Annotated in this window: 48 protein-coding genes (2 of these 48 only partly in view); 35 read left to right on the plus strand and 13 right to left on the minus strand. The window is 64.6% G+C overall.

What is annotated here, in order from left to right; genetic code table 11:
• Together CEY05_RS07505 and CEY05_RS07510 are read left to right on the plus strand one after the other, a co-directional pair.
• Positions 1–546 carry the 3' portion of a sigma-70 family RNA polymerase sigma factor gene (locus CEY05_RS07505; RefSeq protein WP_088597884.1) on the plus strand. Its footprint begins 27 nt before the window's first position, so the window shows 546 of its 573 coding nt (coding positions 28–573); its start codon lies beyond the left edge, outside the window; the stop codon is at positions 544–546.
• Positions 543–1184, plus strand: a complete 642-nt coding sequence (locus CEY05_RS07510; RefSeq protein WP_088597885.1) for a DUF1109 domain-containing protein — start codon at positions 543–545, stop codon at positions 1182–1184. The genes CEY05_RS07505 and CEY05_RS07510 overlap by 4 nt, the downstream gene beginning before the upstream one ends.
• Before the next feature lie 17 nt (positions 1185–1201).
• On the opposite strand, the gene CEY05_RS07515 is transcribed toward CEY05_RS07510, so the two are convergent.
• Complete coding sequence (locus tag CEY05_RS07515; protein WP_088597886.1) at positions 1202–1636, minus strand: helix-turn-helix domain-containing protein; 435 nt, start codon at positions 1634–1636, stop codon at positions 1202–1204.
• 109 nt (positions 1637–1745) lie between these two features.
• Here CEY05_RS07515 and CEY05_RS07520 point away from each other — a divergent pair, with 109 nt between their 5' ends.
• The gene (locus CEY05_RS07520) at positions 1746–2366 is read left to right on the plus strand and encodes an FMN-dependent NADH-azoreductase (protein WP_088597887.1); all 621 of its coding nucleotides are present in this window, start codon (positions 1746–1748) and stop codon (positions 2364–2366) included.
• Positions 2367–2380: 14 nt separating this feature from the next.
• Here CEY05_RS07520 and CEY05_RS07525 read toward each other — a convergent pair whose 3' ends face one another.
• Positions 2381–3703, minus strand: a complete 1323-nt coding sequence (locus CEY05_RS07525) for an ATP-binding protein (protein WP_088597888.1) — start codon at positions 3701–3703, stop codon at positions 2381–2383.
• A 26-nt stretch (positions 3704–3729) separates the two neighbouring features.
• A complete protein-coding gene (locus CEY05_RS07530; RefSeq protein ID WP_088597889.1) occupies positions 3730–4470 on the minus strand; it encodes a response regulator transcription factor in 741 nt (246 codons plus the stop codon).
• Positions 4471–4730: 260 nt separating this feature from the next.
• Between CEY05_RS07530 and CEY05_RS07535 the strand changes: the two genes are divergently transcribed.
• Genes CEY05_RS07535 through CEY05_RS07550 form a run of 4 tightly spaced genes read left to right on the plus strand, consistent with a single transcriptional unit; the run spans position 4731 to position 13958 of the window.
• Entirely contained in the window at positions 4731–6056 is a 1326-nt protein-coding gene (locus tag CEY05_RS07535; protein ID WP_088597890.1) for an MdtA/MuxA family multidrug efflux RND transporter periplasmic adaptor subunit, read from the plus strand.
• Positions 6053–9202 (plus strand): efflux RND transporter permease subunit, encoded by a 3150-nt coding sequence (locus tag CEY05_RS07540; RefSeq protein ID WP_088597891.1) that lies wholly within the window; start codon positions 6053–6055, stop codon positions 9200–9202. The genes CEY05_RS07535 and CEY05_RS07540 overlap by 4 nt, the downstream gene beginning before the upstream one ends.
• Entirely contained in the window at positions 9199–12537 is a 3339-nt protein-coding gene (locus tag CEY05_RS07545; protein WP_088597892.1) for an efflux RND transporter permease subunit, read from the plus strand. Before CEY05_RS07540 ends, CEY05_RS07545 begins: the two co-directional genes overlap by 4 nt.
• Entirely contained in the window at positions 12534–13958 is a 1425-nt protein-coding gene (locus tag CEY05_RS07550) for an efflux transporter outer membrane subunit (protein WP_088597893.1), read from the plus strand. Before CEY05_RS07545 ends, CEY05_RS07550 begins: the two co-directional genes overlap by 4 nt.
• Here CEY05_RS07550 and CEY05_RS07555 read toward each other — a convergent pair.
• The 5 genes from CEY05_RS07555 to CEY05_RS07575 form a co-directional block, all read right to left on the minus strand.
• Positions 13955–17200 carry an autotransporter outer membrane beta-barrel domain-containing protein gene (locus CEY05_RS07555; RefSeq protein WP_158219272.1) on the minus strand — a complete coding sequence of 1082 codons (3246 nt, stop codon included), beginning with the start codon at positions 17198–17200 and terminating at the stop codon, positions 13955–13957. The genes CEY05_RS07550 and CEY05_RS07555 overlap by 4 nt on opposite strands.
• A 432-nt stretch (positions 17201–17632) precedes the next feature.
• The gene (locus tag CEY05_RS07560; protein WP_088597895.1) at positions 17633–18529 is read right to left on the minus strand and encodes an oxidoreductase; all 897 of its coding nucleotides are present in this window, start codon (positions 18527–18529) and stop codon (positions 17633–17635) included.
• Between the two features lie 35 nt (positions 18530–18564).
• Positions 18565–19392, minus strand: coding sequence for a DMT family transporter (locus CEY05_RS07565; RefSeq protein WP_088597896.1), 828 nt, complete (start codon positions 19390–19392; stop codon positions 18565–18567).
• 74 nt (positions 19393–19466) lie between these two features.
• Positions 19467–20372 carry a transcriptional regulator GcvA gene (gene gcvA, locus CEY05_RS07570; RefSeq protein WP_088597897.1) on the minus strand — a complete coding sequence of 302 codons (906 nt, stop codon included), beginning with the start codon at positions 20370–20372 and terminating at the stop codon, positions 19467–19469.
• 115 nt (positions 20373–20487) lie between these two features.
• The gene (locus tag CEY05_RS07575) at positions 20488–21114 is read right to left on the minus strand and encodes a DUF4142 domain-containing protein (RefSeq protein WP_143220312.1); all 627 of its coding nucleotides are present in this window, start codon (positions 21112–21114) and stop codon (positions 20488–20490) included.
• Positions 21115–21226: 112 nt separating this feature from the next.
• Here CEY05_RS07575 and CEY05_RS07580 point away from each other — a divergent pair, with 112 nt between their 5' ends.
• Together CEY05_RS07580 and CEY05_RS07585 are read left to right on the plus strand one after the other, a co-directional pair.
• Positions 21227–22621 carry an APC family permease gene (locus CEY05_RS07580; RefSeq protein WP_088597899.1) on the plus strand — a complete coding sequence of 465 codons (1395 nt, stop codon included), beginning with the start codon at positions 21227–21229 and terminating at the stop codon, positions 22619–22621.
• Between the two features lie 127 nt (positions 22622–22748).
• A complete protein-coding gene (locus CEY05_RS07585; RefSeq protein ID WP_088597900.1) occupies positions 22749–23765 on the plus strand; it encodes an amino acid ABC transporter substrate-binding protein in 1017 nt (338 codons plus the stop codon).
• Between the two features lie 42 nt (positions 23766–23807).
• Here CEY05_RS07585 and CEY05_RS07590 read toward each other — a convergent pair whose 3' ends face one another.
• The gene (locus CEY05_RS07590; RefSeq protein WP_088597901.1) at positions 23808–24704 is read right to left on the minus strand and encodes a LysR substrate-binding domain-containing protein; all 897 of its coding nucleotides are present in this window, start codon (positions 24702–24704) and stop codon (positions 23808–23810) included.
• Positions 24705–24874: 170 nt separating this feature from the next.
• Here CEY05_RS07590 and CEY05_RS07595 point away from each other — a divergent pair, with 170 nt between their 5' ends.
• Together CEY05_RS07595 and CEY05_RS07600 are read left to right on the plus strand one after the other, a co-directional pair.
• Positions 24875–25879, plus strand: a complete 1005-nt coding sequence (locus CEY05_RS07595) for a tripartite tricarboxylate transporter substrate binding protein (RefSeq protein ID WP_198952717.1) — start codon at positions 24875–24877, stop codon at positions 25877–25879.
• 6 nt (positions 25880–25885) lie between these two features.
• On the plus strand, positions 25886–27172 hold the full coding sequence (locus tag CEY05_RS07600; RefSeq protein WP_088597902.1) for an amidase: 1287 nt from the start codon (positions 25886–25888) through the stop codon (positions 27170–27172).
• Positions 27173–27239: 67 nt separating this feature from the next.
• On the opposite strand, the gene CEY05_RS07605 is transcribed toward CEY05_RS07600, so the two are convergent.
• Entirely contained in the window at positions 27240–28139 is a 900-nt protein-coding gene (locus CEY05_RS07605) for a LysR family transcriptional regulator (protein WP_088597903.1), read from the minus strand.
• 185 nt (positions 28140–28324) lie between these two features.
• Here CEY05_RS07605 and CEY05_RS07610 point away from each other — a divergent pair, with 185 nt between their 5' ends.
• The 12 genes from CEY05_RS07610 to CEY05_RS07665 all read left to right on the plus strand — a co-directional run bounded on the left by CEY05_RS07610 (position 28325) and on the right by CEY05_RS07665 (position 39066).
• Entirely contained in the window at positions 28325–28534 is a 210-nt protein-coding gene (locus CEY05_RS07610; RefSeq protein WP_088597904.1) for a hypothetical protein, read from the plus strand.
• Positions 28531–29940: an amidase gene (locus CEY05_RS07615; RefSeq protein WP_088597905.1), complete on the plus strand. Its 1410-nt coding sequence runs from the start codon at positions 28531–28533 to the stop codon at positions 29938–29940. The genes CEY05_RS07610 and CEY05_RS07615 overlap by 4 nt, the downstream gene beginning before the upstream one ends.
• A gap of 86 nt (positions 29941–30026) precedes the next feature.
• The gene (locus tag CEY05_RS07620; protein WP_158219273.1) at positions 30027–31199 is read left to right on the plus strand and encodes an ABC transporter substrate-binding protein; all 1173 of its coding nucleotides are present in this window, start codon (positions 30027–30029) and stop codon (positions 31197–31199) included.
• Between the two features lie 113 nt (positions 31200–31312).
• Complete coding sequence (locus CEY05_RS07625; RefSeq protein ID WP_088597907.1) at positions 31313–32179, plus strand: branched-chain amino acid ABC transporter permease; 867 nt, start codon at positions 31313–31315, stop codon at positions 32177–32179.
• Positions 32176–33198, plus strand: coding sequence for a branched-chain amino acid ABC transporter permease (locus CEY05_RS07630; RefSeq protein ID WP_088597908.1), 1023 nt, complete (start codon positions 32176–32178; stop codon positions 33196–33198). The genes CEY05_RS07625 and CEY05_RS07630 overlap by 4 nt, the downstream gene beginning before the upstream one ends.
• On the plus strand, positions 33195–33977 hold the full coding sequence (locus tag CEY05_RS07635; RefSeq protein ID WP_088597909.1) for an ABC transporter ATP-binding protein: 783 nt from the start codon (positions 33195–33197) through the stop codon (positions 33975–33977). The genes CEY05_RS07630 and CEY05_RS07635 overlap by 4 nt, the downstream gene beginning before the upstream one ends.
• The gene (locus tag CEY05_RS07640; protein WP_198952718.1) at positions 33955–34665 is read left to right on the plus strand and encodes an ABC transporter ATP-binding protein; all 711 of its coding nucleotides are present in this window, start codon (positions 33955–33957) and stop codon (positions 34663–34665) included. Before CEY05_RS07635 ends, CEY05_RS07640 begins: the two co-directional genes overlap by 23 nt.
• 98 nt (positions 34666–34763) lie before the next feature.
• Positions 34764–35534, plus strand: a complete 771-nt coding sequence (locus CEY05_RS07645) for an SDR family NAD(P)-dependent oxidoreductase (protein ID WP_088597910.1) — start codon at positions 34764–34766, stop codon at positions 35532–35534.
• A 23-nt stretch (positions 35535–35557) separates the two neighbouring features.
• On the plus strand, positions 35558–36379 hold the full coding sequence (locus CEY05_RS07650) for a phytanoyl-CoA dioxygenase family protein (RefSeq protein ID WP_158219274.1): 822 nt from the start codon (positions 35558–35560) through the stop codon (positions 36377–36379).
• 53 nt (positions 36380–36432) lie between these two features.
• Complete coding sequence (locus tag CEY05_RS07655; protein WP_198952719.1) at positions 36433–37329, plus strand: polysaccharide deacetylase family protein; 897 nt, start codon at positions 36433–36435, stop codon at positions 37327–37329.
• A gap of 16 nt (positions 37330–37345) precedes the next feature.
• Positions 37346–38392: an NAD(P)-dependent oxidoreductase gene (locus CEY05_RS07660; RefSeq protein WP_088597912.1), complete on the plus strand. Its 1047-nt coding sequence runs from the start codon at positions 37346–37348 to the stop codon at positions 38390–38392.
• Between the two features lie 11 nt (positions 38393–38403).
• Positions 38404–39066 (plus strand): flavin reductase family protein, encoded by a 663-nt coding sequence (locus CEY05_RS07665; RefSeq protein ID WP_158219275.1) that lies wholly within the window; start codon positions 38404–38406, stop codon positions 39064–39066.
• On the opposite strand, the gene CEY05_RS07670 is transcribed toward CEY05_RS07665, so the two are convergent.
• Entirely contained in the window at positions 39006–39998 is a 993-nt protein-coding gene (locus CEY05_RS07670) for a 2-hydroxyacid dehydrogenase (RefSeq protein ID WP_088597913.1), read from the minus strand. The genes CEY05_RS07665 and CEY05_RS07670 overlap by 61 nt on opposite strands.
• 181 nt (positions 39999–40179) lie before the next feature.
• On the opposite strand from CEY05_RS07670, the gene CEY05_RS07675 reads away from it, so the two are divergent.
• From CEY05_RS07675 to gcvA (CEY05_RS07695), 5 genes are all read left to right on the plus strand, one after another.
• Positions 40180–41352: an acyl-CoA dehydrogenase family protein gene (locus tag CEY05_RS07675; protein WP_088597914.1), complete on the plus strand. Its 1173-nt coding sequence runs from the start codon at positions 40180–40182 to the stop codon at positions 41350–41352.
• 91 nt (positions 41353–41443) lie between these two features.
• Entirely contained in the window at positions 41444–42445 is a 1002-nt protein-coding gene (locus tag CEY05_RS07680; RefSeq protein ID WP_158219276.1) for a tripartite tricarboxylate transporter substrate binding protein, read from the plus strand.
• A 3-nt stretch (positions 42446–42448) separates the two neighbouring features.
• Entirely contained in the window at positions 42449–43609 is a 1161-nt protein-coding gene (locus CEY05_RS07685) for an ATP-grasp domain-containing protein (protein ID WP_088597916.1), read from the plus strand.
• Positions 43606–44514 carry a succinate--CoA ligase subunit alpha gene (locus CEY05_RS07690; RefSeq protein ID WP_158219277.1) on the plus strand — a complete coding sequence of 303 codons (909 nt, stop codon included), beginning with the start codon at positions 43606–43608 and terminating at the stop codon, positions 44512–44514. Before CEY05_RS07685 ends, CEY05_RS07690 begins: the two co-directional genes overlap by 4 nt.
• 66 nt (positions 44515–44580) lie before the next feature.
• Complete coding sequence (gene gcvA, locus CEY05_RS07695) at positions 44581–45462, plus strand: transcriptional regulator GcvA (RefSeq protein ID WP_158219278.1); 882 nt, start codon at positions 44581–44583, stop codon at positions 45460–45462.
• Between the two features lie 109 nt (positions 45463–45571).
• Here gcvA (CEY05_RS07695) and CEY05_RS07700 read toward each other — a convergent pair whose 3' ends face one another.
• On the minus strand, positions 45572–47503 hold the full coding sequence (locus CEY05_RS07700; protein WP_088597919.1) for an FUSC family protein: 1932 nt from the start codon (positions 47501–47503) through the stop codon (positions 45572–45574).
• A gap of 407 nt (positions 47504–47910) precedes the next feature.
• Here CEY05_RS07700 and CEY05_RS07705 point away from each other — a divergent pair, with 407 nt between their 5' ends.
• The 4 genes from CEY05_RS07705 (at position 47911) to CEY05_RS07720 (ending at position 51943) form a co-directional block, all read left to right on the plus strand.
• Positions 47911–48915 (plus strand): diguanylate cyclase, encoded by a 1005-nt coding sequence (locus CEY05_RS07705; protein WP_088597920.1) that lies wholly within the window; start codon positions 47911–47913, stop codon positions 48913–48915.
• 87 nt (positions 48916–49002) lie between these two features.
• Positions 49003–49920, plus strand: coding sequence for a LysR family transcriptional regulator (locus tag CEY05_RS07710; RefSeq protein WP_088597921.1), 918 nt, complete (start codon positions 49003–49005; stop codon positions 49918–49920).
• 119 nt (positions 49921–50039) lie between these two features.
• Positions 50040–51014, plus strand: a complete 975-nt coding sequence (locus tag CEY05_RS07715) for a tripartite tricarboxylate transporter substrate binding protein (protein ID WP_088597922.1) — start codon at positions 50040–50042, stop codon at positions 51012–51014.
• An 8-nt stretch (positions 51015–51022) separates the two neighbouring features.
• On the plus strand, positions 51023–51943 hold the full coding sequence (locus CEY05_RS07720) for a hydroxyacid dehydrogenase (RefSeq protein WP_158219279.1): 921 nt from the start codon (positions 51023–51025) through the stop codon (positions 51941–51943).
• Between the two features lie 162 nt (positions 51944–52105).
• On the opposite strand, the gene CEY05_RS07725 is transcribed toward CEY05_RS07720, so the two are convergent.
• Positions 52106–53101 (minus strand): D-cysteine desulfhydrase, encoded by a 996-nt coding sequence (locus tag CEY05_RS07725; RefSeq protein WP_088597924.1) that lies wholly within the window; start codon positions 53099–53101, stop codon positions 52106–52108.
• Positions 53102–53407: 306 nt separating this feature from the next.
• On the opposite strand from CEY05_RS07725, the gene CEY05_RS07730 reads away from it, so the two are divergent.
• The 3 genes in view from CEY05_RS07730 to CEY05_RS07740 are tightly spaced (at most 11 nt apart) and all read left to right on the plus strand, a layout consistent with a single transcriptional unit that may run on beyond the window.
• Entirely contained in the window at positions 53408–56329 is a 2922-nt protein-coding gene (locus CEY05_RS07730) for a molybdopterin oxidoreductase family protein (protein WP_088597925.1), read from the plus strand.
• An 11-nt stretch (positions 56330–56340) separates the two neighbouring features.
• Entirely contained in the window at positions 56341–57045 is a 705-nt protein-coding gene (locus tag CEY05_RS07735; RefSeq protein WP_088597926.1) for a 4Fe-4S dicluster domain-containing protein, read from the plus strand.
• A protein-coding gene (locus CEY05_RS07740; protein WP_088597927.1) for a DmsC/YnfH family molybdoenzyme membrane anchor subunit crosses the window boundary here: on the plus strand, positions 57042–57671 show its 5' portion. Its footprint extends 312 nt past the window's final position; the window shows 630 of its 942 coding nt (coding positions 1–630); its start codon is at positions 57042–57044; its stop codon lies off the right edge, out of view. Before CEY05_RS07735 ends, CEY05_RS07740 begins: the two co-directional genes overlap by 4 nt.

The raw sequence follows: 57671 nt of genomic DNA on the forward strand, positions 1-57671 counted from the left end.
CTTGCGTTGGTGGAGTTACGGCTGAAGTCGCTGCTGGTCGCGGCGCTGGACGGCGACAGCGCGGCTTACCAGGGTTTCCTGCTGGCGGTCAGCCAGCACATCCGCGCCTATGTCCGCCGCCGGCTGGAACGGATGCTGGATGACGTGGAAGACATCGTTCAAGAAGTCTTGATAGCCGTCCACAACGGGCGCCACACGTATTCCCCGGATCAGCCCCTGACGGCATGGATCTACGCCATCGCGCGCTATCGGATGATCGACCACCTGCGCCGCTGGTACGCCCACGAACGGGCACACGTGCCCCTGGACGATATGTCGGAGATGTTTTCCGACGCCGATGAAAACGCGTCCCTGGCCAAGCGCGATATCACCGTGTTGCTCAACGAACTCCCCGATCGGCAGCGGCTTCCTATAATGCACGTCAAGCTGCAGGGCTTGTCGGTGGCCGAGGCCGCCGCGGCGATCGGCATGTCGGAATCCGCCGTGAAGGTCGGCATCCACCGCGGCTTGAAAGCACTTGCCGCCAGAATCCGGGGGACCGCATGAGGACCAATGATCTGATTTCGCTGCTGGCCACTGATGTCCCGCCCGTCGACCCACACGTTGCGGCGCGCCGGTTCGGCACGGGCCTGGCCTTGGGCGCCATCGCATCCGTATGGTTGACGCTATGGCTGTTCGGCCTGCGCCACGACATCGGGCTCATGCTGCAAACACCGCTCTTCTGGCTGAAGGTCGCTTTCCCCGCCCTCACCGGCATCGGCGCCCTGATGTCCGTGCTGCGGCTGTCCCGGCCTGGCTTGCAGGCGGGTAAGGGCTGGATGCTGTCCGGCCTGGCGCTGGCCGTCCTCTGGATCGGTGCGTTGATTCTCTACATCGGCGCGCCCCAAGCCCGGCACGCCGCGCTGCTCTACGGCGTGAGCTGGCGGGTGTGCCCCTTCAACATCACCCTGCTTTCCATTCCCACCTTTGCCGGCGCATTCTGGGCGGTCAAGGGCATGGCGCCCGTGCACCCGAGACGCGCGGGAGCGGCGGCGGGCCTGCTGGCGGCTGCGATCGCAACCCTTGCGTACTGCCTGCACTGCCCGGAAATGGGCGTGCCTTTCTGGGCGGTCTGGTATGTCCTGGGCATGGCCGTCCCCACGATACTGGGCGCCCTGGCCGGGCCCAGGCTGCTGCGCTGGTAGCCAGTACCGCGCCCACCCTATCTGCGCTGGTATACCACGCCCTTGATCAGCACCTGCTCCTGCTCGGGCTCCTCGTCGAAGCGATGCCGCGCATTCTCGATAATCGTCTGGTTTTCGTGCGCCCACTTGAGCAGACCCATCACGGGCTTGAGCAGGGTCTTGCCCAATTCGGTGAGTTCGTAATCGACCCGCGGCGGGATCGTGGGAAATACCGTGCGCGACACCAGGCCATCGCGCTCCAGGCCGCGCAGGGTCAGCGTCAGCATCCGTTGCGAGATGCCATCCACTTCGCGTTTCAACTCGTTGAAACGACGGGTCCCGCCGGACAGGGTGGCGATGATGTAGAGACTCCACTTATCGCCCACGCGGTCCAGGATCAGGCGCGTCGCCTCGCAGCCGCCACTGGGGGGTTTCGGAATCGCGTCAGGCAAATGGGTGTACCTCGGTGACATGGGTGTGCCTTCTTGTGGGCCAAGGAAAGGAAACTTACCATCCTCGGTATCGAGTGGTAATCATATACCGAAAGATTACCTAGTTCCCTTTTTATACCTTGGAGCCCCCATGAGCAACATCCTGCTGATCACTTCCAGCCCGCGTGGCGCTGACAGCCAATCCACCCGCCTGGCGGCCGACCTTGCGCGGAAGCTGAAGCAGCAGCACGCCAGCGGCACGCTGACGGTGCGCGACCTGTACGCCCAGCCTCTGCCCTACATTGACGCAGCATATGTACTGGGCCGCATGCTGCCCGCCAAGAGCCGCGATACCGCCCAGGCCGCGGCCGTGGCCCAGGCCGAAACGCTGGTGGCGGAATTGCAGGCCGCGGACATCATCGTCATCGGTTCCGGCATGATCAATTTCGGCACCTCGACGCAGCTGAAGGCGTGGATCGACTACATCGCCTGGCCGGGTGTCACGTTCAAGTACGCCGATGGCAAGGCGCAAGGCCTGGTCACCGGCAAGAAGGTCTACCTGGTCACCGCGTCCGGCGCCATCTACGCCGACGGCCCCTACGCCGAGTTCGATTTCCATTCGGACTATCTGAAGCACATGTTGGGATTCATCGGCCTGTCCGACATCGAACACATCCGCGTCGAAGGCCTGTCCTACGGTCCCGACGCCGCGGCGGGCGCCATCGCCAGTGCCGAAACGGCCATGCAATCCCTGCTCGCCAAGGCCGCCTGACCGCAAATCGCCATTCAACCGGCGGCCGGACCATCCGCCGGCAGGCGGATGCGGGCGCAGAGGCCGGCGGGACGGCCTTTTTCCAGCGACAGGGTACCGCCGTGCGCGTTCATGATCTCGGCGACGATGGACAAGCCCAGGCCGACACTGCCGGGACGTTGCGCGCGGGCGGAATCCAGGCGCACGAACGGTTCAGTCACCTTCTGCAGATGCTGCGCCGGAATGCCGGGACCGTCATCGCAAACGGTGATGCTTATCTCGCCGTTGTCATTGCCCGCATCGACGACGACGTGCTCGCCGTACGCCAGGGCGTTCTCGATGAGATTGGCGCACGCACGCTGCATGGCATTGGGACGGCAGTACAAGCGGATGGCGTCCTGGCCGTCATAGCGGATCCGCGCGCCCCCTTCCTCGTACTCGTCGCAAAGCGTGGATAACAGCGCGCCCACGTCCAACCATTCCTGCGTTTCCTTGTCCAGGCCGCTGCTCAGGAAGGACAATGCCGAATCCACCATGGTCTGCATCAGCGTGATATCGCGCAACAGCCGCGGCCGCATGGTTTCTTCCTTGCCCGTCTCCACCTGCAGCCGCATGCGCGTGAGCGGCGTACGCAGGTCATGGCTGATGGCGGCCAGCATGCGGGTGCGGCTTTGCACGAAACCCGCGATGCGCTCCTGCATGCGATTGAAGGCTTGCGCCGCGCGCCGCACTTCCAGCGGCCCTTGCAACGCCAACGGTTCCACCACCGCCACGTCATGCGCGAAGGCATCGGCCTTTTCCGACAGGCGGCGCAGCGGCCGGATGACACGCCATACCGCCCAGGCCGACATGGCCACCACGCCTATGCACAGGAAGGCCAACGCGGTCAGGAAGGGAAACGTGAAGCGCAGCGGCATGCGGCTGCTGCGTTCGCCTGAGAATTCCAGCACCTGCCCATCGAAAGGCATCAATACCTGAAACCTGGACACTGGCGACTCCCTGTCGCAACCGAGGACCATCAATGTCGCCGCGTTTTCGATGTGTTCGCGCAGCACGTTCTCCAGCTCCCGCGTGTCGAGCGTGACGTTTTCGCAGGGCTGCGGAAAATCGACCACGCGCAGGGACAGGTCCTTGCTCTGTGCCGCGGCCAGCGCGGCGGCGCGATCGGCGGCCCGCACGTTCTTCATCAGATTCGCGGTGGCGATGATGCGATAGGCTTCCGGCCACGGCCAGGGCGGTCCCGGCGGCGCGGACACGTTGAGGATGATGGCCACGAACAGCGCGAACGTCCCGATCGACGAACACGCGATGATGGCCACGATCTGGCCCAAGGTGGTACTGAAAAAGCGGCGCAGCATCGCCCTGCTCTCCTTTTCGCCGCCGGTCAGGCGACGGTAACTTCGTAGTGCAATGCGTAGCCGTCGGCCCGCACGGTGCGTATGGGGTCATCCAGGGGATCGTCCCCTGCCAGCTTGCGGCGTAGTCGGCTGACCACCAGGTCGATCGAGCGCACCGCAACCGGTGCATCGTCGCCGCGCGTCAGCGTCAGCAATTCCTCGCGCGCCAGCACGCGGCGCGGGTGTTGGCAGAACACCAGCAGCAAATCGGTCTCGGCGCCGGTCAGGGGGATACGCACGCCCGCACGCGAGCGCAGATAGCGGTGCTGCGGATAGAAAGCGAATCCGGCGAACTTGTACGACAGATTCGGGGAATGCGGACGGCTCGCCGCCCGATCGGCCCCATCAGCCGCGCCGGGCCGGCGCAAGACCGCGCGAATGCGCGCCAGCAATTCGCGCAGGTCGAACGGCTTGGACACATAGTCGTCGGCGCCCAGCTCCAGGCCTATCACCTTGTCGGTGGGTTCGCTCAAGGCCGTCACCATGATGATGCGCGGGCCCTGTGCCGCACCCGCCGCGCGCAGGCGCCGGCACAACTCCAGGCCATCATCACCCGGCAGCATGACATCCAGCAGCACCAGGTCCACCGTCACGCGCGCCAGGCACGCCAGGCCCTCTTCGACACTGCCCGCCTGATGGACGACGTAGCCCTTGCCGCCCAGGAAGTCGGCCAGCGCCTCGCGGATTTCAATGTCGTCTTCGACGATGAGGATGGGGCTGTTCGTCACAAGTAAGGTTCAACGATGATGGAATTTCGCGTGAAGAAACCGCGCGCAGAAACGGGAGTTCATGGACCGGATGCTGCCGCCCATGACAACCGTGCAGGGCGCATTCGATTTCCGCGATTCTACGCCGGGATTTGCCCTCGAAGCGGTTTATGTCAATTTCGACAAATTATATAAAACTACTTATAAATCAAGCACTTATTTGACTTCCGAAGACACAGGCGCCAACAATACCAGCGTTCCCGAGTCGTGCCTGGTTTTCCATGAAAAAAACTTCCCCGCTGTCCCAAGATTCCCACACTGCCGCGCGTCCCACCCATCGTTATCGCTGGGCCGCCCTGGCGGTGGTTGTCATTCTGGTTGCGATCGGCGCAGTGTTCCTGGCGCTGCATCACGGCGGCGCCGGCGGTGCGCAGGAGGCGCGCGGCGGCCGCAGTGCCTCCAACCCCGGCCGTGGTGGCTTCAACCCCTTCGGCGGCCCTCCAGGCGCGGGCACCGAACAGGCGGTCGGCGTGGCAACGGCGACACAAGGCGATATCCCCATCACCCTCACCGCGCTGGGAACGGTGACCTCGCTGGCAACCGTCACCGTGAAGTCGCAGATCAGCGGCTATCTGGTGGCCTTGCCCATGCAGGAAGGCCAGACGGTAAAGAAGGGCGACCTGCTGGCCCAGGTCGATCCCCGGCCTTATGAAGTGCAGCTGGCGCAGTACCAGGGCCAGCTTGAAAAAGACCAGGCCCTGCTGGACAACGCGCGCCGCGACCTCAAGCGCTATCAACAATTGGGCAAGCAGGACTCGATCTCGCAGCAGACGATAGACACGGCCCTGGCCACGGTGCGCCAATACGAAGGCACGGTGCGCACGGACCAGGCCCAGGTCGATGCGCAGAAACTGAATCTCAGCTACTGCCGCATCGTGTCGCTGGTGGACGGCCGCGTCGGCCTGCGCCAGGTCGACGTCGGCAACTACGTCACCGCCGGCGACACCGACGGCATCGTGGTGGTCACGCAGATGGATCCGATCTCGGTGGTCTTCACGCTGCCGGAGGACGATCTGCGCAAGCTCGACAAACGGCTGGCCGCGGGCGCCAAGCTGGCGGTCACCGCCTACGACCGCAGCGGCCAGGAAGCGCTGGAGGAAGGTCAACTGGCGACGGTGGACAACCAGATCGATACCAGCACCGGCACCGTCAAGCTGCGCGCGCTGTTCCATAACGCCGACGGCGGCCTGTTCCCCAACCAGTTCGTCAACGTGGTGCTGCACCTGGACACGCTCGCCGGTGCTGTCGTCGTGCCCAGCGAGGCCGTGCAGAATGGGGCGCCCGGCGACTACGTCTACCGCGTCAAGGAAGACGGCACGGTCACCCTGGTCAAGGTCACCACCAGCGCCACGGCCGCTGGCAAGACCGCCATCACCGCCGGCCTGCAAGTGGGAGACCGTGTGGTGATCGACGGCGCCGATCACCTGACCGACGGCGCGAAGGTGCGAATTCCGGCGGATAAGGCTGCCGCGGCGCAGCCCGTCGCCGGGCCTGGGCGGCCTGGCAACGCCAGGCCCACGGCCGCGAATCCGGCTGCTGCATCATGAACCCGTCCCGCCTGTTCATCCTGCGGCCAGTCGCCACCACGCTGCTGATGGCCGCGCTGCTGGTCATCGGCCTGGTGGCCTGGCGCAGCCTGCCGCTGTCGGCCTTGCCGTCGGTGGAGTACGCCACCATCCAGGTGCAGACGTTCTATCCCGGCGCCAGTCCGGACGTCATGACCTCGGCGGTCACCGCGCCGCTGGAGAACCAGCTCGGCCAGATGGCCGGCCTGCGCCAGATGTCCTCGCGCTCATCGGCGGGCTCGTCCGTCATCACCCTGCAGTTCGATGAAACCATCGCGCTGGACGTGGCCGAGCAGGAAGTCCAGGCCGCCATCAACGCCGCCAACAACCTGCTGCCGTCGGACCTGCCGGCGCCCCCCATCTACGCCAAGGTCAACCCCGCCGACGCGCCCATCCTGACGCTGGCGGTGACGTCCCCCACCCTGCCCCTGACCACGCTGCAGACCATAGCCGACACCCGCCTGGGGCAAAAGATATCCCAGCTGTCCGGCGTCGGCCTGGTCAGCCTCAGCGGCGGCAACAAGCCTGCCATCCGCGTACGCGGCAACACCCGTGCCATGGCCGCCTACGGCATCAACGCCGACGACCTGCGCACCACGCTGACCAATATCAACGTCAACGCCCCCAAGGGCACGCTGGACGGACCGCGCCGCTCCTACTCCATCGACGCCAACGACCAGATCCAGGATCCCGCCGATTACCTGAATACCGTCATCGCCTATCGCAACGGCCGGCCGGTGAAACTGTCCGACGTCGCCGAGGTCGTCACGGGTCCCGAGAACACCCAGCTGGGCGCCTGGTCCGGCACCACGCCCGCCATCCTGCTGAACGTCCAGCGCCAGCCAGGCGCCAACGTGATTTCCGTGGTCGACGGCATCAAGGCCAAGCTGCCGGACTGGACCGCCACCCTGCCCGCCAGCGTCCACGTCGACATCCTGACCGACCGCACCACTACCATCCGCGCCTCCGTCAGCGACGTGCAGTTCGAGCTGGCCCTGGCCGTGGGCCTGGTCGTGCTGGTCATCTTCCTGTTCCTGCGCAACCTGCCGGCCACCCTCATTCCCAGCCTGTCGGTGCCGCTGTCCCTGGTGGGCACCTTCGCCGCCATGTACCTGTGGGGCTTCAGCCTGGATAATCTTTCCCTGATGGCGCTGACCATCGCCACCGGCTTCGTGGTCGACGACGCCATCGTGGTGATCGAGAACATCAGCCGCCACATCGAAGCCGGCAAGACGCCCTTGCAGGCGGCGTTGCAAGGTTCGCGCGAAATCGGCTTCACCATCATTTCGCTGACCGTGTCCCTGCTGGCCGTGCTGATTCCACTGCTGTTCATGAGCGACGTCATCGGCCGCCTGTTCTACGAATTCGCGGTGACCCTGGCCGTCACCATCGTGTTGTCGGCGGTGGTTTCGCTGACGCTGGTGCCCATGCTGTGCGCGCAACTGCTGCGGGCGCGGCCGCCCGCTGAACTGGCCACTGGCACCAGTCCCGGCCTGCATGGCGCCGCGGATCCCTTGTCCGGCAAGGGCTGGTTCGGCCGTATCACCCGTGGCTACGATCGCCTGCTGAAAGTGGCGCTGGACCACCAGCGCATCACCCTGCTGATCGCCCTGGGGACGGTGCTCCTGACGGTATTGCTGTACTTCCTCGTGCCCAAGGGCTTCTTCCCGGTCCAGGATACCGGCGTCATCCAGGGCATCACCGAGGCCTCGCAATCCATCTCCTATGCGGAGATGGGCAAGCGCCAGAACGCCCTTGCCGCCGCCGTCCTGCAAGACCCCGACGTCGCCAGCCTGTCGTCGTATATCGGCGTGGACGGCAGCAACACCACGCTGAACGCCGGCCGCATGCAGATCAATCTGCGCCCCCGCGGCGAACGCCAGGGCAATGCCAGCGCCAGCGACATCATCCGCCGCCTGCAGCGCGAAACCGCGGATATCACCGGCATCACCCTGCACATGCAGCCGGTGCAGGACTTGACGGTGGATACGCAGATCAGCGCCACCCAATACCAGTTCATGCTGGACCATCCATCGCTGGACACCCTCGGCGAGTGGACGCCCAAGCTGGTGGCCGAACTGCGCAAGCAGCCTGAACTGGCCGATGTGACCAGCGACCTGCAATCCAGCGGCCTGGCCGCCACCGTGGAGGTCGACCGCGCCACCGCGGCCCGCTTCGGCATCACGCTGGCGACCATCGACAACGCGCTCTACGACAACTTCGGCCAGCGCATCGTCAGCACCATCTTCACCCAATCCAACCAGATGCGCGTGATCATGGAAATCGATCCCAAGCTGAACCAGGGCTTGAAGACGCTGGATTCAATCTACCTGCCTTCGGCCACGGCCACCAACGGCCAGGTGCCGCTGAACGCCATCGCGCGCGTGGTCGTCAGCAGCAAGCCCATCCAGATCTCGCACCTGGCGCAGTTCCCGGCCACCACGATCTCGTTCAACCTGGCGCCCGGGGCCTCGCTGGGCGCGGGCATCGACGCCGTCAAGCGCGCCGAGAAAGCCGTCGCCCTGCCGCAGGGCTTCGACACCCGCTTCCAGGGCGCCACCGATGCCTTCCAGACCTCGCTGTCCAATGAGCTATTCCTGATCCTGGCAGCAGTGCTGGTCATGTACGTCGTGCTGGGCGTGCTGTACGAGAGCTTCATCCATCCGCTCACCATCCTGTCCACCCTGCCGTCGGCCGGGCTGGGCGCGCTGCTGGCCATGCTGTTTACGGGTGCCGACCTGGACATCATCGGCATCATCGGCATCGTGCTGCTGATCGGTATCGTCAAGAAGAACGCCATCATGATGATCGACTTCGCGCTGGCGGCCGAACGCGAGGAAGGCCTGTCGGCCCGTGCAGCCATCCATCGCGCCTGCCTGCTGCGGCTGCGGCCCATCCTCATGACCACCATGGCCGCGCTGATCTCCGCCGTGCCACTGGCCCTGGGCAGCGGCACCGGTTCCGAACTGCGCCAGCCGCTCGGCTACGCGATGATAGGCGGACTGGCGGTCAGCCAGCTGCTGACGCTGTTCACCACGCCGGCGGTCTACCTGGCCATGGACAGCCTGGCCCTGCGCCTGCGCCGGCGCGGCCTTGCCTTGCGGACGCCCAGCGAGGACACGCCGTGAACGTCAGCGCGCTGTTCATCCGCCGTCCCGTCGCCACCCTGCTGATGACCCTGGCCATCGCCGTGGCGGGGGCACTGGCCTTCAACCTGCTACCGGTGGCCCCCCTGCCGGCGGTGGACTTCCCCACCATCCGGGTGCAGGCGCAGATGGCGGGCGCCAGTCCCGACACCATGGCGAAGACCGTCGCCGCGCCCTTGGAGAAACACCTGGGCCAGATCGCCGACGTCACGGAGATGACGTCGCAGAGCAGCGTCGGCACCACCAGCATCATCCTGCAGTTCGGCCTGGACCGCGACATCGAGGGTGCTTCGCGCGATGTGCAGGCGGCCATCAACGCCGCGCGGGCGGACCTGCCGGCTTCGTTGAAGTCCAATCCCACCTATCGCAAATTCAATCCCGCCGAGGCGCCCGTGCTGGTGCTGGCGCTGACTTCCGACCTGCTGCGTCCCGAACAGCTCTACGACACCGCCACGACCGTGCTGCAACAGCGGCTGATGCAGGTTGCCGGCATCGGCAACGTCGATCTGAACGGCAGTTCGCTGCCGGCCGTGCGCGTGGAGCTGAATCCCGGCACCCTCAACAAATACGGCATCGGCCTGGAAGATGTGCGCGCGGCCTTGTCCGCCGCCAATGCCAACAGTGCCAAGGGCATGATCGAGGACGGCCCCAACCGTTATCAGCTGTATGCCAACGACCAGGCGGTGAACGCGTCAGCGTACCGCGACCTGGTGATCGCGTGGCGCAACGGCCGGCCCGTCCAATTGCGCGACGTCGCCGACGTCAGCGATTCGGTGGAAAGCCTGCACAACGCGGGCTACGTCAACGGCAAGCGCGCCGTGCTGCTGTGGTTGTACAAGCAACCCGCCGCCAACATCGTAGAAACGGTGGACCGCGTCAACGCCTTGCTGCCCCAGCTGCGCGCCGCGCTGCCGCCCGGCGTGGAGATGACCCTGTCCAGCGACCGCAGCAGCACCATCCGCGCGTCGCTGGCCCATACCGAGCAGACCCTCATCATCGCGGTCGTCCTGGTGGTGCTGGTGGTCCTGGCCTTCCTGCGCGACGTGCGGGCGACACTGATCCCGGCCGTCACGGTGCCGGTCTCCATCCTGGGGACGTTCGGCGCGATGAAGCTGTTCGGCTATACGCTGGACAACCTGTCGCTGATGGCCCTGACCATTGCCACGGGCTTCGTGGTGGATGACGCCATCGTGGTCCTGGAGAACATCGCACGGCATCGCGAGGCGGGGGCCGGCCGCTTGCGCGCGGCCATGGACGGCGCGCGCGAGGTCGGCTTTACCGTGCTGTCCATGAGCGTGTCGCTGGTGGCGGTGTTCCTGCCCATCCTCTTGCTGGGCGGCCTGGTGGGCCGGCTGTTCCACGAGTTCGCCGTCGTGCTGTCCATCGCTATCGGCATTTCGCTGTTGCTGTCGCTGACCACCACGCCCATGCTGTGCGCGCTGCTGCTGCGCCCCAGCGGCGCGCCGGCCCGCTGGCCGCGCCACGACAAGCCGGGCGCGCGCATGGCGCAACGTGTCGCTGACTACGTCAATGGCTTCATCAACGGCATGCAGCGGCTGTACGAGCGCAGCCTGGCGCTGGCCTTGCGCCATCCCCTGCTGGTGGTGGCGTCGCTGGTGCTGACGGTGGCCTTGAATGTAGTGCTGTTCGCGGCCGTGCCCAAGGGCCTGTTCCCCCAGCAGGACAGTGGCCTGATGGGCGGCGGCATCAATGCCGACCAGAGCATTTCCTTCCAGGCCATGAGCGAGAAGATGCGCCAGGCCATGGCCATCGTGAAGGCGGACCCTGCCGTGCAGACGGTGGTCGGCTTCACCGGCGGCCGTGGCACCAATACGGCCATGAACGACATCACGCTCAAGCCCCTGGACCAGCGCGACGCCACGGCCTTCCAGGTGATGGCGCGCCTGCGTACCAGGCTGTCCGAGATTCCTGGCGCGCAGTTGATGATGTTCCCGCGCCAGGACCTGTTCATCGGCGGGCGCATGAGCTTTGCCCAGTACCAGTACACGCTGCAAGGCGACGATGCGGCCACCGTGAGCCTGTGGGGCGCGAAGCTCACGGATGCCTTGAAGGCGAATCCGGCGCTGGCCGATGTGTCGTCCGACCAGCAGAACGGCGGCCTGGAAACGCGGGTGGTGGTCGACCGCGCGACGGCTGCGCGCTACGGCATCACGCCCGACGCCATCGATGCGACGCTCTACGATGCCTTCGGCGAGCGGCAGGTCTCCACCATCTACCAGGCGCAGAACCAGTATCACGTGGTGATGGAACTGGCGCCGCGGTATCTGCAGGATCCCTCCGCGCTGAAGCAGATCTACGTCAGCACCACCGGTGCCGCGGCCAGCGGGACGTCGTCCACCAATGCGTCATCGGGGCTGGTCAGCGGCGGGAGTTCGAGCGCTTCTTCGTCTGCGTCTTCCTCGTCTTCTTCGTCTTCAACCGCCTCAGCCACCAATGCCGCGACCAACTCCATCGCCACCAGCGCCGGCAGCGTATCCAGCGGCCAGGCGGTGAGCACCAGCGGTTCCACCATGGTGCCCCTGTTCGCCTTCGCCCATCTTGAATCGGCCAAGGCACCGGTGTCCGTCAACCACCAGGGCCAGGCGGTGGCCGTCACCATCTCCTTCAATCTGGCGCCGGGCGCCAAGCTGGACGATGCCGCCAAGGCCATCCAGCAGGCGGTCAGCGATCTGCGCATGCCCGTCACCGTCCACGGCGGCTTCGCCGGGACGGCAGGCAGCTCGATGGCCGTGGTATCGACCATGCCCATGCTGATCGGCGCCGCCCTGCTGGCGGTGTATGTGGTGCTGGGCATGCTGTACGAAAGCTATGTCCATCCCTTGACCATACTCTCGACCCTGCCTTCGGCCGGTGTGGGAGCGGTACTCGCGTTGCTGCTGACCGGCACCGAATTCACGGTGATTGCCCTGATCGGTGTTTTCCTGCTGATCGGCATCGTCAAGAAGAACGCCATCATGATGGTGGACTTCGCCATCGACGCCGAGCGCAACGAAGGCCTGACGCCGGCGCAAGCCATCCACCGCGCCTGCCTGCTGCGCTTCCGGCCCATCATGATGACCACCTGCGCCGCCCTGCTGGGCGCCGTGCCCCTGGTGCTGGACCACGGCATGGGGTCGGAGCTGCGCCGGCCGTTGGGCATCTCCATCATCGGTGGGCTGATCGTCAGCCAGATCCTGACGCTTTACACGACGCCGGTGGTCTATCTCTACCTGGATCGCTGGCGCCAACGCACGCTCAACGCCTGGCGCCGGCGCCGTGGCGCGGCGCCGCGACCCTCTGCCGATACTGCATCATGAAGATGAATACCACACGACTGACCGCCAGTTTGACCCTGCCATTGCTGTTATTGCTGCAGGCATGCGCCGTTGGTCCCGACTATCACCGGCCCGAGGCCGCGGCGCCGACCACTTTCAAGGAAGCCCCGACCGCGCCGGCAGGCTGGAAACTGGCCGACCCAGGCGCGGCCGCGCGCGGTGCGTGGTGGGAGGTGTACCAGGATCCCGTGTTGAATGGCCTGGCGGCCCAGGTCACCGTGGGCAACCAGAACCTGAAGGCCTACGAGGCCGCCTATCGCCAGGCCCTGGCCGTCGTGCGCGAGGCGCGCGCGAACCTGGCGCCGACCGTCACGGCCGGACCATCGCTGAGCCGCGCTCGCAGCAACGGCAACAGCGCCACGACACGCAGCGTGGAGATAGACGCAAGCTGGGACCTGGACCTGTGGGGCAAGGTGCGGCGCCAGGTCGAGAGCGACCAGGCCAGCGCCCAGGCCAGCGCGGCTGAACTGGCCGACCTGACGTTGTCGGCGCAAGCGGAGCTGGTGACCGACTACTTTGGATTGCGGTATCAGGATGCATTGGGCGCGTTGCTGCGCGATACGGTTCGGGCTTATGAACGCAGCCTGTCCATCGCCCAGAACCAGTACAGCGCCGGTGTGGCGGCCCGTTCGGATGTGATCACCGCGCAGACCCAGCTGGCGTCGGCGCGCGCGTCCGCGATTGCCAGTGAACAATTACGCGACCAATATGAACATGCCATTGCCCTGTTGATCGGCAAGGCGCCGGCCGACGTCACCATCATGGCCGGCGAATTGCCCACGCTGATCCCGGCTATCCCAGCGGGCCTGCCCTCCGACCTGCTGGAGCGCCGCCCTGACATCGCGCAAGCCGAACGCACCATGCAGCAGCAGAATGCCCTGATCGGCGTGGCCGAGGCCGCCTGGTACCCGTCAGTGACGCTATCGGCCGCGGCGGGATATTCCGGTGCATCGCCCCTGTTCTCCGCCGCCAATGCCTTGTGGTCGCTGCTTGCCAGCGGCAGCCAGACCCTGTTCGACGGCGGCGCCCGCTCGGCCACCACCGATGCCGCCAAGGCAGCCTATGACCAGAGCGTGGCCAACTACCGGCAGACCGTCCTGGCGGCGTTCCAGGACGTCGAGGATGAATTGTCCAACCTGCGGGTTTTGTCGCACCAGGCCACGGCGCAGGACGAAGCGCTGACGCTGGCGCGCCAGGCCGCCACCATCGCGCTGAACGAGTACCGCGCCGGCACCCAGTCCTACACCACCGTCGTCACCGCCCAGGCCACCGCCCTGTCGAACGAAGAAACCGCCCTGCAGATCCAGCAAGGCCGCCTGGCCGCCAGCGCCGCGTTGATCAAGGCGCTGGGGGGTGGGTGGCGTAGCGAGGCGCTGCAGGCGCGGTTCAAGAGTCCGACTTAAAAACGCCAGCTGAGATTCACGCTGCCGGTGTTCTGCTGGTTGCCGCTGCCGAACTGGCCGGCATATGCGAGCCCGATGGTGGCGAACTTGCTCATCGCCATGTCCACGCCCAGCTCGACGACAGCGGCGTCGCGCGCCAGCGGCGCACCGGCTACCGTGAAGGCCTGGCTGCCGTCGAACGACATGGTGGTCTCGGGATTCACATCGCCGTAGGCGTGGCGCCAACCCACCGTGCCACGCAGGCGGCCGGCGGTGCGGTTCACCTCGAAGGCGGTCTGCGCGTGCAGGCCCAGCGTGGTGGTTGCCACCTGGCTATGGTCGCTGCGGCCCATGAGTGCGGCATCGCCACCGGATTCCGAGAAACCGCGCGTGCGCAGGTCGCTGTAGTCGGCGCCGACGAAGGGTTCCAGCGTGAAGCGGTCAGTCAGCGGCATCGCATAACCCACTTCGGCGAAGATCTGGCTGGTGTTGGCACTGTAATCGGCCTTCAGCTCCTGGAAGTCGCCGGCGGCGTTGACACCACGCTTGCTCTTGAGGTCGTGCCAGGTGTAGGCCGCGCCGGCCGTCAGGTTGAGCTTGGCCGAGCCGACATCGAAGGCCTTGCCGCCATAGATCGTCGCGCTGTAGCTATCGACATCCGTCGACGCGGAATGGTTGTCGATGCTGATGTGGCTGTCGGTGTACCCCAGTGCGCCACCCAGGCGCCAACCATTGCCCAGGGCATGGTCGCCGCCGACGAACAGGCCGCCATCGGTCTGCTTGGCCTTCGAGGCATTGTCGTTGCCATCGGCGGTGCGCCAGTTACCGAACACCTGCGCCCACATCGGCTGGGCGGCGGACTTCGGCAGCGTGGAGGCATCGCCCGTGCCCACCTGGGCCGTGGCGGGGCCGGGCAGCCAGCCGGCGTTGAGGTTGGCGCGCAGATGCGACATCGGCAAGGTCATGACGTTGTTGGTCACGCGCTGCAGCGAGGCAACCGTGCTGGCATGCGATTCGCCGGCCAGGTCGTTGAACACGCCCGCGGGCGCGCCCTCCGGCAGGTTCAGCACGCGCAGGTAAAGATTGCTGCCGGTAGGCAGGCTTTGCAGGGCATTGGCCGCGGCCCGCTGGTTGCCGCTCAGGGCCAGGTCGGCAAAGCGGATCGGACGAGTACTGCCGCTGGAACCGCCGCCGCTGGAGCCGCCGCTGCTGGAACCGCCGCCACTGCCTGTATCGCCACCGGGCCCGACGGGGACTTCCTTCAGCGCGACATTCATGACGACGTCGTTGCCTACATAGTTCACCGTGGGCGACAGATAGGCCAGGTTGCTGGTCACCTGGTCGAAACGCCCTTGCAGGCCACCGTCCGCCGTGATGATCGTGTAGTTCGTCGACGGCGCGTAGCTGCCGTTCGAACCGATCTGCAGCACGGAACCCGCGAGCGTGGCAGCGCCCAGGACGTGGACATTGTCGTGCGAGCCGTCGTCCGTGGCATCGACGCGATAGGTCGACCCGGACACGAATACAAGGTCGCCGTTCACGGTGAAGGTACCGATGGGATTCGAGGTGCTGCCGGGCGACAGCACGCCGGTGCTTTGAAGCGTAACCGCGCCCACATTGCCTGAGCCGGCCAGCGTGCCGGCAACTGACAGCTTGCCCTGGATCTCCGAGTCGGCCAAGGTCAGGGTCTTGCCGGCCGCCACGTTGACGTATTGCACGTTGATAAAGGTCGACGACGTGTAGTCCGTGTTGAAATTGACGGTGCCGGACGTGCCCGTCACCGAACCCATGATGGATCCCAGTACGACGCCGCCATTGATGTCCAGGGTCGAGTCACCCAGGCGCACGTCGCCACCGATCGTGCCGGTGTTGGTGATGGTCAGCGGCGTCAGCGCGTTGGCGACGTCGACGGCGATAAAGGACCCGTTGCCGGCGATCATGCCGGTGTTGACGATGCCGCCGGTCACGGTGGAACTATCCACGACGATACCGGACGACACGGTGCCATGGTTGACGATGGCTCCCCCGACCGTGCTGTTCTGCCGCACGGAGATGCCGGCACCCGCGACGGCCGAACCGGAAATGGTGCCATCGTTGACGATGTCGCCGGTGACGGAGGCATGATCCCGCAGGCTGACGCCGTTGATGCCGTTGATTTCCCCAGTGTTGCGGATGGCGCCCGTCACGGTGGCCGTGCTATCCACTATCAAGGCGTTTCCGCTGGTCGATGTCAGGGTGCCGTCGTTGGAGATATCGCCAGTGATGACGGAACCGTCCGTCACCTGGAGGGCATTCCCGCTGGACACGATCTTGCCCTGCGTGCCGTTCTTGATCCCGCCCGTCACGTTGGAGACGTTGCCAACGACGATCCCTTCGTAGTTGAGGATAGTGCCGGTGTTCGAGATGCCGTTAGCCAGGATGGTGGCGCCGCTGATGTCCAGGCCTCTTATCGTCCCGTCCGTGCTCGTGATCGTACCTTCGTTGCTGACACCGTTCGTCACTTCCGCATCGGCGACCGCGATACCCTCCAGGGTGCCGGTCCAAAAGTTATCGACGACGTTGATCTTCGACCCCTGGTCGATGGTGAACTGCCCGGCGCTCCTGAAGTTCGTGACCTGATTGTCGACGACGGTGTTGCTCAACACCAGGTCCTGCATCGTGCCGTTGTTCCAGACGTTGTTCTGCACGTGGCTGTCAGTAAACCGCACCACGGAACGCAGGCCTGGAGCATCGGACTGGATCGTGCCATCGTTATCGAAGGAATCGCCGATGGAAACATTGTTGAAGCTGATGGTGTCGAAGTTGAAGCGTGGGCCGGGTTGCGAGCTGATGACGCCGCTGCCGCCGTTGTAGAAGTTGCGGTCGATAACCGCATCGGTGATCGCAATCGCCGATCCGCCATTGCTTTGGATGATGTTGTAGTTCGCCACGTCTTGCGTGACGTGGGTATTGTTGATGCGCACAGCCGTGGCACCAAACAGGCCCGCGGTAGCGCTTGCATCCGCCTTGATGGTTCCCTGATTTGAAAAGTTGGCCAAAGTGTCGGCGTCGATCGCCACGGCCGCAAGGTTGGCGCTGGTCGAACCGCCTGCCTGCACCAACACGCTGCCCGCCGTCTCGATGTCGATCCGGCCGACGGCACCTGTAGGCGCCATGAGGCCTACCTCCGCGCCGACAGGCGGCGCGATAGGACCATTGACGATGATCGATTCACCGGCGTTCAGGATGCAGACGGTATCCGAGCCGCCCGTGGGGACAGTCACAGTGCCGGAGCTGGCCGCAGGACAGCCCGCCGCCAGGGCTGCGGTACCCACGAGAGAGGACAAAGCGGAAGAGACGAGGATGGCGAGAGTACTGCGCGGAAAGAAGCGAGGCATCTGTAGGGCTCTGATACGTTTGTTACGAAATTCAGATCCTATCTCAATTGTCCTGAGTTGTATCTTATTATTTTCCAATGTGTCTTTTTTTACTCGCGCCCGCGTCATGTGTTTCAGGACGCCGTAATGCGATGTAAAGAAGCCCCGGATGCACCACAGCATCCCTCGACGTCCCGGTTCGACGCACCGCCCGTCCACGGTCGCCAAAAATCTCTACCCCAACGTTCCGAACGCTTCGTTAGCACCACGCGCTACGGCCTGCCAGGGGCGCCAGGGCGGTCGCCCGATAGCCCCGCCAATCTCACAAAGCGCGGCGGTTCAACCCGGGCCATCGCTGCCCGCGGCCAACAGCGGCACGATCACGTCACTGATCGGTGTCGGAATACGGTGAGTCCGGCCGAGCCTCTGTATGACGCCGTTGCGGCAGTCCCACTCCAGCGGCCTTCCCGCCTGTCGATCCGCGAGAATCGACGTGCCCATATCCGGGGGTGAATCGCGGAATCCATCCACCACGTCCTGGGCGACCTGATCGCCGAGCCTGGCGCCCTCGGCACGCGCGACCGCAAGACATTCTTTCGCATAAGCCAGCGCCAGCGCGCCGATATCGGCGCGGGCATACATCCCGGCGCGCCGGCCGGCCAACACCATCAATGCCGCCACTGCATTCTGTAGAAGCTTGCGCCAGGCGAGCGTGGCGAAGTCCGTTGCGGCTTCGACGGAACATCTCGTCCCGTGCAAGGCGGCGAGCACCACGCCGGCGGCCGGCGTGTCCGGCAACGTCAAGCGTGGAGCGCCCCGCAACCACACCGAAGCGTCGGATTCCCGCTGGGCGGGGAACCAGACCACCGCTGGCAAGACAGGATTGTCAGGCAGATACCGCGCAAAATTCGCGCGTTGCTCCACGCCGTTCTGCAGCACGCAGACGACCGTATTCGCATGGCACAAGGCCGCCAGCCAAGCTGCCGCGGCCTCGATCTGCGTGGCCTTGACCGCGACGAAGACCAGATCGAACGTCTTGCCCATCGTTGCCGGATCGGTGTGTACGGGACCCGGCACGACGATGCGTCCGCCATCGAACCGCAGCGCCAGCTGCGCATGGGCCGTGCGCCCACAAACCACCGGCGTACGACCGGCCTCATGCAGCGCCGCCGCCACGGTGGTTCCTATCGCCCCAGGACCGAGCAGGGCAATACTCAAATTCTCAAGATTCGTCATTGTCATCCTTTACTAACCAACGGTACCCGGTGGCCTCAGCCGATAATGATCGTCCCGGCGGCGATCACCGCACAAGACAGTATCTTTCGTACCGTGAGCGTTTCACCCAAAAAGAAATAGCCGATCAAAGTGGCGAACAACACGCTGGTTTCACGCAAGGCCGACACCGCCCCCATCGGCGCGCGCGACATGGCATAGATGACAAGACCGTAAGCAAGGAGGGAGACGATACCGCCCGCCATGGAAGTGATGAATCCAGGGCGCGGGGTCACCAAATCCTTCACGCCGCGCAGCCCGATATATACCGCCGGCATCAATACCCCCCACAGGGCGCACATCCAGAACGTATAAGCCAGCGGCGCGCCAGACAAGCGCACACCAATTCCGTCCGTCACGCTATAGGCAGCGATAAAACAGCCAGTCCCGAGCGCAGAGCGCAGGCTTGGACTTGTGCGGGTGCGCCACTGGAAAGCGAGGGAAATGATTCCGCTCGACACAAGGGCAATGCCGATCAATGCCCGCCCCCCTACCCATTCCCCCGCGATGATGGCCGACGCCAGCGTCACCAACACCGGAGAGGTTCCACGTGCGACAGGATAGGTTTGACGGAAGTCGCCGTCCCTGTAGCTCCGCACCAGGAATAAGTTGTAGCCGACATGCAGCACTGCGGAAATGACCGCGTAGTTCCAGCTGATTCTTGCGGGAGGCGCCAGGAAAGTGGCCCCCAACGCGCTGACCCCCGCCACTGCCACGCACATGACGGTCATCGACCATAATTTGTCCACGCCTGCACGCAGAAGCGCGTTCCAACTCGCATGCAGGAACGCAGCGAACAGCGTCAACGAGATGATGTAGGAGGGCATGCGGAATGGTAGCCACCGCAAAGTGCCCTGGTAAGCGATAACTTTTCATATCTGCATGATCAAAAGCTCATGCATCACTGATACCGGTGCTGTGCCTCTGCTGATTCCGCGAGCAGCCAATCGCGGAAGCTGACGACGTGGGGCTGTGACTCCGTCCCTTTTGGGCAAACGAAATAATAGGCAATCGGCGACGAGAACGACACGTCGAACAACTTGATCAAGCTGCCATTCGCGATCTCCGATTCCACGTGTCCACTGCGCGCCAAGGCGATCCCCTGGCCCAGCAACGCCGCTTCTATCGTCATATTGGTATCGGCGAAACGGACGTTCTCTTTCAGTGCCGAGATGCCCAGTCCTGCATGCTTGAACCAACTCTCCCATTTCGGCACGACATCCGCGCCGTCTCGGGTAAGTAGCGGGTAGCGCAGCAGCTCGGCCGGCTCATGCGGCGTGCCAAAACGCTTTAACAGGTCGGGACTGGCGACGGGAAAAACCTGCTCCCGGAACATGAATTCAGAATGCAACGCCGGATAATTGCCGTGGCCGATCCGGATCGCAACGTCAGGCTCGCCGTCCGAAAAACGGATGGCCTTGTCCGTCGTTTCCAGCGTGATCAACAGTTCCGGATGCTGCTTCGACAGGCCCGGCAATCGTGGGAGCAGCCACTTGAGAGCGAAGGAGTAAGTCGTGCTCACCTTTAGTCGGATCTTGCCCTTCTGCGCCTTGAGATCGGCAAGCGTGGCTTCCAGATTCGTGAAGAATTCCCGGATGATGGGCGCCAGCGCCGCACCTGCCGGGGTAAGGCTCAATGTTTTACCCCGCTGGAACAACTGCAAGCCCCACATCTCCTCCAGATTCTTCAGCTGATGGCTGACCGCGCTTTGCGTGATGTGCAGTTCTTCCGACGCGGAAGTAAATGTTGCATGCCTCGTCGTAACCTCGAAGGCACGCAGCATGGCAGTAGGCGGCAAATCTCGCATTCGCGGTTTCCTCGGGATGCCGGATCGAGCTCCAGGATGAATAGAAGCTCATGACCAAGCATTCTAACGGTCACCGTGCCTATCCACCGCCAGGATGTAAGGAAACCACCTGCCGCTATCGCGCAGGCGTGTCGAAGCGGCCGGACGGTGCCCGAGCAGCCCTGCCTTCCAATCCTTCGGCGAGGCGCAGATGTTCCTTCATCATCGGCAGGTACTTCTTGGCGAATTCCTTCACGTCCGGATCTTTCGCATCCTTGGCGGCTTCCGCGAAAACATTCACCGCGTGCGTATGCGCGGTTGCTCCGATACGTTCCGCGTACTTGGTGTCGAAGCCAGTGTCCGCTACCTCCAACGCCTTCAACTCCAGTTTCTGGGTGGTCCCCGGTTCGCCAGGAAGCGGATAGCCCTTGGCCTTGGCCAGCGCGCCAAGCTGCTGGCTCATCGCGGTATGGTCCTTGATCATCCGATCGGCAAACCCCTTGATGTCGGCACTGCCGGATTTTTGCTGCGCCAGCTTGCTGCCCTCGATCTCGAATATTCCCGCGCGGGCAACATCGTCGAGAAAATCGCGATCCTTGGCGTCCAGTTTCTGTCCCTGCTGCGCGGACGCCCCAGGAGCAGGGCTTTGCGCGCACGCCCAGGGAGCGGCCAGGCACGTCGCGATGCTCAGCGCCAATACGGCGCCCTTATTTTTTATCCGCATTTCCGTTCTCCTTAAATCAAACATCGCAGCGATACGCAAAAAAGGTGCCGAAGCTCGGTCGCAATAACGACTGACGAGCGGAAACAAGTCGAAAGCATCGCAATGTTCAGGCTCGTGTCAATCTCACTGTATCCGGGAAGAGGAGACAATAATGAGCACCGATAGCACGGCTGGCACGGGCACGCCCCTCAAACGCGTGATGGGGCCCAAACTCTTATTGCTGTTCATCGTGGGCGACATCCTGGGCACGGGTGTCTACGCGCTTACCGGCCAAGTCGCCGGGGAAGTTGGCGGCGCGGCCTGGCTGCCTTTCCTGATTGCCTTTGTCGTGGCGCTGCTGACCGCCTTCTCCTATCTGGAACTGGTGACCAAATATCCGAAAGCAGCCGGCGCCGCCTTGTACGTGCACAAGGCTTTCGGCGTGCACTTCTTGACGTTCATCGTCTGCTTCACAGTGATGTGTTCCGGCCTGACCTCGGCCGCCACGGCCTCGCGCGCCTTCTCCGCCAACCTGTTCGTGGCCTTGGGCATGGAACCCGACGCCACGGTCGTGACGCTGGGCGCGCTGGGCTTCATGTTGCTGGTGATGCTCGTCAACTTCCGCGGCGCCTCCGAGAGCGTAAAGGCAAACGTGGTGTTGACCCTGGTCGAATTGAGCGGCCTGCTGCTGGTGATCGTGCTGGGTTTCTGGGCGATGGCCGGCGGCCAGGCAGACTTCTCGCGCGTCATCGCCTTCGAGACGCCGCAGGACAAGAGCGTGTTCCTGGCCGTGACCACGGCCACCGGCCTGGCCTTCTTCGCCATGGTGGGCTTCGAGGACTCCGTCAATATGGCCGAGGAAACGCACGAGCCGAACCGCATCTTCCCCAAAGTGATGCTGACCGGACTGGGTATCACCGCCGTCATCTATGTGCTGGTGTCGATCTGCGCGGTCGCATTGATCCCGGTCGGCGAGCTGGCCAAGAGTTCGACGCCACTGGTTCTGGTGGTGCAGCGGGCCGCCCCAAACCTGCCGATGGACAAGATCATGCCGGTCATCTCGATGTTCGCGGTGGCGAACTCGGCGTTGATCAATATGATGATGGCGAGCCGGCTGCTGTACGGCATGTCGCGCCAGGGCGTGCTGCCGGCCTTCCTGGCCGCCGTGCACAAGCGCACGCAGACGCCGTGGGTCGCCATCCTGTTCACCACCGCGCTGGGCCTGGGACTGATCGTCCTGGTCGCCAGCAGCAGCTCCGAGGCCATCCGCGCCTTGGGCGGCACCACGTCATTGCTGTTGCTGGGCGTATTCACCTTCGTCAACGTGGCGGTACTGGTACTGCGGCGCGACCACGTCCAGCATGAACATTTCCGCATCGCCACGCTGATGCCCTGGCTCGGCGCCGCGGCCTGCCTGTTCCTGGTGCTGCCCGTCACCGGCCGCGACGTCATCCAGTATCAGGTCGCCGGCTGGCTGCTGGCGCTGGGCGTCGTGATGTGGGGCATCACCGTACTGACGCATCGCCAAGGCGTGGCGCGCCTGGATCCGGAGGAATTGAAGGAGTAGATTCGGTAGCGGCAAGCCGGCGTGGACAAAAAGCCGGCCAGCCATGTCCTGCCCGCTCATAGTCCGTCCGGAAATTTGTTACGCTGCGATCCCCAATACCAAAATGCGCGGGGTCGCGCGATAAAAAATGACGAGACTGAAGTTACTTGCGGTGGCTGCCACCCTGTCCCTCTCCTCCCTGGCCGCCCATGCCGGCGTGACCTTCGATGCAGTCAAGGCCAAGGGCTTTGTGCAATGCGGTGTTTCAACGGGCGTGGCCGGCTTCTCGATCGCCGACGGCAAGGGAAGCTTCAAGGGTCTGGACGTGGACCTGTGCCGCGCCCTCGCTGTCGCCATTTTCAACGACGCCAGCAAGGCCAAGATCACGGTGGTCAGCGCGTTGCAGCGCTTCACCGCCCTGCAGTCCGGCGAAGTGGATGTGCTGCCCCGCAACACCACCCTGACCCTGGCGCGCGATACCACCCTGGGCCTGATCGGCGTCGGCGTCAACTACTACGACAGCCAAGGCATCATGGTGAACAAGTCCCTGGGCGTGAAAAGCGCCAAGGAGCTGGACGGCGCCACAATCTGCGTACAGCCCGGCACCACCACCGAGTTGAACCTGGCGGACTGGTTCCGTTCGCAGAAGATCACGCTCAAGCCGGTCGTGGTCGACACCATGGACGAGGTCATCCGCACGTTCGTCGTCGGCCGCTGCGATGCCTTCACCGGCGACAAGTCGCAACTGGCCGGTGCCCGCAGCACCCTGCAGAACCCGGAAAACTACGACATCCTGCCGGAAAACTTCTCCAAGGAACCGCTGGGACCGATGGTGCGCCAGGGTGACGAGCAATGGTTCAACCTGGTCCGCTGGACCATGTTCGCCATGCTGGAAGCCGAGGAATACGGCGTGACCTCCAAAAACGTCGATGAAATGCTCAAGAGCACCAATCCCAACGTGCAGCGCCTGCTGGGCGTAACGCCCGGCATGGGCAAGAACCTGGGCATCGACGACAAGTGGGCCTACAACATCATCAAGACCATCGGCAACTACGGCGAAAGCTTCGAGAACAACGTGGGCCAAGGCAGCGCGTTGAAGCTGCCCCGTGGCTTGAACGCGTCCTACAAGGATGGCGGCCTGATGTACGGCTGGCCGGTGCGATAAGGGGCTGATGACTGAAGGGATGGCCGTCCAGGCGAGCCAGGATCAAACCACGCCAACGGCCATCAACGCCCGCTTCAAATCCGGCACGGCCGGGTTGAGGCCATTCGCCCGATAGGCCACGTAAAGCGTCGAACGGGGCAGGACCCTGGCCCGCAAGGGCAGATACCGCACGCCGTTCGGACGCAATTCGCTGATTGACGCAGGAACCACGGCGACGCCCACCCCCGCCGCTACCGGCGTCAGCAAGGTAGGCAGCAGGCTTTCCATGACGATGTTCGGCATCACGCCGTTATCGCTGAACAGCTGATGCAGCAGCGCATGGAAATACTCTGACCTGGCGCGCACGAAACCGATCAATGGCAAGCCGGCCAATTCCGCGATATCCACATGATCGCGCCCGGCCAGCGCATGGTTGCCAGGCACGGCAACGACCAGGGGCTCGGTATCGACGGCATCCATGCGCAGCTCATCGGCATCGATCGTGTCATGCCAACGGGTGACGGCGATATCGAGCCGGTCGCTGCGCAGCAGGTCCAGCAATGACGCGGTATCTCCCTCGATCATGGCCAGATGCACGCCAGGGTGATCCTGCCGATACATGCCCACGGCATCAGGCACCAACCGGTAGGCGCCGGTGGGCGTAAACCCGATGCGCAGCGAACCTGCTTCTCCCACCGCCACGCGCCGGGCTGCGGTCAAAGCCGCGTCGCCATCGTCCATCAGGCGCTTCAAGGCGTCCCGCAAGGCAGCCCCGGCGGCGGTCAGGCGCACCGTGCGGGTGGAGCGCTCGATCAGCGGCACCCCTACCCTTTCCTCGAACAGCCGCACCTGCTGGCTCAAGGGAGGCTGGCTCATATGCAGCTTCTGCGCGGCACGCCCGAAATGCAGTTCTTCGGCCACGGCCATGAAAGCGATGAGTTGACGGGAAAAAAGGGCCAAGGAGCGTCTCCGGCGACATGCCTGAACAACAGATCTGACCTATCAGGTCGATTATCGTATCAATCCGCTATGAATTTTATATTAGCCATATAAATAGGCGCTCCGTACTATGAATTCACACCCGGGCGATCGACGCCGCGGGTAGAACACATAGCTCAAGGGGAACACCTATGTTCATGCAAACACGCCGCAAGGCAGTCCTGGCCGCCGGCCTGGCGATGGCTGGCGCGCTGACGCTGGCCACCACGGCGCCCGCACAAGCCGCAGATGCCGCGCAAGCCCAGTACCCCACCAAGCCCATCCGCCTGATCGTGCCGTTCGGCCCGGGCAGCGTCACGGACCAACTGGCGCGAGTCCTGGCGTCGGCGCTCTCCGAGAAGTGGGGGCAATCCATCATCGTTGAGAACAAGGCCGGCGCCGGCGGCAATATCGGCGCCGGGTTCGTCGCCGAAAGCGCGCCCGACGGCTACACGCTGCTGATGGGCGCGGCCAGCACCAATGCCATCAATCCCAGCCTGTACCCGAACCTGAAGTTCGATCCGATGAAGGCCTTCGTACCCGTTGCCAACGTCGCCTCGGTGACCAACGTGCTGGTGGTCAATCCGCAGGTCAAGGCGCGCGACGTCAAGGGCCTGATCGAAGAACTCAAGGCCAACAACTACAGCTATGCATCGGGCGGCGCGGGTGGCAGCCAGCATCTGTCGGCCGAGCTGTTCAAGTCCATGTCCAAGACCGACATGGTGCACATTCCCTACAAAGGCGGCGCCGAGCCCTTGCCGGACTTGATGAGCAACCGCGTGCAGGTGATGTTCTGCAACCTGCCCGTGTGCCTGCCGCATATCCAGGCCGGCAAGCTGGTCGCCCTTGGCGTCACCTCCACCCAGCGCTCGCCCTTGTTGCCCAAGGTTCCCACCATCGCTGAAGCCGGCCTGCCCGGCTATTCCGTGGACGGCTGGTTTGCGCTGTTCGCGCCGGCCAAGGTTCCCGCTGCCATCGTGGCTCGCCTGCACGACGAGACGGCGCAAGTGCTGGCCTCTCCCGCGGTTGCCGAGCAGATCCGCCGCCAGGGCGCCGAACCGAATACCGGCAGCCAGGCGGATTTCGCCAAATTCGTACAGGCCGAACACGACAAATGGGCGAAGGTGATCAAAGACGCCAACATCCGTATCGAGTAAACGGCCATGGAACGATCGAGTACCTTGCCCGGGATCGCGCAGGCTTTGTCCCTGATGGAAACAGGCGCCCTGCGCGCCCGCGACCTGGCGGAACATTGCCTGGCGCGGCTGCAAGCCCGCAACGCTGAAGTCCACGCGTTCTGCGCCTACGATGCACAACGCATACGCAGGCAGGCCGACGATGTGGATGCCGGCGTCCGGCGCGGCTTGCTCGCCGGCATTCCGTTTGCCGCCAAGGACGTGATCCATAGCGCGGACTATCCCACCACCTACGGATCGCCCATCTACGCGGGGTATCAGACGGGACGGGACGCCGCTTGCATTGCGCTGGCGCGCGAACAGGGTGGCGTGATGATGGGCAAGGTGGTCACCAGCGAGTTCGCCACGCAGACGCCCGGACCGACGCGCAATCCCTTGAACCTCGCGCATACGCCGGGCGGTTCTTCCAGCGGCTCTGCCGCTGCTGTCGCCGATGGCATGGCGCTGGTGGCATGGGGCACGCAGACGACGGGATCGATCACCCGCCCGGCGATCTACTGCGGCGTGGTCGGCTATAAGCCCAGCTTCGGCCTGGTATCGACCGCGGGCATCGGCCTGCTCAGCCCTTTGCAGGACACGGTAGGCATTCTTGCGCGGGATGTAAGCGATGCGGCAGCGACGGTCCTGGGTATACATGGCCGGCGTTTCCGCCCCGCCGCGGCGGATCGCCGCTACCGTCTGGCGGTCTGCCTGTCGTCCCAATGGCGCCATGCCAGCGCGCAAGCCATCGCCGCGCTGGACGATTGGGTTGCCCGCCTGGGCCGGGCCGGCTTCACCGTCAGCCAGCGGACGTTGACGGCCGGCCATGAAGGCTTGATCGAAGACCAGGGGCGCCTCGTTGCCTACGACGCACGCCAGGCCCTGGCCCACGAGCGCCTGACGGACAAGGCGCGGCTCAGCCCGCGCCTGACCGAACGGATGCGGGGCGGCGAGGCCATCGACCTGCCCACGTACCTGGCCATGCAGCAACGCGCGGCAGCGGGCCGCGCAAGGGCCGAAGAACTGTTCGAAGATATCGATGCCCTGGTCTATCTGGCCACGGACGGCGAAGCGGAAGCCGGTCACAACAATTCCGGTTCGCCGCGGTATGGCGCGCTGTGGACGTTATTGCATCTGCCAACCATCGCCCTGCCCGTCACCCGGGGATCTGGCGGTCTGCCGCTGGGGGTACAACTGATAGGCCGCTACGGCCAGGATGAAGCGCTCCTGCAAATCGCCGAGCGGGCAGCCATGTGCGGCGGGCGTGATCAATGACCAACGGCCGATGACCAATGAATAGGGGCCGCGGACGCCCTGGCCCTGGGTGGCGCCGTCGGTGCACTCAGGCCGCCAGCCGCCGTATACCCCTGTCCAGGGGCGCAGCCTGCGACAGCAGTTCAATGAACGCCGTCGCCATCGGGCTTAGCGTGGCCCGCTTGCGATACAGCACGCCGATGGTACGCCGGCACGCCCGCCCCGGCAGCGCCACGGAGCGCAGGTCGCTCATGTTCACACCCTTCAACCCGCTGCTGGGGATGATGGTCAGCCCCAGCCCGCTGCGCACCATGCTGACAGCCGTTCCCATATACGCCACCTCGATGGTCGGCACCAGCTCCGGCCGATTCAGCCGCAACGCACGATCCGCCGAGCCCAGCGCCAGCATGATCAGCGGATACGACTCCAGGCGCCGCCAGGTAAGCGGCTCGGCCAGGATTTCGTGCCCCACCGGCGCCACCACGACCAGGTGATCGCGGAACAAGGGCGTGAACTCCAACTCGGCGTCCCCATTCAATTCCGACCCCACGCCCAACTCCACCTCGCCGCGTTTGACCGCATCGATCACCGCGACATTCAATTCCTCGCGCATCAGCACCCGCATGCCGGGATAGCGCGCGCGGAAGTTGGCCAGCACCTCCGTCAACAAGCCGAAGGCCAGCGAGGGCAAGGCCGACAGTTGCAGTTGCCCCGCCACGCCGGACCCGACATCCGATATGCGCCCGTAGGCTTCCTTCAGATCCTTCAGTATCGGCGTGACGTCCCGGTAAAAACCTTGGCCCGGCGAGGTCAGCCGGCAGCTTCGTGTCGTGCGCTCGAACAGCGCAATGCCGACGTCCTCCTCCAGTTGGCGTATCAACACGGAGAATGAGGATTGGGTGATATGCAGCTCCGCGGCCGCCTTCGCGAATGAGCCCAAACGCGCGGCCAGGACGAACGCCTGCAACTGGCGGTACTTGATATTCATCGAACATTCCACCTTGATGAAGGCTCTGCGGATAAACCCTGAGCGAGCCTCCTGGTTGCGTACAGACTCTGCGCGTAAACCCTAGGCGAGCCCTTAGTTTTTTACTGATAATCCTTGCAGATTATCCAATAGTCATTGGCGCCTTGCATGCGCAAACTAGAGCCCATCATATTCAACGGATGCCTATGATGACGCTCCAGGACGCGGACCCACCGATCGACCTGCTGTTTACCCTGATGGCGGAGGATGCGGGCCTGCACGAGATCGCCGCCAAGTACCGCCAGGACATGCTCGCGGCCGTCGAATCGGCGAAGCAGCTGCGCAACGCGCTGTTCACGTTGGACGATGTCACGGCGGAACCCTGGCCCCCCATGCAGACCCGGAGCCCGGCATGACCGACATCCACTGGATGACCGCCGCCGACCTGGCGCGCGCCTACCGCGCCGGTACCCTGACGCCGGCAATCGTCGTCGATAAATTGCTGCAGCGCATCGCCCACCACGATCGCAACATCAACGCCTTCGTTTCCGTCGATGCCGAGCAGGCACGAGCCCAGGCGCGTGCCGCCGGCGAGGAAATGGCGCGCGGCATCTGGCGCTCGCCGCTGCACGGCGTGCCCGTGGGCATCAAGGACTTGATCGACATCGCCGGCCAAGTCACCAGCTGCCATTCACGCCTGATGCTGAACCAGGTGGCGCGGCAAGACGCGACCGTGGTGGCGCGACTGCGCGAGGCCGGCGCGATCCTGCTGGGCAAGCTGGCCCTGCATGAATTCGCCATCGGCGGCCCGAGCAACGACGCGGCCTATCCGCCGGCGCGTAACCCGTGGGATCCGCGCCACCAGACCGGCGGGTCCTCATCGGGCTCCGGCGCGGCCGTGGCCGCCGGCTTCGTCCCCTTGGCGCTGGGCACCGACACCGGCGGCTCCATCCGCAATCCGGCGGGGCACTGCGGCGTGGCCGGCCTGAAGCCGACCTATGGCGCGGTCTCCCGCCATGGGGTGTTCCCCCTGTCGTTTACGCTGGACCATGTCGGCCCCATCACGCGGTCGGTGGAAGACCTGGCGCTGGCGATGAATGTCCTGGCCGGCCACGATCCCGCCGACCCCGCCAGCGCGCGCGCGGCGGCGCCGGACCATCTTGCCGGGCTGAGCCAGGGCCTGGCAGGCTTGCGCTTCGGCATCGTGCGCCATTTCCATGAAGAGGACGCGCGCGCCAGCGACGAGATCATCCAGGCCATCGACCGTTGCGGCGCCGTGCTGCGGGAGGGTGGTGCCGAAGTGGTGGACATCAGGCTGCCGCCGCTGTCGCGCTTCACGATGACGCAACGTGTCATCTTCCACGCGGAATCCTGGGCCGTGCATGCGAACTGGCTACGCAGCCGGCCCGGCGACTATTCCCATATCGCGCGCCGCAAGCTCATCGTGGGCGCCTTTCTGGGTGCCGGCGACTACGTCCAGGCCGAGCGCTGGCGCAAGCAGTTGATCGAAGCCGTCGACGGCGCCCTGGAACAGGTCGATGTGCTGATCGTCGCGAACTCCTTCGAGCCCGCGTCCGAAATCGCCGACGAAATCGAATTCGCCCGCACCTACGGCCGCCATGCCCGCTCGCCATTCAACCTGACCGGCCACCCCGCGCTGGCCTTGATGTGCGGCCTGTCCAGCACGGGCCTGCCGCTGTCGGTGCAGTTTGTCGGCCGTTGCCACGGCGACAACACGCTGCTGCGCGCCGGCGCGGGCTTCGAAAAGCACTCCGGATGGGGCGCCAGCCATCCACCGATGTCCTACCCGCGCGCGGCGTAAGCCTGACGCGGGGTTTGAAGCACCTGATCCACGAGCACCCTATAACAAGCTGCACCATCAATAACCGATTCGTTCAAGGGAAAAACATGATGAAGTCCATCAAAGTGCTGGCCTTTGCCGCGGCCATGTTGACCGCCGGTGCCAGCCACGCGCAGGAAGAGTTGAAGATCGGCGCCATCGGCCCCCTGTCGGGCGGCGGCACTGCATGGGGTCTGGCACTGCAACGCGGCGTGCAGATGGCCTTCGATGAAGTCAAGGCCGCCGGCGGGCTCAAGGTCGGCGACAAGGTCTACATGCCCAAGCTGGTCATGTACGACGACAAATACACCGCCGCGGGAGGCCGTGCCGCCGCCGACCGCCTGATCAACGCCGACAACGTCAAGTTCATCATCGGTCCGATAGGCTCGCCGTCGGTACTGGCCACCGTCGCCGCCACCACGCCGGCCAAGACGGTGCTCCTGTCCAATGGATTCGCGCCGCAGATCTTGAAGAATGACGCGAAATCGCCATACAACTTCCGCGTCGTCAACAGCACCGTGGAATTCGGTCCGCCCATGGTGAAGTGGTTCCACGACAACTTCCCGCAGGTCAAGAAAGTGGCGCTGATCGCCCCCAACGATGCGGTGGGCCAGGCGATCATTCCCCAGCTCGAGGCTTATTACAAGGCCAATGGTTTTTCGGTCTGGACCGAACTGTACGATCGCGGCACCAAGGAATTCACGCCCTTGATGGCGCGCATGATGGCGCAGAATGTCGACGCCCTGGACCTCAACAGCAATGCGCCCGGCGAAGGCGCGCTGCTGCTCAAGCAAGCCCGCCAGAGCGGCTTCAAGAAACCGATCTGGCAGATCGGCGGACCGGCGGTGGACGAGATGATAGAAATCGCCGGCCCCATGGCCGAGGGCTTCATCTCATTGAACGTCTTCGACTTTTCCTCGCCCGAAGCGAAGAAGTTCGTGGATGGCTACCGCAAGGAGTTCGGCGACGGGGTCATCAATGCGCAAGCCCCCATGTGGAACAACGCCGCGAAGATATTGATGGAAGCCATGCGCCGTGCCGGCACCGTGACCGACGCCAACGCGGTGCGTGATTCGCTGGAGAAGCTCGAAGGCTACGACGCCGGCCTGTACGGCCCCGTGCGTTGGGGCGGCATGGGTGACTACGGCGTCGACCATCAATTGCTGATGAAGTTCTGGATGGTGAAAGTCCAGGGCGGCAAGCAAACGGTGATCCAGGCGCTGGATCCGGTCAAGCACTAAGCCACGCCAGCCGCGAGCGCGGCCCGCGCTAGCGCTCCTCCCCCCGCCGCCCGGCGGCGGGGACGGCATCCCGCGGGGCCGCCCAGGCGTCCGACCTACCCGGAGCATCACCTATGTTCACGCTACCCATACTCAGCCAGGTCGTGTTGAACGGCCTGAGCCTGAGTGCGATCTACATATTGGTCGCCCTCGGATTCACCTTGCTGTTCGGCATCATGCGCGTCGTCAACTTCGCGCACGGCGCCTTCGCCATGCTGGGTGGATACGCGCTCTACTACCTCTACGGTGTCTATCAACTGCCCTACCCCATCGCCATCCTGGGCGGCGCGGTGCTGGTGGCGGCCCTGGCGCTGATCCTGGAGCGGCTGGTGTTCCGCTGGTTCTACCACAAGATGTTCCAGAGCATGATCGCGCTGCTGGGACTCAACCTGGCGCTGGTGTATGCCGCGGTCCTGGTGTGGGACGTCAACGAACGGTCCCTGCCGTCGGTATCGGACCGGATGATCGACACCCTGGGTATTTCGATACCCGCCGACAGACTGATCATCATTTGCATCGCCGGGGTGGTCCTGGCGCTGTTCTGGCTGTTCGTGACGCGTACCCGGCAAGGGCTGGCGATGCGCGCGGCCGCCATGGATCCGGAGATCGCCGCCACGCAAGGCATCAATACCCGCGGCATCTACATGCTGGCCTTTTTCATCGCCATCTTCATGACCGCGCTGGCAGGCGGCCTGTACGCCCAGAGCTACGCCTTGTCGCCCTTCATGGGCGATCGCCCGCTGATGGTGGCGTTCATCGTGGTCATCCTGGGCGGCATGGGCAGCGTGCCCGGCGCCGCGCTGGGCGGCCTGCTGCTGGGCTTTACCGAGAGCTTTCTCTCGACGTTCTACGGCGCGTCGATCTCCTCCTTCGTCTCGTTTGGCGTGGTGATCGCGCTGCTGGTCTTGCGGCCCTGGGGCCTGCTGGGGAAACCTGAATGACAGTCCAAACACATGCATCCGTCGCGGTCGGCCGGGCCCAGGCGCCCGCCGACCACGCGCGTTCGACGCGGACCCGCACCAGGCGCGTGGTGGCGGCCGCCATCGCCCTGCTGGCCGCCGTGGCCTGGCCCCTGTTGAGCCCGAACACTTTCTACATCAACCTGGGCATCATGGTGGCACTGGGCGCCATCGGCGCCGTCACCCTGAACCTGATCATCCGCACGGGCCACATCTCGCTGGCCCATGGCGCGTTCATGGGCGTGGCGGCCTACACCAGCGTCCTGCTGCAAGTCCGGCTGGGTTGGTCCTTCCCGCTGGCGCTCGTCGCCGGTTGCCTGGCTTCCGGCCTGCTGGCGCTGCTGATCGGGCCCATCATCCTGCGCCTGACCGGCAAATACTTTGTCCTCGTCACCTTCCTGCTGGGAGAAGTGGTCCGCCTCGTCTTCACCGAATGGCAGTCCGTGACCGGCGGCGCCAACGGCATCGACCAGATCCCGCCAGGCATGAAGTTCTTCGCCTCGCCGGTGGCGTTCTACTACTTCTGCCTGGCGGCGTCGGTCCTGTGCATCGCCATCGTCTGGCGCATCCTGTGTTCGGACATCGGCCGCCAGATCGATGCCATCCGCGAAGCCGACCGCATCGCGGAGAGCTCGGGCGTGCCCGTCATCCGCATCAAGGTGCTCATGTTCGTCATCGCCTGCGCGCTGGTCGGCATCCAGGGCGCGTTGCAAGCCCAGATGATCCATGCCATCGAACCCGCCGCCTTCAACATGGACGTATCCCTGAGCATGGTGGTGATGAACGTGCTGGGCGGCATGTATTACCTCATCGGCCCGCTGCTGGGCACCATCTTCATGGTGGCGCTGCCGGAATTGCTGCGTGGCTACGTCGAACTGCAGCAGATCATCTTCGGCATCATCCTTATCGTGGTGATGGCGGTCCTGCCCGGCGGGGTGGTCGGAATCTGGCAACTGGCCCGCTCCCTGGTCCTGCGCAAAACCCGGGGAGGCCAGGCATGAGCCAGCTACTCGAAGTTTCCGGATTGACACGCCGCTTCGGTGGCCTGGTGGCCGTCAACGACCTGAGCTTCCAGATCGATGAAGGCGAGATCGTCGGCCTGATCGGTCCCAACGGCGCCGGCAAGACGACGGTGGTCAACCTGGTGAGCGGCATGATACGTCCGAGCACCGGGACCATACGCTTCGCCGGCGCCGACATCACGAACCAGCCGGCGCACCGGCGGGCCAGCCGGGGGCTCGTGCGTACATTCCAGGCGACGGCGGTCTACCGCGAATGCACCGTGCGGGAGAACGCCGAACGGGGCACCTTCCTGCAATGCTATCCGGGCCACCTGGCGGCCTTCTTCGGCACCCCGCACGCCCGCGCCATGCACAGGGCGGCGCGCGACCGGGCCGCCGAACTGCTGGAGTGGCTGGGGCTGGAGCACCTGGCCGACGCGAAGGCGAACGCCCTGCCTTACGGCCATCAGAAGACCCTGGGCATCGTCATCGCCCTGGCCGCCAAGCCCCGGCTGATACTGCTCGACGAGCCGGTGGCCGGCCTCAGCGCGGAAGAAACCGATCACGTGCGCGACACCATACTGCGCGTGCGGGAGCGCGGCATATCGGTCATGGTCATCGACCACAACATGCGCTTCATCAAGGGCCTGTGCGACCGGCTGTTCGTCTCGGCGCAGGGCAGCAAGATCGCGGAAGGCACGCCCGACGAGGTGCTGGCCAATCCGCAAGTCATCGAAGCCTATCTGGGGAAGGCGTATGCCACTGCTAAGCGTCAGTGACCTGAACGTCCGTTATGGACAAATCCAGGGAACGCAAAGCGTGTCCCTGGACGTCGAGCCCGGCCAGACGGTGGCCCTCATCGGCGCCAACGGCGCCGGCAAGAGCAGCACGCTGAAGGCCATCCTGGGACTGGTGCGCTGGCACAGCGGCAGCATCCGCCTGCAGGACCGCGACCTGCGTGGACTGGCGCCGCACGACATCCTGCGGGCGGGCGTCGGCTTTTCGCCGGAAGGACGGCGCGTGTTTGCCCAGCTCAGCGTGGTGGAGAACCTGCGGGTGGGCGGCTACAGCCGCTCCAAGGACCAGGTGCAGGCGCGCATCGAACAGATGTTCACCTACTTTCCCCGGTTGAAGGAACGCCATCGGCAGGACGCCGGCAGTCTCAGCGGCGGCGAACAGCAGATGCTGGCGATCGGCCGCGCGCTGATGTCCTTCCCCAAGCTGTTCCTGCTCGATGAGCCGTCCCTGGGGCTGGCGCCCATCATCGTCGATCGTATCGGCGAGATCCTGCAGGAGATCCAGCAGGCCGAAGGGCTGGCGATCATGCTGGCCGAGCAGAACGCCACCTGGGCGCTAAGCATCGCTCACCGGGGCGTGATCCTGGAAATGGGGCGCAATGTGGACGACGGGGACTCGGAGACCTTGCGCGCCAGTCCGAAGATACGCAGCGCGTATCTCGGGCTGTGAGCCGTGGATCCCTGGCGCCCTCCGTCCTTGGACCCTCGGCCCTTCATGCCGCGCCTCCCTGAACGCCTCCCTCGGATAACGACTTTGGAACCCTGACCATGCATGAACAAAAACTGCGCGACAAAGTCGCTGTCGTCACCGGCGCGGCATCGGGTATAGGCGCCGCCACCGCCCTGCTGTTCGCCCGGCAGGGCGCCCGTGTCGCCCTGATCGACATCGACGAACCGGGGCTGCGCCAGGTCGCCGCCGACATCGAAGCCGCCGGCGGCCTGTGCCGCACGGGCGTCTGCGATGTCACCCAGCACGCCCAGGTGCAGCGCTGCGCCGACGACATCATCGGCGCCTGGGGCGGCGTGGATGTCATCATGCCCTGCTCCGGCGTCTCCGTCGGCGGCACCGTGGACACCATAGACGAAGCGCTGTGGGACCGCGTGTTCGATATCAATGTGAAAGGCACCTATCTGTGGCTGCACGCGGTGCTGCCATCGATGATCGCCCGCGGCGGCGGATCGGTGATCCTGCTCGGTTCGCAACTCGTGGCGTCCAGCGGCGGCAACAATGCCGCCTACATCGCCTCCAAGGGCGCGCTGGCCACCTTGGCCAAGACCATGGCCGTGGACCATGCGCACCAGGGCATACGCGTCAATGCCCTGATGCCGGGGGTCACCGACACCGCCATGGTGCGCAAGTCCCTGCAGCGTTACGAAGATCCTGAAGAAACCGGCCGGCGCTGGATGGCACGCCACGCCATGGGACGCATGGGGCGTCCGGAAGAAGTGGCACGCGCCGCCCTGTTCCTGGCCAGTGACGATTCCTCGTTCACCACCGGCAGCCACCTATATGTCGACGGCGGCTGGGCGGCGAAATGACTACCTTCAAAATGGAGCACCACATGGGCAAGAAACTTTCGCAAGACCAGATCGACCAGTACCGGGACAAGGGTTACGTCAGCCCGGTGGATGCCTTCACCCGGGAACAGGCCACGGCCTACCTCGCGGAACTGGAGACCTTCGAAGCCTCGCAGGGCCGTCAGTTGACCAAGGGCTTCAACTTCAAGCCGCATCTGCTGTTTCCCTGGGTGGACAGCATCGCCAGGAGCCCGGCCGTGCTCGACGCCGTGGAGGATCTGCTGGGGCCTGACATCCTGCTGTTCCACCTGTCGGTGTGGCCCAAGAACGCCCGCGATTCCGCCTTCATCAACTGGCATCAGGACGCGACGTATTTCGGGCTGGCCCCGTCCACGCAACTGACCGTGTGGGTGGCCCTGTCCGATGCGCCGGTGGAAGCAGGCTGCATGGAGGTGGTGCCGGGCTCCCACAAGCTGGGACAACTGCACCATGGCCAGAACCACACGGACAACATCCTGCTGTCCAAGGGCCAGACGGTCGATGTGCCCTTTGACAAGTCGCACACGGAATTCATGCCGGTGCGCGCGGGCCAGATGTCGCTGCACGACACGTTCCTGGTTCATGCCTCGGGGCCCAACACCACCGACCATCGCCGCGTCGGCCTGGGCTTCAGCTTCATTCCCGCCAGCTCCCGCTGTGTCAGCAAGACTCGCCTTACCGCATCGCTGGTGCGGGGCAAGGACTACGGCAATTTCGACCTGGAAACCCCGCCGCGCGTCGCCAATGGCGAAGCAGAACGCGCCTTGCACGCAGAGGCCGTAAAGCGCTTCCGGGCGTCCAACGACGAGCAGGCCGCCGCGTACTGATCTCACTGAGTACTGGTCTCATCCCAAACCGACATCACCGGGAACCGCACATCATGCTGGAATTACCGCATCACGGCCGCTACCCCTACTCCGCCATCACCCAACGCCCGGATTACTCCTGGCCGGGCGGCAAGCGCCTGGCCATCTATCTCGCCTTGAACATCGAGCACTTCGCGTTCGGTGACGGCCTGGGCCATGCCATGACCAATACCCTGCCCGGCATCGACCCCCGCACCTTCGCCTGGCGCGACTATGGCAACCGGGTCGGGGTATGGCGCCTGCTCGAATTGCTGGACGACCTGCGGGCGCCCGCCTGCCATCTGGTGAACACCACCGTCATGGACTATGCGCCGGCGATCACCGAGGCCATCATGGCGCGCGGCGACGAGGTCATCGGCCATGGCCGCACGAATGCCGAACGCCAGGGGCAATGGTGGGAAGTGGACGAGAAACGCGTGTTGGAGGAAGTGCGCGACAAGATCGTGCAGCACACCGGGCGTGCGCCGCGCGGGTGGATGGGACCGTGGATGTCGCAAAGCCGCGTCACCCCCGACCTGCTGCAGGAGACCGGCTTCAAGTTCGAGATGGACTGGCCGGGTGACGATCAGCCGATCTGGATGAAGACGCGGCAGGGCCGGCTGATGTCGATGCCCTACTCGCTCGAAATCAATGACTCTCCCCAGATCATCGTCCGCCACCACACCGGCGAAGACTTCGCCACGATGATCGTGCATCAGTTCGAGGAGATGTTGCGGCAGTCCGAACGCCAACCGCTGGTCCTGGGCATTGCCCTGCACACGATGATCGTCGGCCAGCCCTACCGCCTGTACGCCTTGCGCAAGGCCCTGGAACACATCGTCAACCATCCGCAAGCGGACAAGGTGTGGCTGACGCGGCCCGGCGAGATCTACGACCACCTGATGACCTTGCCCGAAGGGACGGTCGTCTAAGCACCAGGAGCCCATCATGATGCGCGTACTGGTCACGGGCGGAGCGGGCTTCGTCGGCCTGGCCCTGGCCCAGGCCCTGCTCGAACAGGGGGCCGAGGTCCACTTATTCGATTCCCGGCCGCCGCCCATGCTCTTCCTGGAGACGATGCGGCCGCATGCCGCGCGCCTGACCGTGCAGCAAGGCAGCGTCGGCGACGAGGACTCCGTTGGCGTGGCTTGCCAGGGCGTATCCCACGTCTTCCACGGCGCCGCCGTCACCGCGGGCCCGCGGCGGGAGGCAAGCGAACCGCTCAACGTCTTCGACGTCAACGTAGGCGGCACGATTCGGGTGTTGCGCGCGGCCGCGGATGCGGGCGTGAAGCGATTCGTCTATCCCAGCTCCCTGACCGTCTATGGCGCTGAGATCGAGGGCGACGGACTGCTGGAGGAAGCGACCACGCCCGCCGTTCCCGACACCCTGTACGGCATCACCAAGTACGCGGCGGAATGCACCGCCCTGCGCCTGGGTGCGCTATGGGGCTTGAGCGTCGCGACCGCGCGCATCGGTTCCGTCTTCGGCCCCTGGGAGGGCAAGAGCGGCGCCCGCGATCTGGTAAGCCCCTGCGCCCAGGTCGCCGCGCTGGCGGCCCAGGGCAAGCCGGTGATCCTGCCGGGGACCTATCCACGGCGGGAAATGATCTACGCCCCGGATCTTGCGCAGGGACTGATCGCGCTGCTGGCCACGCAAGACCTGCCCCATGAGCGCTACAACCTGTCGGCCAACCTCGACTGGTCCGACACGCTGGTGCACTGGTGCACGGCGCTTGAACAGCGCCTGCCCGGTTTCCGTTGGGAGGTGTCCGGGTCCCAGGCGAATATCGCGCAGTCAAATGTCGGGCAGTCAAATGTCGGGCAATTAAACGCCGCACAACCGAACATCGACTATTACGGTGCGACGCCCCGCGCCGGCCTGGACGCGACGCGCGCCTGTACCGACCTGGGATTCACACCGCGTTTCGGGCGCGACGCCGCCCTGCGCCACTACGCCGACTGGGTAGCCCGGCACTCCTCATTTTTTTCCTGAAAGGACTTCACTTGGAAATCGATATCCAGTCTTTGCCTCCCGCCGACCAATACCGCCTGATTTCCTCGACCGTGGTGCCGCGGCCCATTGCGCTCATTACCACCTATTCGGAGCGCACAGGGCACAATGCGGCCCCCTTCAGCTTCTTCAATGCCATGGGCGAGAACCCGCCGGTGCTGGCCATCGGCCTGGAGGACAAGCGGGGCAGCGGCGACCTGAAGGACACCACCATCAACATCAAGCAGACCGGCGAGTTCGTGGTTCACCTCGTCGACGAGGCGCTGGCTGCCGCCATGAATGTCTGCGCCATCGGTTTTCCGCCCGACGTCAGCGAGATCGAGCAGGCTGGCTTGACCCTGACGCCCAGCAGCAAGATCAAGCCGCAGCGCATCGTGCAGGCGCCGGTGGCGTTCGAATGCCGCAAGATCGCCATGATAGAAGTGAATCCGCACCGCCACATCACCTTGGGAGAAGTGGTGCGCATGCACGTCCGCGACGGCCTCTTCGACATGGCGACCGGCTACATCGATCCCGACAAGTACCACCCCATCGGCCGCATGTTCGGCCGGCTGTACACGCAGACCCGCCAGCATTTCGAGATGGAAGTGCCGGACTATGAGGCGTGGCTGGCCGGCAATGGCGCGACGATCAAGTCTTCCGGGGGAATGGACTGATTGCGCAAGAAGCGTCCCAGGTTGCCGAATGCCCGCGCCGCCACGTAGCCCACGTTATCGAACACCGCGCCGCCGCTATGCGGAGACACCACCACCTGATCCAGCGCCAGTAGCGGATTGCCGGCGGCGACCGGTTCATGCGCGAATACATCCAGCCCCGCGCCATGCAGCTTGCCGCTGACCAGCGCGTCATGCAGCGCGGCTTCGTCGACCACACCGCCCCGCGCGGTATTGATAAGGATGGCCCCGGCCTTCATCCGGCTTAGCGCTGCGGCATCGATCAGGGTGCGGGTCGCGTCCGTCAACGGCACATGCAGGCTGACGATATCGCTGCGCGCGAGCAGTTCATCCATGGGTACATGGCGTACGCCCAGCGCCCGTTCAATCTCCGCATCGGCCGGACGCCTGGCGGTGTAGAGGATATCGGCGTCGAACCCGCGCAGCCGGCGCGCCACCATGCGGGCGATATTGCCGAACCCGACCAGGCCCACGGTCTTGCCGGCGATCTGGTAGCACACCGAGCGCATCTCGGACTTCAGCCAGACGCCTTCACGCGTCTTGCGATCCACCAGCGGCAAGCGGCGATAGACGGCCAGCATCAACGCAATGGCGTGCTCGGCGACGGGGCCGGCATTCGCCCCTGACGTGATGGCGACGACCATGCCCCTTTCCCTCGCAGCATCCAGGTCGATCTTGTCGTAGCCGATGCCCCATTTCTGGATCATCTTCAGCCGCGGCGCGGCGGCGATCATGGCGCTGGTGACGGGCTGGAAGCCGGCGACGATGAACTCGGCATGCGGCATCAAGGCCATCTGAGCATCCGGCGCGCCGCTTTCAGCGAAGGTGATCTCGAACTCCGCGGGCGCCGCGGCGCGTATCGCCTGGCGTACCGGCGCAGCCATGACATCCAGGAACGACACCTTATGGCTCATCTCTGTCTCCCTTCATGGTTAGCGATGCAGTCTACCTGAACGCCTGCATGCCCAGGCCCAACAAAAGCTGGGGCTACCCTGCACGAACTGTAAGTTGTACCAGCCAGCGGCCCTCTCTATGATCGTTGCAGATCCGCACCGCAATGTCGCCCACAAAACATGTCGCAGGAGACTCCAGTCCATGGATGCAGCATCGGCTTCCCAGCATCGCCAGATGATCGACACCGTAAGGCAGCTCGCGCAAGGCGAGTTCCGGCAACGGGCCTTGCAGTATATGGATGGCAGTTTTCCCTGGGAGAACATCAGGCAATTAGCCGATATCGGCGTGCTGGGCATGTCGGTGCCCGAGGAATACGGCGGCCTGGGCCTGCCGATTTTCGATACGGCCCTGATCCTGGAGGAAATCGCCAAGGTCTGCTACGTCACCGCCATGGCGGTGCTGGGCGAAGCCGGTGTGCAGACGCGCGTGATCGCCAAGTATGCCCCGCCCGCCATCCGCGAACGCATCCTGCCCAAGGTCTGCAGCGGCGAATGCATACTGGCCGTCTGCATGACGGAGCCCCACGCGGGCACCGACGTCGCCAACTACCGCACCAACACCGTCGTGAAAGGCGACCGCCTGGTCGTCAACGGCACCAAGACGCTGATCAGCCGGGCACCCGAGGCCGGCATGTTCGTGATCTTCACTCGCATCGACGGCAAGCCGGGACGCGAAGGCATCGGCTGCGTCCTGATCGAAGGCGGCACGCCAGGCCTCGAAGTGACAGGCACCTATCACACCATGGGCGGCGAGAATCTGCACGAAGTGCAGTTCAACGATTGCGAAGTGCCGCTGGAGAACCTGGTCATACGCAAGGACGGCTTCAAGGAGTTGCTGACCGCTTTCAATACCCAGCGCTGCCTGAATCCCAGCATCTCGCTGGGCCTGGCCGAGGGCGCGTTCGACGAGGCGCTTTCCTATGTGAAGTCGCGCAACATCTTCGGCCGCGACGTGGGCAGCTTCCAGGGCATACGCTGGAAAATCGCCGACATGTACCGCGATATCGAAGCCGCGCGCGGCCTGCTCTACCGCGCCTGCCTTTCCGCGAATCCCTTTCCGGACCCTTTCCTGGCCGCGCTGGCCAAGATCACCACCAATGAGATGGCCTTGCGCGTCACCAGCGAAGCCGTGCAGGTGCATGGCGGCTACGGCTTCACGGACGAATATCTGGTGTCGCGCCTGTATCGCGGCGCACGTTACGGCACGCTGGGGGGTGGCGCGACGGAAACGCTGAAAGACTTGATCGGCAAGAAATTGATCGACGGGCCCGAGTCTCCTGACGGCATCCTGGCATTGACGGAGATCTACGCGTAATCCTCTCTCGGTTTTGGGGCGCACCGGCACACAGACGGCCGGGCGGCGATGGCGAATGCTTCATCCCACATATAAAGCAAGGAGACAGCGCATGAAAAAATCAATACTTGGTTGCGTGTTGCTGGCAACGGCCATGTCGGCCCCGATGTTCGCCCTGATGTCCGCCAGCGCCGACGCGGCATACCCCGACAAGCCCATACGCATCATCGTCGGCTTTCCGCCGGGCGGTCCCAACGACCTCATTGCCCGGCTGCTGTCGAACAAGGTGGGCGAGCGTCTGCACCAGACGCTCATCGTCGAGAACCGGCCCGGCTCCAATGCCGAGGTCGCCGCGGCCTTCGTGGCCAAGTCCGCCCCCGACGGCTACACCATCCTGTTCGGATCCAGCGGCGCGCTGACCATCAGCCCCAATATGAAGACCAATCTGCCTTATGACGCGACCAAGGATTTCACGCCCTTGATCGCGGTGGCCGACAATCCCATGTTGCTGGTTGTCGCGGCCGATTCTCCCTACCAGACCGCCAGCCAGGTGGTGGACGCGGCGCGCGCCAAGCCGGGCGGCCTGGCATACGCGTCGGCGGGCACCGGCAGCCCCACGCACCTTGCGGGCGCGCTGTTCGGCTCCATGGGCAACCTGAATATCCTGCACGTGCCTTACAAAGGGGGCGGCCCGGCCATGACGGATTTGATCGGCGGCCAGGTGCAGATGTACTTCGCCGGCATCCCCACGGCATTGCCTTTGATCCGCGGCGGCAAGCTGCGGGCCTTGGGCATCACCAGCGAGTCGCGTTCCAAGGTGCTGCCCGATATGCCGGCCCTGGCCGAGACGCCGGGAATGAAAGGCTACGAGGCATCCATCTGGTACGGCTTCCTGGCCCCGGCCGGCACGCCGGCACCGGTCGTGAAGGCGTTCAATGACGCGGTCGGCCAGGTGTTGAGCGACCCCGGTGTGCTCAAGCAGTTCCAGACGGAGGGATCGCAAGTGATGGATAAACGCGGCGCGGACTTTGCCAGGATGATGCAGATGGAACGGGAGAAGTGGGCGGTCGTCGTCAAGAAGATCGGCATCAAGCCGGCCGCGTCTGGAGACTGATCCATGCTACTGCTGGAACATGATGGCAAGCAGTTGCTGGCGGCGCGCGGCATTCCCGTGGCCGCCGGCGTGTTGCTGCGCTCGCAGGCCGAGGCCGATACGGCCCAACTGCCTGACGGCCCCTGGGTGGTGAAGGCGCAAGTGCCGGTGGGCGGAAGAGGAAAGGCGGGCGGCATCCGCATGGCCGATGCGCCTGCGGATGTGGCAGCGCACCTCGACGCCATGCTGCATAGCCACATCCGCGGCCACCGCGTGCAGGGTTGCCGGGTGGAGCAACGCATCGCGGGCGGCCACGAGGCTTACATCAGCCTGTCGGTAGACCCGCAAACGGCCGGCGTGCGTATCCTGATGTCGGCCACGGGCGGTGTGGACATCGAGGCGCTGGCCCGCCAGCCCGGCACCTTGCAAGCCGCCGTGGCCGCGCCGGACGCGGCCGCGGTTGCCACGGCGGGGCGCGCGCTGGCCGAGCAGCTGCCCGCAGCGTGCCGCGCTGTGCTGGAAGATGCGGCGCAACGGCTGGCGAACGCGTTCTTCGATATAGAAGCGCTGCTGCTGGAAGTGAATCCGCTATTCGTGCATGACGACGGCACGTGGCTGGCCGGCGACGCCAAGATCATCCTGGACGACAACGCCCTGGCCCGCCACGAGGACCTGGTCGCCCTGGTCCACGCGCGCGGCGATGCCTACCCCGAGACCGAATTCAAGCTGGTGGAAGATTTCGACTATGTCGAACTGGATCCCCAGGGCGAGGTAGGCCTGGTCACGACCGGTGCGGGATTGAGCATGATGCTGGTCGACCAGATGGCTGAAGCAGGCATGCGCGCGTTCAATTTCCTGGACATACGCACCGGGCAGATGCGGGGCGATCCCCATCGTCTGCTGCGGGTTTTCGAATGCATGCGGGAAGGCAGCAATATCAAGGTGCTGCTGGTGAATGTGTTCGCCGGGATCACGCACCTGGGCGAGTTCTCGCGGCTGCTGGTGCACGCGCTGGCGCAGACCCCTGCCCTGCACGGCATCCCCGTGGTCGCCCGGCTGGTCGGCAATGGTCAGGAAGACGCGCGCGCCATCCTGAACGAGGCGCGCTCGCAGGTCTTCCTGGAAGAAGACCTGGAGGCCGCCTTGGCGCGGGTAGGCAAGTTGGTGCACGGAGGACAAGCGTGAAACACGGTCTGGAAATCGACGGCAGCACGCCGGTGCTGGTGCAGGGCATCACGGGGCGCGCAGCCCGGCTGCATACGGGGCTGATGCGCAGATACGGAACCCATATCGTGGCCGGGACTTCCGCTGGCAAATCCGTGCAGGCGGGTGCCGATGTGGATGGCGTACCGGTCTTCACGGACTGCAAGGCGGCCGTGCTGGCCACCGGTGCCCGCGCATCCATCGCCATGGTGCCGCCGCTGGCGGTGCTGGGCGCCGTGCGGGAGGCGATCGATGCGGGCATCGGCCTGATCGTCACCATCGCCGAGGGCGTACCCGTGCACGACGCCATGAAGGTCAAGCGCATGGCGGACGAGGCCGGCGTGCGCTGGGTAGGCGCCTCAACGCCCGGCCTGTGCGTGCCAGGGCAGATCAAGCTGGGATTCTTGCCCGATGTGGCGCTCAAGCCGGGACCGCTGGGGGTCATGTCCAAGAGCGGCACCTTGTCGTATGAAGTGTGTTACCGGCTGGCGCGGCGCGGCATCGGGCAAAGCGCGTGGATAGGCGTGGGCGGCGACCTGGTCAAGGGAACGCGCTTCGCGGATCTGCTGCCTTTCTTCGGGGAACGGGACGATACGCGCGCGGTATTGGCGGTAGGCGAGATCGGCGGCACCGAGGAGGAAGAGCTGGCGCTGGCCCTGCAGCACAGCGGATTCGGCAAACCCGTGTTCGTGCTGCTGGCCGGCGCGCAAGCCAAGGAAGGCGTGACGATGGGGCACGCCGGTGCCCTGGTACATGGCGACACGGGCACACTGCAAAGCAAGCGCGCGGCATTGTTGAAGGCGGGTGCCCGGGTCCATACCAATATCGAAGCCCTGGTCGCCGATGTGTGCACCGCAGCGATGGATCTCGAAATTCCTTCGCTGTAGGTCCTCGGGGGGATGGCCTTGAAATCCGTCCCCTCGAAGATGAGCCCTGTGCGAAAATCTCCGCCCATGGCTCGCAAAATTCCTCCCCTGAACGCCTTGCGCGCATTCGAGACCGCCGCGCGGCACTGCAGCCTGAGCAAGGCGGCCGGCGAGCTCGTGGTGTCCCAGGCCGCGGTCAGCCGCCATGTGAAGTTCCTGGAGGAATACCTGGGCGTGCGGCTGTTCGACCGCAAGCCCTCTTCATTGCAGTTGACGGACGCCGGCAAGGCCTACGCAAAGCGCCTGACGCAAGCCTTCAATGAAATCGCCGCGGCCACTGACCAGACCCTGGGCGTGTCGGGCAAGGCCAGGTTGTCCCTGCGCGCCTATTCCACCTTCATGCTGCGTTGGTTGTTGCCGCGCCTGCCGGATTTCCAATTGCGGTATCCGCGCATCGAGATCAAGATCACGACCGCCGTGGAGTCGCCGGATTTCGCGCGCGATGGCGTGGACGTGGCGATACGCTACGGCAAGGGCACCTGGCCCGGCTTGTACAGCTATCGCATCTTCGGCGATGCGCTGCGGCCGTTCTGCACGCCGGCTTTCGTCGAACGCATGGGCGGCACGATTGCGCTGGATGACCTGGCGCAATGCATGCGGCTGCATCATTCGCGCCGGCCCACCGACTGGCCGGACTGGCTTGAACTGGCCGGCGCTCCCGGCCTGGAGGCGGACGCGAACATGGTCTTCGACGATTTGCTGCTGGTGCACGAAGCCGCCTTGCGCGGACTGGGCATGGGCATTACGCAGCAGCAGTACATCGAACCGGAACTGGCCAGCGGTGTGCTGGTGTGCCCGTTCGAGCCCGTGTTGCGGCGCGATGTCGGCTACTACGCGGTTTGCCGCGCCGGCGCGCTGCGCCAGCCCGGCATCGCCGAGTTCCTGGCCTGGCTGGAAGAGATCACCTGACGTGTACGGCAAAGTGCTCATGCCACTGTGATGACGAGCGCCATGGCGGCCTCGCCCCAACGCTTGGCATTTGCCCATCCGCCCGCCTGGCGTTTGGCCACCCGACCGCCTAGCGTGTACCCCCGCGAGCGAACGCGAATGCGCCGCCGCGTAGCGCATTGGCATCCAGCCGCTCGGCCAGCATCGCAAGCGCCCCGTCCAGGCGGGTAAGCGCAGCGCGGGCCGGGTGCCTGCCCTCGGCTTCAGCGAGCAGGCCGGCAGGGACATCGGCCGGCTCGCCGATCAACGCCGCAATCCGCTGATCGACCAGCGCAGCGTCACGGACCAGTTCATCGTGAGCCGCCTTGTCGACCGAGGCGCTGGCGCCAGCCAGGGCGTGCGCCGCGTCGACACAGGCAAACATGGCGGTCATCGGGCGCTCCGCCTTGGCACGGCGGGGGAACATGCGTCCGGTGGTCAGGGGAAGCAAGGCTTTCCGGTAGTCGACAATCTGCCGGTCGAGACGGCGGACGGCCGCCACGACGGCTTGGCCATCACGGGGCTCAGCCACGCTTGCCGCCACCACTTCGCGCAGCACGCGCAACACGGCAAGCCGGGAAACCCTGACCTGCCGCGTGGTGGGGACCGGCAAGAAAAAGAAAGCCGTTAGCATCGCCGCCGCCACCCCGAGCACCGTCTCACCCAGGCGCAACATCAACAGCGGCTCGGGCGCGTCACCGAACGAGCCGTAGATCAAGCCCAGGAGTACGGTCACACAGAAAATCGCCACGCCGTAGGAAACCGCGACCAGGTAATACATGCCGAAGACGGCGATCAACATGACAGCGCATTCGACGGCGACGTCGCCTTTCGTCAGCGCCGCGATACCCATTCCGGCAAAGAGGCCGGCGATCGTGCCGACGACACGGTGCGCTCCCTTGTGGATGATATCGCCGCGCGTACGGGCATTGATGAAGACGACATAGACGGCAATCACCGCCCAGAACCATCGCTGCGGAGACAGCGCGGTTCCGCCCGCCATTGCGATCAAGGACGCCAGGGCCGCCTGAGCGGCCGCGCGCCAGGCCAGCACACCCGTTGGTGTCGAGATGGCGACAGGCTCGCGCGGCACGACACGGGCAACGGCGGCACGCAGTTTCGCGGCAGCCCGCGACAGTGCGGCCAGGTCTTCGGTGAAAGGATCGGCGGAAGCCTTGGGGATCCTGGCGGACGCGCGGCGCAGGCGTCCCACGTGCAAACGGGTGGCCGCAAGGGCGATGCGGTTGCGTCGCCTGGCGTCGGCCGGGGCGTGTGGATCGGCAGGCATCCGTTCCACCAGGCGGCGCAAGGCCTGCTCGAGGTCGAACAGATGCATCTGGACGTCGATGCGGGACGTATCGTCCAGCAGGACGAGCTGGTCCTCCGCCGCCAATGCTGCCCGCTTCAACCGGTCCATTTCCCGTTTCAGGGTGGCCGAGCCGGCGGCACGGCGATCGGCGGCGCGCAGGACGGCGGCCGCCCGCCGCATGACGGATCGGGTGGCACGGCGCAAGATGACGGCCGGACGCAGGGGCAGGAAAAAGAAGCAGACGACGAATACGACGGCTGCGCCCGTCGCCAGCCCGCCCAATTGATAAGGAATGCTGGCGGGCGGCAGCTGCAAGTAGAGCCCGACATAAGTAAGCACGACGGCGATCAAGCCCATGCCCACCGCGCGCGGATGCCAGGTGCCAACCAGGGTCGTGACGAACACGAGGGCCAGGAACAGCGTCTCGCCAACCAGCGGTTCGGCGTGGATGAAGGACGTGATGACCATGGCCACGGCGCCCGTGGGAACCAGCACCGTGAAGGTGATCAGGCGTGCCCGGCGTGTCAGGTCGCGGATGACGAACACGCTGACCATGCTGAATACCGATCCGAACGCGAATTCGGTGATGGGATGGCCGGTCAGCCTGGTCAGGAATACGAGCAGCGTTACCGTCAGCCCGACAGCAAGCGCGCCTCGACAGGCCAGCGCCAGATTCAACAGGCCGGGGTCTGAATCGACGAGGATGTCGCGCAAGCGTCCAAGACGGCGCCCGATGTTTAATGAAGCTGTAAGCCCGAACGATGCACCCGAGTCCGGCGCACTTCTTGCAAACCCAGGTGATCCTCCTTTCGCACTCGCGCTGCGCGAATTTTTCGCTGTCTTCTTTCCCTTGGTCTTTCTGATGCGCGGAGTCACTGTCGAGCTCTGGTTTGCCTAGGACGTCAGTCTGCCAAAATAGCACGATTGCTGCAGTGCATCCTGGCAAAAAGCACCATCGTGTTGGCGTTCCTGCTTCAGTGTCGGCCCACCGAGACAGTCCTCGACGTACAGGGTCGTGGTTTGCACCCACTGCCCAGCAATGTTAAGTTGATTCCAGCCCCTCCCTGTCTCCGGGCCTGGCATCGTGACTGACGGGCCCCCAACTTGCGAGCCGTCTACGCATGAAAGCTCCCGCCGCCCCCGAGAATGAAGCCGTCCGCTTGCGCCATTTGCGCTCCTTGCGGGTGTTGGACACCCTTCCGGAAGAGCGCTTCGACCGCCTGACACGTCTGGCCAAACGCATATTCGGCGTTCCCATCGCCCTGGTCAGCCTGGTCGATGCCAACCGGCAATGGTTCAAGTCGTCGCAAGGCCTGGATGCCACCGAGACCCCGCGTGACATCTCCTTTTGCGGGCATGCCATCCTGGCGGACAATGTCTTCCAGATTCCCGACGCACGGACCGACGAGCGATTCGCCGACAATCCCCTGGTCACGGGCGCGCCCGGCATCCGCTTCTACGCGGGCCGGCCGCTTAGCGTGGGCGATGATATGCGGGTGGGCACGCTGTGCCTGATCGACGTCAAGCCGCGTGAGTTCTCGGCCGAAGACCAGGCCTTGCTGCAAGATCTCGCAAACATGGTCGAAGAAGAGTTGCTGTCTTTGCACACGGCGACCATGGATTCGCTGACCGGATTGAGCAACCGCAGAGGCTTCGAAATTCTCAGCCGCATGGTGCTCGAATCCAGCCAACGCCTGCGCCAGCCCGTCACCTTGCTGATGCTCGACATCGACAAGTTCAAGGAGATCAACGATACGCACGGCCACGCGGAAGGCGACGTCGCCCTGGCCGCCTTCGGCGATGTCCTGCGTAGAGCACTGCGTGACACGGATGTGCTTGCCCGGCTCGGCGGTGACGAGTTCGTGGCCTTGCTCAGTAATGCCGGCAACGATGAAACCGCCGTGGTCCTGAATCGCTTGCAGCAAGAGCTGAACACGGAAAATGAGCGCGGCGGGCACGCGTTCGCCCTGCACTCCAGCGTTGGACGGGCAACCGCCGCGGCGGGCCAGCCGACCACCCTGGAGCATCTATTGAAGATCGCCGACGATGCGATGTACGAGAACAAGCGTTCGCGCCGCGCCGCGCGCCCCACGCAAAAGAATGATGACGACTGGAACTGGCTCTAGGTTGCTGAAGAAATTGCACAAGAAATTTAGCAGGACCCGGCTGAGCAAGCCCGGGGGGAGCGATATTCGCCGGCACGCCGAACTGCTATGACTCTCAAGCAACTCGAAGCGTTCTACTGGGCCGCCAAGCTGGGCAGCTTCGCCATCGCCGCCGACCGGCTGCACGTGACGCAATCGTCGCTGTCCAAGCGCATCGCTGAATTGGAGGCATCGCTGGGCGCCCCGCTGTTCGACCGATCCAGCCAGCGGGCGGTCCTGACTGAACTGGGGCAGCGGACGGTACCGTTGGCCAACCAGATGCTCTCCTTGAGCGACTCGGTCAGGGCGCTGGTCTCGGCCCCCGAAGGTCTGCACGGCGTCTGCAAATTCGGCATCAGCGAGCTGGGGTCGCTGACGTGGCTGCCCCGCTTTGTCGCCACCGTGCGCGATGCCCATCCCAATCTGGTGCTACGCCCTTATGTAGACCTGGCCCGTCAACTGGAACGGCGGGTCGCGCGTGGGGAACTGGACTTCGCCATCTCGCCTGGCCCTTCGCCGGACAGCGACCTGCAAGCCGAGGTCATGAGTGAAGTGCATTTTTCCTGGATGGGATCGCCCGCGCGGATGGGTAAGCGCCGCACCTTGCGACCGGAGGATTTCGAACGCCACCCCGTCATCACGATGACGGAGGACTCGGGCCTGACGCGGGCCTTCGACGCCTGGGCCGCCGCGCAGGGATTGCAAGTCCAACGCATCCTGGCTTGCAACAGCCTGTTGGCGATCACGGGGCTGACCGTCGCCGGCGTAGGGATCAGTTTTCTTCCCACCGACTATATGGGCGCCTGGGTCACGCAGGGCTCGCTGGTCGAATTGGCCAGCAACCCGCCCCTGCCCACGCTGAATTACTGCTTTCTGTCGCGACGGGATGACACGCGCGGACTGCTGCAAACGCTACGCGATCTCGTGCGCGACGCCGTCGATTTCTCCAGCGGCCTGCCCGCGCCGCCCCTCCGTTATCAGGCATAGCGCCCCGACTGTTTCCTTTTATGCATATAAGGCAAGTCGTTTAAATCGCTTCCCAGCGTACTCCCAACTGCCACAATGGCAGCACTGACCAATAATCAAACATAATCCGGAGACTCTCGATGAAAGCCTTTTCCGCGCCCTTGCGCCCCCTGACAGCCGCCTTACTGCTCATCGGCGCCGCGCCGGCGGCGCAGGCAGCCTGGCCCGACGACCAGCCCATAGAAATCGTCGTCGGCTTCTCCGCGGGAGGTGGCACCGACCTGATGGCGCGGGCCCTGGCGCCTTTCATCGAAAAGCGCCTGGGCGGCCATGCGCGGGTGGTCGTCCTGAACAAGCCCGGCGCCTCGGGTGAGATTGCGAACGCCTATGTCGCACGCGCCAAGCCGGACGGCTACACGCTGTGCGTGGTGAATGTGCCGAGCTACAACTTCCTGCCCATGTACAAGAAAACCCAGTACCACACGGAGGACTTCACTCTGGTGGCCCGGGTAGTCAACGATCCCACCGTCTTGATCGCTCGGCGCGACGCAAAGGCCACCAGCCTGAAAGCGGTGGTCGACGCCCTGAAGAAGAACCCGAAGTCGCTGTCGTTCGGCTATAACGGCATCGGCACCAATGGACACTTGGCGTTGAAGCAGTTGCAGAACGCCACGGGAGCCGAGCCCAACGATGTGCCTTTCAAAGGAACGTCCGAGTCCAAGACCGCCGTACTCGGCAGCCATCTGGACTATGCCTTCGTCAGCGCGGGCGAGATGCCTGAACTGCGCAGCGGGTCGTCGGATCTGCGTGCCATTGCGCAGTTCGGCACGCAGCGCTCGCAGGCCCTGCCTGACGTCCCCACCGCGGCCGAGGAAGGCTATAAGGTGACCATGACGTCGGAACGCGGCTTCGCCGCACCCAAGGGTACGCCCGCCGACGTCGTCGCCCGGCTGCAGAAGGCCGTCGAGGACAGCATTGCCGATCCCGCTTTCATCAAGGCCGCCAGCAACGATGCGCCGGTCCTGGCCTACCTTCCGGGCGCCGAATGGCAGGTGTCCCTGGACAAGCAAGCTCCGGCGTTACGCGCCATCGCAGCGCAGATTCCCAAGGAATGATCTCCAGCATGACCGCAGAAACGATTGTCATCACCGAAGAAAAAGTCCACCCGGACGCCGTGGCGTTGCTCAAGGACTATCGCCTTTGCTACACCGGCGCGGTGTTCTCCCAGGAAGACCTCGTCGCGCTGGTCGAGCGCGAGCAGCCCGTCGCCATCCTGGCCCGCTATGGCAAGATCGACGAGCAAGTGTTGTCCGCGTCGCGCAAGCTGAAGGTCATCGGACGTCATGGCGTGGGCATGGACTCCATCGACGTGGACGCCTCGAAGCGGCTTGGCATCAAGGCGCTTGCCGCCACCGGATCGAACAGCCAGGCGGTGGCGGAACTGGCGCTGGGGCTCATCCTTGCCTGCGCGCGCCGCATCAGCTGGCTGGACTCGCGCATGCATGAAGGACATTGGGACAAGCAGGGCTATATGGGCTTCGAACTGTCCGGCGCCACCCTGGGCGTGGTGGGCTGCGGCTCCATCGGCGCGCGCGTGGTGCGTTTCGCCCGAGCGATAGGCATGCGCGTCCTCGTCAACGATCCCTACTTGCAGGCCGATCGTCTGCCCGCGGGGGCGAGCAAGGTCGAACTGGAGGAACTGCTGGCATCCAGCGATGTGGTGTCCCTGCACTGCCCGCTGGACGATACGACCCGCGATCTGCTGGACGCCAGGCGGCTGGGCCTGCTACGCAAAGGTGCCATCGTCATCAATACGGCGCGCGCCGGCATCATCAACGAAGAAGCCATCCGGGAAAAACTGCATGCCGGCGATCTGCACCTGGGCCTGGACTGCTTCGTCGATGAACCCGTCAACCCCGGGTCCCCGTGGGTGGACACGCCCAATGCCATCCTGACCCCGCACATAGGCGGCACGACCAATGGCGGCTTGCGCGGGATGGCCGTCGGCGCCGCCCAAAATATCCTGTCGGTATTGGCGCCGTAGGGAAGGGCTTGGCGCGGGACTCAACAGCACATGCGGAACCAGATCGCCACCAGATCTCCAGCCTTGACCCGGCCAGAAGATCCTCTATCCATTCGAGCCGCATCCTTCCGCCCTCTGCATTTTGATTGGCGGAAGCGTACATCGTCCGGGCAGGCCCGGGACTTACTCGAACGACGACGTGTACCCGAACAGCGCCGCCGACCCACCCGTGTGGATGAACACGATGCGCTCGCCCTTCTTGAAATGGCCCTTGCGTATCAGGTCGATCATGCCGGCCGCGCCCTTGCCGGAATACACCGGGTCCAGCAGTATCCCTTCGAGCTGCGCGAACATATTGATCGCCTCGATGGTGCTCTCCGCCGGAATGCCATAGCCCGCGCCGACATAGTCCGTGTTGGCGACCACATCGGCACGGCTGACGACGCCCGGGCAGCCAAGCTTCTCGGCCGTGGCGCAAGCCAGGTTGTAGACGTTTTCCTCCTGCTTGGCCTTGGGGGCCCGCACGCCGATGCCAAGCAAAGGCACATTGGCGTTGATCGCCTTCAAGCCGACGATCAGGCCGGCCTGCGTGCCGGCGCTTCCCGTGGCGTGAAGGATGTGATCGATGGCCAGGCTGCGGTCATTGGCCTGCCCGATCAGTTCGAGCGCGCAGTTGGCGTAGCCCAGGGCGCCCGTGGGATTGGAGCCGCCACCGACAATCGTATAAACCTTGCGTCCTTCAGCGCGGAACTTGTCGGCGACTTTTTCCATCTCGGCGTTCATGTCCAGTCCGCCAGGCCGCTTCTCCGTCGTGGCGCCGTGCAGGTAATCCAGCAGGACGTTGCCATTCTTGTTGTAGTTGACGTCCTGGGACTGCGTGCGGTCTTCCAGCAGAAGATGGCAGTCCATGCCCAGCTTGGCCGCGAACGCCGCGGTCTGCCGCGCATGGTTCGATTGCGTGGCCCCCTGCGTCATGACCATATCGGCCCCCTGGGCCTCGGCTTCGGCCATCAGGAATTCCAGCTTGCGCGTCTTGTTGCCGCCAGTGGACAGGCCCGTGCAGTCGTCCCGCTTGATCCAGATTTCCGGCCCTCTGAGCTCCTTGGTAAGCCGGTCCAGCCGTTCCAGCGGTGTGGGAAGGTGAGCCAGGTGCAAACGGGGGAAGCGGGCGAAATGCATGGAAGTCTCCGTTATCAAGATGCGTAATTCGTATAGTGGCCCGCATAAACGCCAGCTGCAAATGCAAAATCGGCGCACAAATATGCAAGAAGCGCATATTTCGCCATCGTGAAGCGCAGGCGCGTCGCCGCCGCCTGCGCTTGCCCGGCCCCGCCACCCTGGCCGGACCGATATCAGGATTCACGATATCTCAGATGCAAAATGGCGATTTTCCCGCTAATACGGGACTGCGTAACATCCCTTCATGCACCCAAACGGCACTACCCGGGATTAATCAAAACCCGGAGTAATAAAGGGGAGAATCGCATGGATCACTCGCATCGCACCCAGCGCGAGGCTTTGGAGATCAAGACCACCACCTGTTATATGTGCGCCTGTCGCTGCGGCGTGCGTGTGCACCTCAGAGACGGCGAAGTTCGCTATATCGACGGCAACCCGGCCCACCCGCTGAACCAGGGTGTCATCTGCGCCAAGGGTGCATCGGGCATCATGAAGCAGTACTCTCCCGCGCGCCTGACGCAACCCCTGCGTCGCAAACCCGATGCCGAACGGGGTACCGCACAGTTCGAACCGGTTTCCTGGGACGAAGCGCTGAAGCTGATCGAAACGCGCCTGGCCCACCTGCGCGCGACCGATCCCCGCCAATTCGCGCTGTTCACCGGCCGCGACCAGATGCAGGCCTTGACGGGCCTGTTCGCCAAGCAGTTCGGCACCCCCAACTACGCCGCGCACGGCGGATTCTGTTCCGCGAATATGGCAGCGGGCATGATCTACACGATAGGCGGCTCGTTCTGGGAGTTTGGCGGACCGGACCTGGACCGCGCCAGGCTGTTCCTGATGATCGGTACCGCCGAGGACCATCACTCCAATCCCCTCAAGATCGCCATCTCGAAGTTCAAACGCGCGGGCGGCCGCTTCATCGCGATCAACCCCGTACGCACCGGCTACGCCGCGGTGGCCGACGAATGGATTCCGATACGCCCTGGCACGGATGGCGCGCTGTTCATGGCGTTGATACACGAGCTCATCGCCCAGGACGCCTACGATCACGAGTTCGTTGCCCGCTATACCAATGCCGGCGACTTGATCGACCTGCGCGACGACAGCGCCACCAGCGGCCTGTTCGTCCAGGACGCAGCGAGCCCGGAGATCAATGCCCTCTTCCCGCAGAACCGCATGTGGTGGGACAGGCACAGCAATCGCCCCGTGCTGAACCACGCCCAGGGCGCGGAGCCGGCATTGGACGGCAACTACGTCCTGGACGACGGCACACCGGTCGCGCCGTCCTTCACCCGCCTGCGTGAACGCGCGGCATCCTGTACCCCCGAGTGGGCCGCCGGCATCACGGGCATCCCCGCGGACACCATCCGCCGCCTTGCCGGCGAGATGATGCAGATGTCGCGCGAGCACAAGATCGAACTTCCCATCCGCTGGACCGACGCCTGGGGCGTCGAACATGAATCGGTGCGTGGCGCGCCCATCGCCTTTCATGCCATGCGCGGCCTGGCGGCCCATTCGAACGGCTTTCAAAGCATACGCGCGCTGTCTATCCTGATGAGCCTGCTCGGCACCATCGACACCCCGGGCGGCTTCCGTCACAAGGCGCCCTACCCGCGTGCCGTCCCGCCATCGGCCAAGCCGCCCAACAAGGCCAGCGACGTGCAACCCAATACGCCGCTGCCCAATGGGCCGCTGGGCTGGCCCGCGGCTCCGGAAGACCTGTTCATCGATGATCAAGGTGGCCCGGTACGCATCGACAAGGCCTTCTCCTGGGAATACCCGCTGGCGGTGCACGGCATGATGCACAGTGTCATCACCAATGCCTGGCGCGGCGATCCCTATCCCATCGATACCTTGATGATCTTCATGGCCAATATGGCGTGGAATTCATCGATGAATACCGTCGAGGTGCGCAAGATGCTCACCGACAGGCGCGAGGACGGGCAGTACAAGATTCCTTTCCTGGTGGTGTGCGACGCCTTCCAGTCGGAAATGACCGCGTTCGCCGACCTGATCCTGCCCGACACGACCTATCTGGAACGGCACGATGCGATGTCGATGCTGGACCGGCCCATCTCCGAGTTCGACGGTCCGGTAGATTCCGTTCGCATCCCCGTGGTGCCGCCGACGGGCGAATGCCGCCCTTTCCAGGACGTCCTCGTCGAACTGGCCGGCCGCTTGAAGTTTCCTGCCTTCACGCGGGCCGATGGCGGCCGCAAGTTCAGCGACTACAAGGATTTCGTCGTCAACTTCCAGACCGGGCCCGACACGGGCGTGGGCTTTCTCATCGGCTGGCGCGGCAAGAACGGCGACAAGGCCCTGGTCGGTGAAGCCAATCCGCGCCAATGGGAGCAATACGCGGAGAACAACTGCTTCTATCACTACACGCTGCCCGAAGACCAGCAGTACATGCGCAACTGCAATGGGCCCTATCTGAAGTGGTCGGTCGAGAATGGCATGCGCAAGTTCGGCACGCCCATCGTCATCCAGCTGTATTCCGACGTCATGCAGAAATTCCGCCTGGCCGCGCAAGGCAAGACGGCGGGGCGCCAGCCGCCCGATCATCTGCGCGCACGCATCGAGCATTACTTCGATCCCGTTCCGTTCTGGTACGAGCCTATCGAAAGCAGCGTCAGCGATCCGCGCGAGTATCCATTGGCCGCCGTCACGCAGCGCCCCATGGCGATGTACCACTCCTGGGATTCGCAGAACGCCTGGCTGCGGCAGATCCATGGCGAGAACTACCTGATGGTGAATCCGCGCACCGCCGGCGCCCAGGGTATCGCCGACGGCGGATGGATCTACGTCGAATCCCCCTGGGGCAAGGTGCGTTGCATGGCGCGTTTTAGCGAAGCGGTCGAACCGGGCACCGTATGGACCTGGAACGCCATCGGCAAGGCGGCGGGCGCCTGGAACCTGGGTCCGGACGCCAATGAGTCGCGGCGCGGCTTCCTGCTGAACCATCTGATCACGGACGAACTGCCGGGCGCGGCGGACCATTTGCCAGGCAAGATATCCAATTCCGATCCCATCACCGGGCAGGCCGCCTGGTACGACTTGCGCGTGCGCATCTACCCCGCCGAGGCAAACGCCGACTTCACCTTGCCGCAGTTTGCACCCATGAAGCCGCTGCCCGGATCGACCAGTGTCATTGCGCGCGTGCAGACCTATTTCGCCGGCAAGGGCGAGTTTCTCAATCGGCTACGCCGCGCGGGTTCCGAAAAATAAGGGAGAACGACATGACTCAGATGGCATTGGTGATCGATCTGAACGTGTGCGTGGGCTGCCATGCCTGCGTGACGAGCTGCAAGGAATGGAATACCTCGGGAGAAGCGGGCAGCCTGGCCGATGAGCGCCCCTACGACAGCGATCCCAGCGGCAATTTCTTCAATCGGGTGCAGACGTACGAGGCTGGCGAATTTCCCCTGACGGAGACCGTCCACTTTCCCAAGTCCTGCCTGCATTGCGAGGATCCGCCCTGTGTGCCGGTGTGCCCCACGGGCGCCAGCTACAAGCGCGAGGCGGACGGGCTGGTGCTGGTCGACTATGACAAGTGCATCGGGTGCAACTACTGTGCGTGGGCGTGCCCCTATGGCGCGCGCGAACTGGACCCTCAGCGCAAGGAGATGACCAAGTGCACGCTCTGTTCGGACCGGATCGATAACGAAGCGCTTCCCGAACGGGATCGCAAGCCGGCCTGCGTGCTGGCCTGTCCGACGTCCGCGCGCCTGTATGGCGACATCCATGATCCGGATTCAGAGGTGTCGCAGGCAATACGCGAACGCGGCGGCTACCAGTTGATGCCGGAGTGGGACACCAAACCCGCGAATCATTACTTGCCGCGGCGCAAGACGGAGGCGCAGTCCTGCGGGTCCGGGTCGAAGTCCTGTGCATGCAAGACAGCCGGCGCGGACGACACCGTTACGACCAAGGGTGGCGTATGAGGCCCCCGTTCTCCGTAGTACTTCTGACCACGCTCTGCGGCGCCGCCCAGGGTTTGTTGATTGCCCTGGTCCTGCTCGAAGCCGGCGCGGCGGCGGGCATGCTGTCCATGCCGCCCCAGGCCTTCTTCATCGCGGGCTCGGCTGTCTCCTTGGTCCTGGGCGTGCTGGGGCTGGTGGCGTCCTTCTTCCACCTTGGGCACCCGGAGCGCGCCTGGCGCGCCGTCGCGCAGTGGCGGACGTCCTGGCTGTCGCGCGAATGCCTGGCGGTCCCTTCCTTTCTCCTGTTGACGTTCCTGTATGGGCTGGCGCATCTGCTGGCATTGCCCTGGTCGCTGGCGTTCGGCATCGTCGCCGTCTGCGCGGCCGCGGTCCTGTTCCTGTGCACGGCCATGATCTACGCCTGCCTGCGCTTTCTGCAGGAATGGGCGAGCCCTTACACCCTGGTCAATTTCGTGCTGCTGGGTTGTGCGTCCGGTTTCACCCTGGCCACGCTGATCGCGGCGGCCAGTGCTCCACCTGCGGTCGCGGTGCTCGCGCCTGCCGCCATCGTGCTGATCGTGCTGGGTTGCCTGTCCCGCCTGGCCGCGCTCGCCCGTAACGCCAGGCTGCATCCCAAATCGACCCTG

This window comes from Achromobacter sp. HZ34 (assembly GCF_002209485.1).
GTDB lineage: Bacteria > Pseudomonadota > Gammaproteobacteria > Burkholderiales > Burkholderiaceae_B > Bordetella_C.

Coding starts and splice junctions, on each gene's coding strand:
- CEY05_RS07510 (WP_088597885.1), top strand. CDS start 543: ATGAGGACCAATGATCTGATTTCGCTGCTGGCCACTGATGTCCCGCCC.
- CEY05_RS07515 (WP_088597886.1), bottom strand. CDS start 1,636: ATGTCACCGAGGTACACCCATTTGCCTGACGCGATTCCGAAACCCCCC.
- CEY05_RS07520 (WP_088597887.1), top strand. CDS start 1,746: ATGAGCAACATCCTGCTGATCACTTCCAGCCCGCGTGGCGCTGACAGC.
- CEY05_RS07525 (WP_088597888.1), bottom strand. CDS start 3,703: ATGCTGCGCCGCTTTTTCAGTACCACCTTGGGCCAGATCGTGGCCATC.
- CEY05_RS07535 (WP_088597890.1), top strand. CDS start 4,731: ATGAAAAAAACTTCCCCGCTGTCCCAAGATTCCCACACTGCCGCGCGT.
- CEY05_RS07540 (WP_088597891.1), top strand. CDS start 6,053: ATGAACCCGTCCCGCCTGTTCATCCTGCGGCCAGTCGCCACCACGCTG.
- CEY05_RS07550 (WP_088597893.1), top strand. CDS start 12,534: ATGAAGATGAATACCACACGACTGACCGCCAGTTTGACCCTGCCATTG.
- CEY05_RS07560 (WP_088597895.1), bottom strand. CDS start 18,529: ATGACGAATCTTGAGAATTTGAGTATTGCCCTGCTCGGTCCTGGGGCG.
- CEY05_RS07565 (WP_088597896.1), bottom strand. CDS start 19,392: ATGCCCTCCTACATCATCTCGTTGACGCTGTTCGCTGCGTTCCTGCAT.
- gcvA (WP_088597897.1), bottom strand. CDS start 20,372: ATGCGAGATTTGCCGCCTACTGCCATGCTGCGTGCCTTCGAGGTTACG.
- CEY05_RS07580 (WP_088597899.1), top strand. CDS start 21,227: ATGAGCACCGATAGCACGGCTGGCACGGGCACGCCCCTCAAACGCGTG.
- CEY05_RS07585 (WP_088597900.1), top strand. CDS start 22,749: ATGACGAGACTGAAGTTACTTGCGGTGGCTGCCACCCTGTCCCTCTCC.
- CEY05_RS07595 (WP_198952717.1), top strand. CDS start 24,875: ATGTTCATGCAAACACGCCGCAAGGCAGTCCTGGCCGCCGGCCTGGCG.
- CEY05_RS07600 (WP_088597902.1), top strand. CDS start 25,886: ATGGAACGATCGAGTACCTTGCCCGGGATCGCGCAGGCTTTGTCCCTG.
- CEY05_RS07605 (WP_088597903.1), bottom strand. CDS start 28,139: ATGAATATCAAGTACCGCCAGTTGCAGGCGTTCGTCCTGGCCGCGCGT.
- CEY05_RS07610 (WP_088597904.1), top strand. CDS start 28,325: ATGATGACGCTCCAGGACGCGGACCCACCGATCGACCTGCTGTTTACC.
- CEY05_RS07615 (WP_088597905.1), top strand. CDS start 28,531: ATGACCGACATCCACTGGATGACCGCCGCCGACCTGGCGCGCGCCTAC.
- CEY05_RS07620 (WP_158219273.1), top strand. CDS start 30,027: ATGATGAAGTCCATCAAAGTGCTGGCCTTTGCCGCGGCCATGTTGACC.
- CEY05_RS07625 (WP_088597907.1), top strand. CDS start 31,313: ATGTTCACGCTACCCATACTCAGCCAGGTCGTGTTGAACGGCCTGAGC.
- CEY05_RS07630 (WP_088597908.1), top strand. CDS start 32,176: ATGACAGTCCAAACACATGCATCCGTCGCGGTCGGCCGGGCCCAGGCG.
- CEY05_RS07635 (WP_088597909.1), top strand. CDS start 33,195: ATGAGCCAGCTACTCGAAGTTTCCGGATTGACACGCCGCTTCGGTGGC.
- CEY05_RS07640 (WP_198952718.1), top strand. CDS start 33,955: ATGCCACTGCTAAGCGTCAGTGACCTGAACGTCCGTTATGGACAAATC.
- CEY05_RS07645 (WP_088597910.1), top strand. CDS start 34,764: ATGCATGAACAAAAACTGCGCGACAAAGTCGCTGTCGTCACCGGCGCG.
- CEY05_RS07650 (WP_158219274.1), top strand. CDS start 35,558: ATGGGCAAGAAACTTTCGCAAGACCAGATCGACCAGTACCGGGACAAG.
- CEY05_RS07655 (WP_198952719.1), top strand. CDS start 36,433: ATGCTGGAATTACCGCATCACGGCCGCTACCCCTACTCCGCCATCACC.
- CEY05_RS07660 (WP_088597912.1), top strand. CDS start 37,346: ATGATGCGCGTACTGGTCACGGGCGGAGCGGGCTTCGTCGGCCTGGCC.
- CEY05_RS07670 (WP_088597913.1), bottom strand. CDS start 39,998: ATGAGCCATAAGGTGTCGTTCCTGGATGTCATGGCTGCGCCGGTACGC.
- CEY05_RS07675 (WP_088597914.1), top strand. CDS start 40,180: ATGGATGCAGCATCGGCTTCCCAGCATCGCCAGATGATCGACACCGTA.
- CEY05_RS07680 (WP_158219276.1), top strand. CDS start 41,444: ATGAAAAAATCAATACTTGGTTGCGTGTTGCTGGCAACGGCCATGTCG.
- CEY05_RS07685 (WP_088597916.1), top strand. CDS start 42,449: ATGCTACTGCTGGAACATGATGGCAAGCAGTTGCTGGCGGCGCGCGGC.
- gcvA (WP_158219278.1), top strand. CDS start 44,581: ATGGCTCGCAAAATTCCTCCCCTGAACGCCTTGCGCGCATTCGAGACC.
- CEY05_RS07705 (WP_088597920.1), top strand. CDS start 47,911: ATGAAAGCTCCCGCCGCCCCCGAGAATGAAGCCGTCCGCTTGCGCCAT.
- CEY05_RS07710 (WP_088597921.1), top strand. CDS start 49,003: ATGACTCTCAAGCAACTCGAAGCGTTCTACTGGGCCGCCAAGCTGGGC.
- CEY05_RS07715 (WP_088597922.1), top strand. CDS start 50,040: ATGAAAGCCTTTTCCGCGCCCTTGCGCCCCCTGACAGCCGCCTTACTG.
- CEY05_RS07720 (WP_158219279.1), top strand. CDS start 51,023: ATGACCGCAGAAACGATTGTCATCACCGAAGAAAAAGTCCACCCGGAC.
- CEY05_RS07725 (WP_088597924.1), bottom strand. CDS start 53,101: ATGCATTTCGCCCGCTTCCCCCGTTTGCACCTGGCTCACCTTCCCACA.
- CEY05_RS07730 (WP_088597925.1), top strand. CDS start 53,408: ATGGATCACTCGCATCGCACCCAGCGCGAGGCTTTGGAGATCAAGACC.
- CEY05_RS07735 (WP_088597926.1), top strand. CDS start 56,341: ATGACTCAGATGGCATTGGTGATCGATCTGAACGTGTGCGTGGGCTGC.